Source organism: Enhygromyxa salina, assembly GCF_002994635.1.
GTDB lineage: Bacteria > Myxococcota_A > Polyangia > Nannocystales > Nannocystaceae > Plesiocystis > Plesiocystis salina_B.
Genome location: NZ_PVNL01000097.1, coordinates 56,555 through 114,225 on the forward strand (window position 1 = coordinate 56,555; position 57,671 = coordinate 114,225).

Sequence of the window (57,671 nt, forward strand, 5' to 3'; positions counted from 1 at the left end):
AACCGAACACTCATCATAGTACGCGAGGCCGTCGCCTAGGCACCCGACAAACTTGGCTTGTCCTGAGCACCCCAAGCAGTTGCCGAGTTCACACCCCAGCGGACAGTCGATGAATATTGGCGCCGCTTCGGAGACACACTCGGCCTCGACCATGATCATGTCCCCGATACAGGTCGTGCTCAAGCAGTCCGCGGGTCCTTCGAGGCACTTGCCATCGTCGAGCGAACACCCAAACACGCAGTGGACCTGATGTTCTTCCGAGTCCGGACCGCACTCGTTCGTCACCGTGACGAGTTTGAGGATGGGATCACAAACCACCGACTGACACTCGCCATCGAAGATCTCGCACTGCTTTGCTTGAGCATCACAGCCCAGCGGCCAACAGTCCTTCAGATCCACGGAGCAGTTCGTCGTGGTCATCAACACGTTTCCGATACATTCGGAGGTGGTGTCGTCTTCGAGAGGCACGCAATCGATACACTCGTCACTGTCGTCGTCGCACACACCTGACGCACACTGGATGGACGCGGACGGCGCGTCACTCGCGCCGAGTGCGACATCACAGCTCACGCTGATAACTCCACTTTCCGGGTCACACTCCTTCACGGGTGTGCATCCACAGAGACCACCACTGCATGAGGATGCGCACGGTGTCTCAACGGGATCGACACACCCTGCAGCGTCCAGCACCACGGATATCGCCCCCTCCACACAGACGGGCTCTTCGAACTGAGGCTCACAGTTCGTCTCGGATGCCTCGACTGCAGGCAGATCGGGCACATGACACGCCAAGAGACACAAATGGATACATGTAGGTAGCGAAAGCTGTCGAAGCAGCCCCGACCTTTGGAAAAGTTCCTTGGCTTTGTGCACGTAGCGACACTCCATGCCGTGCAGATGGTACCATGGAGAGCCTCACCCGCCTCATCCCATGGCCATCCAACTGAACATCGCGCTCACAAAGGCAGCGGCAGTTTTGTTGGGCCTCCTGGGGGCCTCTGTGGTGGTCAGGGGTCCCGAGCTAGCCGAGCTAGCGACGAGCCTCTGGGACCAAGACGAACCTCCGGCCACTCGTCGAACAGAGGAAGAGTTTACCTCCCAACCAGGCCAGACCAAACCCTCTGTGATGACCGACCAGCCGGATGACTTCGAACGACCTCCAGAGCTCGTCGACCCTTACTCCGACTTGAGCTCTCGCCTGATCGATACGCTCCTCGCGCTCGATGAGTCAAGGCTCCCTTCGCAACGATACGAGGCGAGCGAGGCAGTGAAGCACCTTTGTGTACTGAAAGAGGATGCCCGAACTCAAGAACAGTTCAGTCTCGAACGGGCAGTCGACACGGAGCTCATCGCCCGAGGCTTGCAATCGAGGTGCAAGTGATGGTCGGCGCGGGGATGTTTCTCGCTTTTTCCGTGTTGGCCTTCGCTGGACCCAAGATCTGCACCTACGAGATCGAGTTCGAGAACGTCGACCCTGACATTCGAGCCGCAGCCCGTATAGAGGTTGCGGCGGCACTTCACGGCCGGGGCGACAAGGAATTCCGCTATCAGCCCGGCCCGAACACGAGCGAGTATCATGCTGACATCAGGGTCACCCCCGACCGGGAGCACGCCCCCCGCAACTACCTCATCAATGGGCTTGCGGCTGCGCCAGGCCCGGTGCTGCATTCCCGCATTGCCTCGGCTATCATCAAGGACTGCCGAGGCGACCTGAAGGTCGTACGAACAGCCTATAGCAGGGCGGGAGGCGATTATAGGGCGCGCGAGCGGGCAGAAAAAGAGGTCGCCGTTCTGCGCGAGCAAATACAAACACTGAGTGCAGAACGTGATGAGGCGCGTGACCACGCTAAATCCCTCAGCGCGGAACTGGAAACCCTAAAGGACGAAAATGACGAGACGCGCAAACGGCTCGAAGCCGAGTTGGAGAAGGTCAAGGATCGTCTCACTATCGTGACCAAGCAACGGGGCGAAGCGCTGCTTGAACTAGAAGCCCTCTACAATGACTATCAATCTATCGTAGGAGAGCTTGAGCAACGCGACCAGAGGATTACTGCGCTCGAAGATGACCTGACCGGTGCCAGTGAGATCGGGGAGAGACTCGTTGCAGTCCACTCAGTCGCATTAGGTTTTGATGTGATCGGCACCGGGCTACTTGCAATAGGCGCCATTAACGGTGCATACTGTGGTCCCCGGTGGCTTGCTGGCGATGAGGATTGCCAACGCAAGAGCTGGCGAAGTGTTGAGGACTCGCTGCACATTGGCATCTCGGGTGGGGTGATTCTTGGTGTCGGCCTGACTTTACACATTGCTGCATTTTCGGCCTACGCACACGACCAGCGCAAACAAATTGCGGGCTCGACGGCGCACATCCGCTGGGAGGGCACACGAATACGATTTTGAGCACTCTAGAGGCTCCAAATAACAATGAGAAGTACAAGGCACCCCACGATGACGACAATGAGGGTGCTAGCGAGTAGCGTCTGACCCTGACTCTCGTTACGAGACGCCGACTCGAACTGAGAACCCTCGGCGTCGGGCGACGCGGGTCGTGACGGGCGGATGCGGACGCCGCCTAACTCGTCCTCTACGCGCGCGAGGTTGGGGTCGTCGACGAAGGCGGCGGCGGCGTCTCGATCCAATTGAGTACTGCCTGCAATGTGATTAGCCGAGTCCGGTTGGAACGCACCAGCGTTCGGCCTCTGCTCGCGCCGCGGGCTAGTCCGCGCTGCCGCGGCCCTCGCCGCCGCCACTCCGCCGGGCGTTCGCGGCTCGCCGAAGGCCCCCGCGACCCAAAAGCGGTCTCGCGTCTGATCGGTCAATGTCGGCCGAACTTGCCGATCTCGTCGATCTTTCTCAACCGCTTCTGCGATCGCCGGGAACCCCGAGGCGAGGGCTGACTCGGGGCCGTGCCGGCGCTGAATTCGATCAAAATGCTGGACTGCGGAGTTCTTAAATCGGACCACGACCTTGCCGTTAGCGCGGTCGACGCTCTTAAGTCGATCTTGCAAGAACCTAAACCGCCGTGCCCGAAAAAGCTGCCCCGCAAGGAAGCGGTTGAGTGGTGAAGCCTGAGCGTTGAGGAAGTCCGCGGTCGGAGCGACGAGCGTGACGTTGTGGCTCCGAGCACGCTGTTGCATCGCCTCGACTACCCAGGGGGCGTTGAGATGCTCGTATGCGTCGTGCAATTTTGCAGGATCGCGTTGAATTGATGCATTCGCCTCGATCTGCCGAATCTGTTCTCGCAGCTCCCCCATCCGTTGGTCTTCTGTGAAGTCGAGGAGCACGCGGTCATGCCGAAAGTCTTGGATACATAGCCGAAACAGATCGGTCAAGGCCCCGTCGCCGCAACCCGACACTAGCCATCGTTGAGGGCCATCCTTGCGATCGTAGTCGAAGCTGTCCGCCTCCCAGTAGCTGCGCTCGTCGGCCAAAGGAGTCGGCTCGAGCCCAAAGCCCACGGCGAGGATCACCGTGCGAGTCCTGGCAGTGCCGGTCTCCCAGGTGACCCTGCGCGGCTGCTCACCTGCATCACCGATGCCGATCAATCCAACATCGAAGCAGAGATTGGCCCCGTCGCCCTCCTGCTCCCAAGCATCCTCAAGTTGCCTCAGCACACTGTTGACCTGACCGTGCTCCCAATCGAGCACCGGCAGCCCCGCTCGATCGCGGTTCCATCCATCGAGCGGCCAGTCGTACACTCCAGGGTGTAGCCAGCGCTGCGAGCCGAGGCGAAACAGGCTCAGGATCGTAGAGTTCTTCTCAAGGACGGTTACCTTCGCACCCAGCCGCCGAAGGCCTGCAGCGCAAGTAAGACCGGCCGCGCCTGCACCCACGACCACCACATCGTCATCTACGCTCACTTGCTCGCCAGCGACCAAGGCTGCGGCCAAGTTCAGCCCTCGAACCTGCTGGCTGTAGATCGTCACTCGCCGATCGATGCAGCCCAAGACGTACACTCCGGGCCAGTTTGGGACCGCCATGCTCTCCAGGACGATCGCGGCTTGCGGGGCGTCCATTGGTGCACTCACGTTGCCGATTCTCCACCAATACCGAGGGTAGCGCCACCCGTCGCGGGCGAGCCGTGCAGATGTCGCCTGTGCTCGGGCCGAGCGGTGGGTTCAGTCCAAAGCTGTGAGCAAAAGCGGCCCATTCTGGGCCGGCCAACAGTCAAACCCGGGCCGGGCGTCGATCAACTTCGTAGCGGCCATCACGGCCCCGGGGCGGCACGTAGCCAGGCTTGCCCTCCCGGCAACCATTGGCGATCCTCCCGGCCCCGTCATGCTCCCCGAGACAGACCTCGACACCCTGCTGACGCTCCAGCTCGCCGTAGCCTACGCCGGGGAGCAATCCAGCGATCACCCCCGCCTAGCCTGGTGGTCCACGGACATGGTCAGCGAGTACGGCGGCCTCGACTACTTCGCCCGCCTCACCCCCCGCACCGCCCAGTGGTCCGCCCTCGAGGTCGCGCGCGAAGCCGCGCGCCGCACCGACGTCGCCGCCCGCAGCCGCGACGCCAACCCCGACCGTCTCCGCTCCCTGTTCAGCCTCGGCTTCGAGCTCGACGAGCAGCTCGCGGATCGTCTCGCCCACCACAAGCGCTCCGGCAGCACCCCCACCCAAGCGCTCCCCGAGCTCGCGGATCTCCTCCCCACGTGGAACCCCGACGCCTTCGCCGCGTGGGCGAAGCGCGGGACCGCGCCCCGGACGGCCAACGAGCCCACGGGCCGGCGATTGACCGCAGTCCCCGATGATCCCGTCGAGATCGCGCGGCGCCTGGTTCACGCGCTATTTCCTCTGACGGACAGTTACCCTTGCCCGCACTTCCGTCATGCCTGACCGCGTCCCCGAGGCCAAGGAGCCGCACACCCAGCTCCTACGCGTCACGCTCGAGGTCGAAAACTCGCGGGGCTACTGGCAGCGCGTGACGAGCCCAGACTCGATGACGATGGACGACGAAGCCGAGCGAGCGTTCGTCGAGTTTTGGTTCGGCACCAAGTCGATGCCCCGCGTGCGCGACCTGATCAACGCGTTCCGGGCTCGCTTCGCCGCGTTCCCAGGTGCTCTCGATGCCCTGCACGCGTGGGCGGACGTCGACCGCGTGACGCGGATCGCGATCTGCCACTGGCACCTGCAGCTTTGCGACCCGATCTACCGCCGCTTCACAGGCGAGTTCCTGCCCGAGCGCCGCGCGAGCGGCCGCGACACGATCACCCGCCCCCTCGTCCTCCGGTGGATGAACGATCTGGACGTCGACGCGCGCTGGAGCCCCGCGACGCGGGCCGGCTTCGCTAGCAAGCTGCTCTCGGCAGCGCACGCCGCCGGGCTCGTAGCGACGACCCGCGATCCGAGAGCGCTCATGCTCCCCCGAGTCCCCCCTGCGGCCCTCGGCTACCTCATGTACCTGCTGCGTGGCGTGGAGTTCGAGGGCAGTCTCCACCAAAATCCCTACCTGCGCTCGGTCGGGCTCGAGGGCAGCGTGGTCGACGACAAGCTCCGCGCCGTCGTCGGTGTATCCTGCCGGCGCGTCGGTGACATCACCGATTTTTCCTGGGACTACGAGTCCCTGACCGACTGGGTCCGCCACACACGAGCCGCCGCATGAGCCTGTCGACCACCTTCGCCGAACTCGAGAGCGACCTGATCCACGAGGACGGGCCGCGGATCAGCACGATGCGCAACTATCGGTTCTGCATCGTCGTGTATCCGCCCGAAAAAGAGTTCGCGCTCCGGGGCGAGGTCCAAAGACTCAACTTCAACCTCGAGCAGGCCGGCTGGGTCGTCAAGACGATCTCGCTGCAACAGCTGCTGCTCGACCGTCTACGTCGCATGGAGGGCGGGATCGAGTGGCTGATCGCGCACGAAAAGAAGACCGCGGCCCGCCACCCGCAGCGAGGGCTCAACGCGCTCGAGGGGAAGATCATCCACGAGGTCGAAGGGCCCGACGGGATAGCGAAGGACGTCATCCGCGAGATCCAACAGTTCGTGGCCCAAAATCCAGACAAGGCCGAGCGCACGCTCGTGCTGATCGGCCGCGCGGGCGCCCTGTATCCGTTCTTCCGCAACTCGGCGCTGCTCAAGCACATCGACGGTCACACCAAGCAGGTACCCGTGGTGCTCCTGTACCCGGGCGTGCGCGTGAGCGACACGGCGCTGAGCTTCATGGGCCAGTTCAAGCCCGACAAAGATTACCGGCCGCGCATCTACGGATAGAGCATTCATGAAGATCTACGAGCTGTTCAAATCCAGCGTCACGCGCGACATCCCGCCGGTCGTCTACTTTCATGAACAATCCCCGCAGAAGCTCGCCAGCGAAGTCCGCGAATACATCATCACCGGTGGCTGGCCCGAGGGTCATCCGCATTGGGGCAAGAAGGGCATCCACGAGCACTACGTCCGGCTGCTGACCAACATCCGCCGGGAGTTCGACAAGCCCGACGGCCCCGATCTGCCGGCTGCATGGATCTCTGGCTTCTACGGATCAGGTAAGTCGAGCTTCGCCAAGCTGCTCGGGCTGTCCCTCGACGACAAGCGCCTGCCCGACGGCAGCCCGCTCGTCGACGCTTGGCTGGCCCGCGACACCTCCGACGCAGCGGCCGATCTGCATGAGGCGTGGGGCGAGCTGCTCGGCAAGATCGGGGAACCGATCGCGGTCGTGTTCGACATCGGCGGGGTCTCGCGCGGCGACGAGCACATCCACTCGGCGGTGGTGCGCCAGGTCCAGGCCCGGCTGGGCTACTGCGAGAAGGAGCCCATGGTCGCCGACTACGAGCTCAAGCTCGAGCGCGAGGATCTGTTCACGCAGTTCGAGGCCAAGGTGCGCGAGGTGTTCGGCCAGCCGTGGTCCGAGATTCAGACCTCGCACCTGGTCGAGGACAAATTCTCGACGATCCTGCATCACCTGTTCCCGGAGACCTACATCGACCCGATGGACTGGGTCGGCGCGCGGGCGGGCCAGACGATCAATCCCTACTCGGCCGATCAGGCCGCGCGGGCGATCGCCGACATGCTCAACAATCGGGCAAAGCCGGGCACGACCCTGTTCATCGTCATCGACGAGGTCTCGCAGTACATCTTCCAGGACCACAACCGCATGCTGGCCTTGCAGTCGCTGGTCAGCGCGCTCGGCCAGCGCTTGCGCGGGCGCGCGTGGCTGCTGGCGACCGGCCAGCAGCAGCTCGACGATCAGAACGACGGCAACATCCTCGGCAAGATGAAGGACCGGTTCCCGCCGGCCCTGCGGGTGCACCTCGACACGGTCAATATCCGCGACGTCGTCCATAAGCGGCTCCTACAAAAGAAGCCCGCCCAGGAGTCCGTGCTGCGCGAGCTGTACGAGCGCTACAGCAGCAACCTCAAGCTCTACGCCTACGGCTGCTCGGACATCACGCAAGCGGAGTTCGTCGACATCTACCCGATGCTGCCCGAGCACATCGACCTGATCATGAAGATCACGTCGGCGCTGCGGACCCGCTCGCGTCGCTCGCAGGGCGACGACCATGCGATCCGCGGGCTGCTGCAGCTGCTCGGTGAGCTGTTTCGCTCACACGGGCTCGCCGACGCCGAGGTCGGCCAGCTCATCACGATCGACAAGATCTTCGACGTCCAGGGCACTGCCCTCGACGCCGACGTCCAGCAGACCCTCGCCCGGGTCTGGCGGTTTTGCGACAAGCCCAATCCCGAGGCCAACCTCGAACTCGTGGCCCGCTGCGCCAAGGCGGTCGCGCTGCTCGAGCTTCTGCAGGGCGACGAGGAGAACCGCGGGCTAGCGACCGACAGCAAGCTGGTCGCGTCGTGCCTCTACGCGGACATTAGCGACGGCGACAATGAGCCGGCGGTCCGCGAGGCGCTCGAGCTGCTGCGCCGGGAGAACCTGCTGGGCTACTCGGAGCGGCGTGGCTACAAGATCCAGTCCTCGGCCGGGCAAGACTGGGAGGCCGACCGCCGCAACATCAGGGTGCCACAAGAGGAACGGGCGGAGTTCGTCCGCGAAGCCCTGCAAAACCTCGTCGGCGACGCAGGCAGGCCGCATCTGCTCGGGCGCGGGTTTCCATGGCTGGGCTTGTTCAGCACCGAGCACACCCACGACCAGCAGCCGTTCCAGAGTTCCTCGCGGGAGGAGGCGCCGATCGTCATCGATTTTCGCTACGTGCCGACGGCTGCCCAGGACTCGGCCACGTGGATCAACCGCAGCGCCGAGTCCACGTTCAACCGTCGGCTGATCTGGGTGGTCGGCCCGGATCAGCGCGTCGACGCGCTGGCCGGGGAGCTCGGTCGCTCGCGACGGATGCGGCGGCTATTCAAGGGCAGCGATGACCTGAGCAAGCGAAATCTGTTGCGGGAGGAAGAGGACCGCGAAGAGGATTTGCACGCAAAACTCGGCGAGGCCGTGGCCGAGGCGTTCGTGGCCGGGCGCATCTACTTCGACGGCTCCGACAGCGATCCGGCCGAGTTGGCCTCATCGTTCAAGGGCGCGTTGGTGACGGCCGGCAACAAGCGCCTGCCCGAGATCTACCCGCACTTCTCACCGACGCAGGTGACGGCCGGCGAGCTCGCCCAGCTCACGGTCACGCCGCTGTCGGGTCCCAACCGCAAGTTCTTCGAGGGCGAGCTGGGGATCCTCAGCGAGGACGCCGGTCGGATCGTGGCGAGCTGTGACGGTCCGATCCCCAAGCGCGTACTCGAGGTCGTCGAGCGGCAGCAGGGCATCTCGGGCGCCAACCTGCTCAAGCAGTTCGCCGCGTCGCCCTACGGCTTCCCGGCGGGCGTGGTCAAGGCGTGCGTGGCGGGGCTGCTCCACGCGGGCAAGCTCCGGCTGGTCCCCAGCGGCGGTGATCAGCTCACATCGATCGGCGACCCCGGGGTGCAGGATCTGTTCAAGGGCGATCGCGCGTTCAAGACCACCGACCTGTTTCCGGCCGGCGAGCAGAAGATCAAGGTCCAGGACCGGGCCAAGATCCGCGCGCTGTTTCTCAAGCAGTTCCTCCGCGAGGTCGAGCCAGAGAACGAGCCGATCGCCGACGCGATCGGCCAGCTGCTGCCGCCGCTCAACAACGATCTCGCCGGGGTCGAGCGCCGCCTCAACCGGCTCCCCAATCGCCCCGAGGCCCCGGCCGCGCTCCAGAACCTGCGCAAGGTGTTCGAGGACTGCCTGCGCACGCGGCAGATCGAGCCCACGGTGCTGGCCTTAGTCCGGCACCTCGAGGCCCTGCGCGAGGGCGCGGCGATGCTTCGCGAGTTCGACACGGCGCTGAGCGAGGCGATGATCGCCGAGGTCAACCGGGCGGACGAGGTCATGAAGCACCACCACCAGCAGCTCGAGGCGGTCAAGGCGCTGACCGTCGAGCTCGGGCAGGCCGGCGAGCGCATCGCGGAGCAGCTGCGCAGCGACCGGCCGTGGAAGGACGTCGAGGGCGTCAGCGACGACGTCGACGCCCTGCGCGAAGCCTATCGGGCCGAGCGATCGCATCGGCTAGTGGAGGAGCAGCGGCTGCTCGACGAGGCCCGTCAGGAGCTCAAGGCCCGGCCCGACATGGCGACGCTCAGTGACGACGAGCGCCAAGCCGTGCTGCGTCCGCTCAACGCCGCCAAGACCGAGACCACCGAGGAGGCCGTGTATCCCTCGCTCGCCGGGCTGAGCGATAGCTTCGCGCGGCGCCTCGTGGACGCGAAGCGCGAGGCCGAGACCAAGCTCGACAGCTTCGTGAGCAAGTCCAGCGGCGAGCTCGTGATCCGTGTCAGCCTCGAGCTGCTCGACCGGGAGATCCGCAGCGCAGACGACATCGACGCGCTCCTCGACGAGATCCGCACGCGCCTGCTCGCGCAGCTCGACAAGGCCGACAAGGTCCGCTTGCGCCTGAGCTGAGAGCCGACGAACTTCCATGACCGTGATGACCCCCGAGGCCAAGGCCAAGCTCTCGAAAACGATCCGTGCGCTGCGCGAGCGGCTGCTGGCCGATCTCGGCGATGCGCTGCGCGGCGAGTACAACCTCGGGATCACCTCGGCCGAGCAGGCCAAGCTCTCGGAGGCCCGGGCGAAGCGACGCGCGCGGCTCGACGACTGGGCCCGCGAGCAGGCCCGGGCGGCGCTGAAGGACAAGAAGTTCAAGGGCGACAAGGATCGGAACAAGGCCGTGGAAGCCAAGGTGCCGCGCTTTCGCGCGGAGGTCGTCGAGGAGGCGGCCTACACCTGGCTCAACCGGCTGGTCTACCTGCGCTTGCTCGAGGGCATGAAGCTTCGCCCGACCAAGCTGCTCACGGGCGGGCTGGCGTCGAGCATGTACTCGGACTTTCGCGATCTGGCGCAGGCGCTGGTCGGGCATGAGGACGGCGACGACAGCGACGGGTACATGTTCGTGCTCGGGTTGGTGTTCGACGAGCTCGCGCTCGATCTGCCCGGGTTGTTTGGGCGCACTGGCCTGAGTGAGCTGGTGCCGATGCGCTGGTCGACGCTGCGGCACGTGATCGAGGCGCTCGACGAGCCGGAGCTCGAGAGCTGCTGGACCGACGACATGACGCTGGGGTGGGTCTACCAGTACTGGAATGACCCCAAGCGCGAAGAGATCGACGCGAAGCTGAACGCGGGCGGCAAGGTGGCGCCCGACGAGATCGCCAGCAAGACGCAGATGTTCACCGAGCGCTACATGGTGGACTGGCTGCTGCAGAACAGCATTGGGCCGCTGTGGCTGGCGATGTGTCAGAAGCACGAATGGACGCCGAAGGTCGTCGCCGACGGGACGCTGGCGCGGCTGGAAGCGCGGCGCGTGGACTGGCGGGCGAAGCGGGACGCGGGGGAGGTCGAGCTGACGGAGTTGATGCCGCTGCACTCGGATGAGGAGCGGCGGTGGGCGTACTACGTCGAGCAGCCGATCCCCGCGGACGCGCCTGGGTTGGCGCCGGAGTCGATTCGGGACGTGAAGCTGATCGATCCGGCGGTTGGGTCGGGGCACTTTTTGGTGGTGGCGTTTGAGCTGCTGGTGGCGCTGTACCGTGAGGAGGCCGAGCATCGGGGGGAGAGCTGGGCGGAGAAGGAGATCGTCGAGAGTGTGCTGGCGGACAACCTGCACGGGATTGATCTGGATCCGCGGGCGGTGCAGATCGCCGCAGCGGCGTTGATGTTGGCGGCGCAGCGGGTGTGTGCACAGGCGCGGCCGGGGCGGATGAACCTGGTGGCGTCGAAGCTGCGGCTTGGGAGCCTGGCGGCCGATGATCCGGCCCGGGTCGAGCTGCGCGAGCAGGTCCAGGCGGATACTGGTGTTCCGGGGCACGTGACGGACGCGCTGGTGGACAAGCTGGCGGGGGCTGACCACCTGGGGAGCTTGCTGAAGATCGGCGATGCGCTCGATGAGGTGTTGAAGGACGACAGTGAGGAGCTGACTCGAGCGAAGGCGGAGCAGGGGAGCTTGTTTGGGGGCGGGTACTCGCAGGTGTTGCTGCGGCGGGAGGTGGTATCGCTGGATGAGGCGAAGGGGAGCTTGCAGCGACGGTTGGAGGAGTTCTTGGGGAAGCACACGGGGAGCGCGGATCTCGGGCTGCGGTTGCGGGGGGAGCAGCTGGCGGCGGGGGTTCGGTTTGTGCGGATGCTCGAGGAGGGGACGTATCATTTGGTGGTCGGGAATCCACCGTATCAGGGAACCGGGAAAATTGCGGATTCAGACTATGTGAGGAGTCAATACGATGTGGCGAAGGCAGATTTGTATGCGGCGTTCTTGCAGCGAGGTTTGGGACTGGCGCGGGCGGGCGGAGGCTGCGCCATGATTACAATGCGAACATGGATGTTTATTAAACAATTCTCGAGTTTCCGTGTCTGGCTGCTGGAAACACATGGACTTGCCGTGTTGGGGGACCTCTCATGGGGGGCTTTTGAGGGAATGCGAGATAACCCCGTCGTCATGTCAGTCTTCAGGCGAGAGTCCGCGGGCCAACGCTCAATTGCTCTCGCGCCCGGAGATCCCCAAGTACGTGTTCGGACGAAGGAGGAGATTCACCGCAAGCGAGCGGCGATACAATGCCAGGAAGGGCTAACGCCATTTACCCCCGCAACACTGAAAATTATCCCCGAATGGCCACTCATATACTGGTGGACGGACAATACGCTGCGCATTTTTCGAGATACGGAGCTTCTTGGTAAACGTGCGAAGGTTAGGCAAGGACTCGCCACGTCAAGTGACGCGAGGTTCGTTCGACAACCAGTTGAGTGCAGGGGGCGCACGTTCTGCCTCGATGTTGGCTTGGGACTCAATGTGCATGAGTGGGTTCCGTTTGTGAACGGCGCCGCGGGAAAAAAGTGGATTGATCCAGTCAGCGCTCTACTGCGGTGGGGTCGCAATGGCATTGAAATGAAAGTGCTTCATGAGGAACGCTACGGCTCATACTCCAAGAGGATTCCGAGTGAGGCATTTTACCTCCGAGATGATGGCGTGGCATTTAGCTCCATCGGATCGAACTTTGCTGCTCGAGCATTTCGCTGCCGAAGCGTATTTGGCCATATGGGAGCATCTGTTTTTCCTAGCGACGTCGCGGCCGCAGTGTGCGCTATGAACTCGAGTCTAGCTCAGACTATTCTCGTCGCGTTGAATCCGGGCGTTCATTTTGAGGTAGGGGACGTCAATCGGCTACCCAATGTGAAAATTCCAGGGCACGAGAAAATTTTCGAAACGATTGAGCGTGGTTTCACCATCCACGAATCCCACCGCGAGCCCTCCGTCGAGTTCAAACAGCCAGGCCCAAGCCCGTGGCGTCACGCCCAAGAATGGGCCCAGCTCGCCGTAGACCGCCCCGAGAACACCGCCCTCCCCGCGTACGAAGAACAACTCGACCCCGAGCCCCCCACCGATCACATCAGCTACGCCCTCGGCATCGCCCTCGGCCGCTTCTCCCCCGACGGCGAAGGCATCCTCGATCCCGCATCCACCAACCTCACCCACGCCCTCCCGCACGGCCTCCTGTTCCTCGACGGCACCCAACCCGCCGACAGCACGACCGACGGCCTCGGCCACCCCGCCTGCGCGCAGCTCCACACCGCCTGGTCCAACCACGCCCCCGCGATCGACACCAAGCGCAAGCACCTGCGCGACTACCTGCGTCTCGACTTCTTCGCCGTCCACCGCTCGATGTACGAGAACCGCCCGATCCACTGGCCGCTCTCGTCCGCGAACAAGACCTTCGTCGCGTGGATCAACATCCACCGCTGGCACGCCGGCACCCTCCGCTATCTCCTGGCCGAGCACCTCAACCCGACCAAGCTGCGCCTCGACGGCGAGATCGCCGATCTCCGCAAGACCCGTGACGGCGCCGACAAGAAGGCCGCCCGCGCAGCCGAGAAGCGCCTCGAGCATCTCACCACCTGGCGCGACGAACTCGCCGAGTTCATCGCCAACGTCAGCGCCTGCGCCGAGCAAGGCCCGCCGCCGCCCGACGCCAAGACGCCCCCGCGCGACGACGATGCCGTCTACGATCCCGACCTGGACGACGGCGTGATGATCAACTCCGCCGCCTTGTGGCCGCTGCTGACCCCGCAGTGGAAGGACCCCAAGAAGTGGTGGAAGCAGCTCGCCACCGCCGAGGGTCGCAAGGACTACGACTGGTCCCACCTCGCAGGGCGCTACTTCAAGCAGCGCGTCGACGACAAGTGTAAGACCGACCCGTCGCTGGCCGTCGCCCACAAGTGCTTTTGGAAGTACCACCCGGAGCGCGCCTACGCCTGGGAGCTGCGCCTGCAAGACGAGATCGCCCCGGACTTCGCGATCGACGAGGCCGGGTCCGACGCCGCGCGAGCCGAGCTCCTCAAAGCGCACAGCCAGACGGCGGAGGCGATCCTCGCCAAAGAACGAGCCCGCCGCACTCGCAAGCTCGAGAAGGCCAGCGCCGAGGACCAACAGGACATTTCACCCAAGAAGGACAACCAATGACCCCCTCTAAAACTGCATCCCGCGCTACAAAATCCATCGCCGACACTTCGATCCGTCGACTGACAGTCTATCTGCTTCGCGCCGACTTTGGCGCCGATGATATAGTTAATGATCCTCGCTACAAGAGCGAAAAAGGCCACACACATTTCATGTGCAAAGTTGCTGATCTGGACGCTGTTGTTGTGTCGCGTCAAGCGAAGGCACACGACGTCTTGTGGTGGAAGGACATCAAGAAAATAACGCGAACGCGCAAGAAAGCGCTCAGCACTCAATCTGCGGGCGCGGTGCTGGTAGTTTCCGTCGCTTCGCGGACCTTTGCTGTCGTCTTCGGCGACGGTCGACACCTAATCCCTGTGCGTGCGATCGCGGACCGGTTTGGACTACGCGTTGCACTTAATGCAATCGATCCCGACAAGGTACGATCGCTCGATCACGCTCGTGTCGATGCTTTCGCTCGCAGCACTCGGGAGCAAATGACGATCCCCGGCCCGACACGAACCTTTGGGATTGACGTGGCGCAAGACTTGCTGTCCGCTGTCACAGGAAACCCGTCAGCCGAGAACTCAATTCTGGGTTCCTGGGTCGTGGGCAAAGACGCGATTACCTTGCCGTCCGTCAAAATTACTCCCACGATGTTGCCCAACCTCCTCGGGCAACTGGCAGGCCTTGCAGATTCGCTTACGTACAAGAGGCACTTTCCATGGGTCGACAATGTCAGAGCGATCGATGACCCAGAAACAATATCGAAAGTGAACGGCCTCCTGGTAGCGATGCTCTCAAGCGGAGAATATCAATCTGCCGAGGTCGCGCTTGGGCTCCCGGACATCCTGGACTGGGAGAGTGTCTCCGGCTTTCGGTACTCGTCGTCTGAATCTGCAACACTTCATGATCAGCTTGATCTGGCTACATTTTTGGGAGTACCCAAGGCGGGGGCAGAGTTGACCATTGAGAAGCTGCGCAACCGCCGAGTGTTCATGGTCAGGTCGGACGGCACAGCTCGTGGGGTTTCCGCGTGGAAGTGCCTGGTGGCGGAGTTGGAAGATGGCTCGGAACGCTATGCGCTCCACAACGGACACTGGTATCAAATTAGCGCAGACTTTGTGGCGGAGGTTCACAGCGACTACAAGCGGATTCCCCTCGCTACACACCTTGGCCTCCCGGATTTCGACGATGGAGAGGAGTCTGACTACATTCGACGGGTCGCCGCCCTGGCCGGAACACGGTTTACGGTGTTTGATGGTGCGGAGCACCTGATTTCCTACGGTGGCGGGAAAAGCAAAGTTGAGTTTTGCGACCTCCTCGAGCAACTACATGGCGGATACCGCATGATTCACCTGAAGCGGTATACGGGTTCAGCAACGCTGAGCCATCTATTCGCGCAGGGATTGGTGGGAGCCGAAGCATACCTGTTGGATCCCCAGTTCCGCGAAGCCGTGACGAAGAAGATGTCTGGCGACCCGGAGTTGACCGTAGCGGATATCGAGCCCCGTCATAGCGAGATCGTTTTCGGCGTCATTCAGCGCAAGGGCACAGAGGGGGGCCGGCCGCACATGCCGTTCTTCAGCCAATTGAACCTGCGCACGGCGGTTCGCAGGCTGGAAGCCTTCGGTTTCCGCGTTGTTCTTCACACCATCAATGATATCACACCCGTACCCGAGAAGAAGCCTCGGAAACGGCAAACCAAACCCCGCGACGGAGCCGCCGGACAAGATGATTGACCTGACCCACAAGCCCGTCTCGGCCAAGTTCTGCGAGGTCCTCGAGGCCGACATCGGGAGTCGTCAGCTCGTCGTGCTGCTCGACGTCCGGCGCCACTACACCGAGCTCGTCGACGCCCTGCGCGAGGCTGGTGGTTGGGTCGCTCCGGTGCTGGCCCATCGTGGCAGCTACCTCGAGCTGATGGTCGAGCTCGAGCACCACGCGGGCAGCATTGATCCGTCGCCCGTGCTGGTTCACCTCCCCGGGGACATCGAGGTCACCAAGACGCCGATGCTCGAGATCGCCAAGGCCGGCAAGATGTTGCGCAAGGCCCTCGACACGCTGGTGCGCGAGGCGGCAATCGGCAAGGTCACGCCAGACCAGGTCGAGGCGTTCCTCGCCGAGCAAGGCGATGACCTGAGCTTGGCCAATGCCGACGCCTGGATGGCGGCCAAGGTCTCGGCGGCGTCGGGCGAGCTCACGGGCACGCTGCAAGCGATGAGCCTCACCGGCTTGGCGACGGCGCTGCTCGACCCGAGTTCGCCGCTGGTCAAGTCGCTCGCAAGCCCGGCCGAGCTCGGGCCGATCTGGCATCACCTCGCCAGCCACCTCGGGCTGCCGGACGACTGGGCGTATCCGGTCCCGCGCGAGCGAGTGTCCACGGTCCAGGCCGGCGACGTGATGGCGAGCTGGGTGCTGTGCGTCGAGTACGTCCATGATCTGCGCCGCGAAGTCCGGGCGCCGGTCCTGCGCGGGATCAGGGGGAGCCTGCCCGCGCGGCTGCGTGATGCATGCTTTCCGGTCGCTCGCTGGCTACGCAAGACCGCGCCGAGCACCTACGACAGCCTCGCCCGCGATGTGGAGGCGTGGCTGCCCGAGGAACTCGCCGCGGGTAGGCCCGGCGAGCTCGGCCGGATCGACACCTTCCGGTTCGAGGAGCAGCAGCTGTGTCTCGGCGCCCTCGATGCCCTCGACAACAGCGACTGGGACAACGCGGCCGAGTGGGCGCGCGAGCGGCTCGAGGGTGAGAGCTTTTGGGTCCGCCGGGAGCTTGGTCGTGATAGCGCGTGGATCCTGATCGCCGCCGTCGCGGCGCTCGGTCAGGCGGTCGTGGGGAGCAAGCTCGAATTCCGAAGCGCGAACTCGCTCGAGGAGGCCACGCTCAGCTACGTGGAGCGCGGCGCTCAGGTCGACCGACGGCACCGCGAACTCGCCCAGCAAGCCACCGCGCTGTTGTTCAGCAAGCTCCCCTACGCCGATCGTCTGCGTCTTGCGATCGAGCACGTTCGCAAGATCTACGTGGCCTGGCAGGACGCGCGCGCGCGCGAGTGGTCGGCGCTGTGCGAGCGCGAGGGAGCGCTGCCGGGGCCAGCGCTGCAACAGCGGCAGCTGTTCGACGAGGTCGTGCGACCGTTGGTCGGGACCGGCAAGACGGCGCTGTTCTTGGTCGACGCGCTGCGCTTCGAGATGGCGACGGAGCTCGTCGAGCTGATCGACGCAGGCGCGCGGCTGCGACCGCGGCTGGCGGAGCTGCCCACGGTGACCGAGATCTGCATGAACGCCCTCGCCCCGATCGCGCAGGCCGGCAAGCTGCGTCCGCTGATGGCGAGCAACAAGGGCAAGCCCGCCCGGCGCTTCGCGGGGCTCTCCACGGCCACCTTTCAGTACAAGACGCCGGATGATCGCAAGAAGGCCATGGCCAGTGGGGCCGGAGGGACGACGTGTCCGAGCCACTCGATCGACGACTGGCTACGCAAGAGCGTCAGCGAGGTGCGTCAGAGCGTCGGACAGGCCAAGCTCGCGCTGGTCCTGAGCACGCGGATCGACGTCGCGGGCGGGAAGGGCGACGGGCCATCGGTGTTCGCAGGTGAGCTGCTGCGAATCCGGGCGGCCTGGCAGCTGCTGCGCGAGGCCGGGGTCACGAACTTCGTGATCACTGCGGACCACGGATTCTTGCTGCGCGAGAAGGGCGACGCCACGCTCGCGCACGGCCAGGGCCACGACGCGCTCGCCCGCTACGCGCTCTACGACGTGCCGATTTCGAACACCGAGCAGTACAGCGTCGCGCTGCGCTCGCTCGCCTACGAGAACGTCGAGGGCTACCTCCTGCTCCCACGCGGCTGTGCGGTGTACGAGATCGCTGGCGACAGCAGCTTCGTGCACGGTGGCAACAGCCCGCAGGAGCGCGTCATCCCGGTGCTCACGCTCGAGCACAAGCAGCCGGCCGGTGGCAGCGACCGTCGCTACCAACTCGAGCTGTGCGGCTCGGGCAGCATCGACGGGATGCACTTTGTCGACGCGCAGCTACTGCGGGTCGAGGGCAACATGGGCCTCGAGTTCGTCGAACCCCCTAGCGTCGACTTCGACGTGCGGGTGGTCGGGGACGAGCGCACGCGGGCGTTCACCAACCAGGCGGGCCTCGACGCCCAGATGCGCGGGGGCGTCGTGCATGCTCGTGTCGGTCGCCGTTTCCGGGTGCTGTTTCGGCTCACTGGACCTCGCGGCGCGCGAGTGGAGGTCGAACTGTTCCACCCCAGCGGCACCCAGGCGATCGTGCCCGCGCTCATCGATCGTCGCTTCGACGTGACCGAGGCCAAGCAAGCAGCCGAAGATGCGGCCGCACCCGCAGTTGCACCCGCAGCAGAACAGCCGAGCGCCGCGCCGGTCGAGCGTGAGTGGCTCGACAGCATCGGAGAACTCAAAGTCCGCCGGGTGTTCGCCCACATCGAGCAGTTCGGTGCGATCAACGAGCAAGAAGCGACGACCATGCTCGGCTCGCCGCGCGCGTTCCGACGCTTCGCCGCCAACTTCGAGGAACTCGCCAAGATCGCGCCCTTCACCATGACGATCGAGATCGTCGGCGCAACCAAGCGATACGTGAAACGGAGCCAGAAATGACCAGCCTGACCCTGCAAGACATCGAGGACATCTTCGAGAAGCTGCGCGGTGGCGCGGTGCCCGAGCGCGGGCTCGACAGCTACGCCGTCGGCATCGACCGCGAACTTGCCGAGATCCGCCGCCAACTCGAACTCGTCGGCCGAGGCGGTGGCTACGTCAAGTTCCTGCGCGGCGACTACGGCTGCGGCAAGACCTTCATGGCCCGGCTCGCCGTGCTCGAGGCGCAGAACCAGGGATTTGCGACCAGCTTCGTGGTCGTCTCGGACAACGATCTCAAGTTCCACCGCTTCGACGACGTCTACCGCAAGGTCGTCAGCGCGCTCGGAACCGCCGCGTGCCCACGCGGGGCGCTGAGCGACATTCTCGACCGGTGGATCGGCAAGGTCGAGGAGGGTCTGATCGCCACCGACTGCGACCCCGACGCCGCCGACTTCGACGCGAAGGTCGCGGCCAAGCTCGCCGAGGAGCTGACCTCGATGATCGGCAACCAGGCGCCCGCCGAGTTCGTGCGGGTGATCCAGAAGGTATTCGAGCTCAAGCAGGCCGGCGAGCTGACCGAGGCCGCGGCGCTGCTGTCGTGGCTGTCGGGCAGCACCAACGTGGCCGCCAGCGCCAAGAAGATCGCCGACATTCGCGGGGAGATCAGCAGCCGCGACGCGATGGCCTACCTGCGGGGGATCGTCGGCATGGTCCACGCTGCCGACTACAAGGGCTTGGTGATCGTGATCGACGAAGCCGAGACGATCCTGCGCATGCGTCGGGACTCGCGAGGCAAGTCGCTCAACGGCATTCGGCAGATCTATGACGACGCTGGCAGCTACGAGCGGCTGCTGTGGATCTTCACCGGCACGCCGGACTTCTTCGACTCGCGCCACGGCGTCGCCGGGCTGACGCCGCTGTACGATCGGATCGGGTTCTCCCAGGAGGAGGGTGGGTTCGCCAACGTCCGCCAGCCGCAGCTCGCGTTGCGGCCCTTCGGCAAGGAGCGGCTGCGGGCCGTCGCACGGGCGCTGCGCGACCTCTATCAGCCCGAGAATCCGCAGCGGCACAAGGACGAAATCACGGACGACTTCATCGATCTGCTCGTCGACAAGGTGACCGAGGGCTTTCGCGGGCACGTCGGCTTGGTGCCGCGGCACTTCATCCGGGAGTTCATCAACAAGATGGACCTCGTGCAGCAGGAGCCCAAGTACAAGCCGATGGCGATGAAAGACCGGGACTATGTGCCGCGGGAGCTGACGCCCGAAGAGGAGAACGCGCTCGCGCACGGCGGCACGGTGGTGACCGAGTTTGGGGATGACGACGCCACGCCGATGCCGGCCGAGGAGGTCTGGTGAGCACGACGACGGGTCACGCAGTCGACGACGGGCTTGTGAGGTCGAGCCCTTGAGCGTGTTCGGTCGCTTCGCTCCGCGCTTGCAGCAGGCGATCGTCGCTCGGCTCGGCTGGACGTCGCTGCGACCCGTGCAAGAGCTCGCTGGCGAGGTGCTGCTCGACGGCCACAACGCGGTGATCCTCGCCCCGACCGCGGGGGGCAAGACCGAGGCCAGCATGTTTCCGGTCCTGTCGATGCTGGTCAGCGATCAACCGGAAGGGATCGGGGCGCTGTACATCGCACCGATCAAGGCGCTGCTCAACAACCAGTCCGAGCGGCTGGATCGCTACACGCAGATGGTCGGTCTCGGTCGCTTCGTCTGGCACGGGGATACGGCGAGCCACGATCGACGCCGGTTTCTGCGCGAGCCGAGCGAGCTGCTCATGACCACGCCTGAGTCGCTCGAGGTCATGCTGATCTCGCAGAAGATCGACAAGGCCAAGCTGTTCGCGGATCTGCGCGTGGTCGTGATCGATGAGGTTCATGCGATGGCCGGGTCCGACCGCGGCGCGCACTTGCTCAGCGTGATCGAGCGGCTCGCTGCGCTCTCACGCCACGACATCCAGCGCGTGGGCCTCAGCGCGACCGTGGGCAACCCGAGCGAGATCGTTGGGTGGTTGCAGGGCAGCTCGAAGCGTCCGGGGACGATCGTCGATCCACCGCATGCGCCCGCGCGGCGTGAGCTGCTGGTCTTGCGTGACGACTCGCTGCCGGCCTTGGCCGACTCGGCTGCGGGCTTGGCCAAGATCGGCAAGAGCCTGTTCTTTTGCCAGTCGCGGGCGATCGCCGAGGCCGTCGCCGAGCACATGCGGCGCGCCGGAACCGAGGTGTTCGTGCATCACAGCTCGGTCTCGGCCGAAGAGCGCCAGCTCGCCGAGGAGCGGTTTCATCGAGGGAGCTCGGCGTGCATCGTGTGCACGTCCACGCTCGAGCTCGGCATCGACGTGGGTGACCTCGACCGCGTGTTCCAAGCCGAGGCACCGACGACGGTCAGCTCGTTTTTGCAGCGGATGGGCCGGACTGGGCGCCGCGACGGAACGGTCGCTAACACGACCTTCTTTTGCGAGACCGACGACGGGATGTTGCAGGCGCTCGCCATGGTCGAGCTCGCCAAGACGCGCTGGGTCGAGGCCGTCGAACTCAGTGATCGGGCTTGGCCAGTACTCGTCCATCAGCTGCTCGCGCTCTCGTTGGCGACCGATGGCGTCGCGCCCGAGGCTGCGTGGGCGCACCTACAGCGGGTGCCTGACTTCGCGGGTATCCGACGGCCCGAGTTCGATCGGCTAATCCAGTGGATGCTCCGCGACGGCGGGCTGCGCATGGCCAGCGGGCTGCTCGTCATCGGGCCCAAGGCGGAACGACGGTTTGGTCGGCGCAACTTCATGGAGCTCTACGCGGTGTTCTCGAGCCCCAAGAGCTACTCGGTCCAGACTTCGCACGGACAGCTGCTTGGATCGCTCAACCAGCAGTTCGTCGATCGGCTGGTCGACGGCGTGAGCTGCTTCTTGCTCGCGGGACGACCGTGGGCGGTGATCTCCGTGCAGCACGACGATCGTCGCGTGGTCGTGCAGGCGGCCCCGCGCGGTCGCAAGCCAACCTGGGGCGGGTTCTTGCCGCAATTCTTGGGCTTTGAGGTCTGCCAGCAGATCGCCCGGACGCTGTGCTCGGACGACGACTACGTGTATCTGCACTCGCACGCCCGCGATGCGCTGCAGACGATCCGCGAGCAGTACCAAAGTGTCCGCGCCAACGACGGGCTGCTGCAGCCGGGAGGGATCGTGGAGTTCGCCGAGGACGAGCTGCGCTGGTGGACCTTCGCGGGCGGGCGCATCAACGCGACCCTTCGCTACGCGCTCGAGGCGATCAGTCCGGGCTGGAAGGTCGTGCCCGACAACTTCGTGCTGCGGATCCGCGGCGAGGTCGAGGTCGACTCGTTCCGCGCGGCCAAGGAGCAGCTCGAGGATCCCGAGTTTTGGGGTGACGACGCGATCTGGCGCAGCATCGCCGCGTCCTTGCCGAACTATCGCTTGAGCAAGTTCCAGCCGTTGATGCCGCCGTGGATCGAACGGGAGATGGTCGCGGACTACCTGCTCGACGTCGGCGGGACCTGGCGGTGGCTGACCGGCGAGGCTGGGGTGGGGCTGTCTCGCGTGCCCGCGGCGGTCCGGCGCGCACCGGCCCACGATGTCGCGCCGCCAGTTGCCGTCGAGCGCGACGACACGCCGCCACGGCTGCCTACGCTGCCGGTTCGGTGGATCGATGGGGATCAGCAGCTGCGCGATGTGTGCGAGCGGCTGCGGCACGAGGACGCGATCGCGCTGGATGTCGAGACCACGCTGTACTCGCGGCGCCTGTGCTTGGTGCAGCTGGGGACGCGCGAGGAGATCTTCATCATCGACCCTTTCGAGATCGTGGAGTTCGAGCCGCTTGTCGAGCTGCTCGGGGACGAGGGGGTCGTGAAGGTGATCCACAACGCGAGCTTCGAGAAGAGCGTGCTCGCGGTGCATGGGGTCGAGATCCGAAACATCGCCGACACGCTCGCGCTGTCACGGGCCAGGCGAGGGCGGGAGATCGAGGGTGGGCACAAGCTCGGGGTGGTGTGCGAGCGGGAGCTCGGGATCGAGCTCGACAAGAGCGAGCAGCAGAGCGACTGGGCACGGCGACCGCTGAGCAAGCGGCAGATGGCCTATGCGGCGTTGGATGTGGAGGTGTTGCTGGGGCTGTGGGATCGGTTGCAGGTGCAGGGGCGGTTGTTTTGAGGATGAGAAGAGCGACGCAGGCTCGCCGACTGGGAAATGTTCGGATCATGGGACGCTCAGAACGTGAGATGATCTCTGGTCTGTGCGGTTGCCTACCGATCAACGCGAGAGAGTCGAGAACGCAGAAACACAAGCGCGAAGCGTTTGGTCGGTCGGCGACCAACGCTTGCGGTTCGCTCGGTGTCCCGGATGTGGAGGAGCCGTTCACGATGCATGACAGCCTCGCTACCTACCTCCCGCGCTGGACCAAGCGCGTCGTGCTCGGCACAGGCGGGCGGGACCCTCTTGGCCTGTCTCGCATCACCCACGCCCTCACCGGGGAATTGCTGCGCGGGATCATCACCACGACCAGGAACGCCCGCTACTATTCGATCTACTGCTGGATCCTCCGAAACATCGCCGAGACCGAGAACCTGCAGGATGATGACGCCTTCGCCCGCGCGTTTCGTCGGCGCGAGGCCGCGTTTGCCCTGGCGACCATGCTCGACCCCGAGCGGCGCCCGAACGTCGTCCCGGTCGGCGTGACCAAGGTCCGAGCCGCGCTCGAGGGAGCAGACGATGAGCTGAGCCTCGACCTTCGTCTGCTCAGCAACCCCTACGGGGGCTATGGGCAAAACTACAACGGGTCCATGTTCGCGCTCGGTCTGTGGGAGCGCGAAGCTGACGGCTTTGACGAGATCGCCGGAGACGATGCCGAGCTCTTGGCCCTGGCCGTCGAGGAGTCCGTCGCCAAGACACCCTTCGGCCGCAAGCGCGCGTGGACGCACGAACGGGTCTCTCTCAAGGACCTGCGCCGCTCCGCGGCGGCCATGAGCCTCGATGCCCTGCGCAGTCCCGCCCACGAGGTCGAGCGCGACACGCTCATCAAGCTCTTGTTTGGTCGCAGCGACAGGCTCCCGGGAGAAGCGGACATTCGTCGTCGGCTGACCCTCACCTGGATCCTCTGGGTGATCCGGCGCTACGAGGCGGCGCAGCTTCGCTGCCGCTCGGGCAAGAAGCTGGAGTGGACCCTCCTCTACGGACCGCTCTACTTTGGCGTCATCAACGACGGCGAGGACGCGGTCGTGAGCGTCGAACTCCCGCCCGCCCTCATCGACAACTGTGACCACTGGCGTCTGTTCTGCGCCCAGCAACACCTCACCGTCGCCCACGAGGGGGCGCTTCGTGCGTTGCTCGAGGTCGCTTCGCTCTCGGACAGCGGCCTCGAGATCAGCGACGCCATCGAGCTGCTGGTCAATGACGACTTTCGAGCCTTCGTCGACGCGCGCACCGGTACGCCGGGTACGACGCCGGCCAAGTTGCTCGATGCCCTGGGTCTGCGCGAGCCCCCAACGGTCCACGGCCCCGATGAGATCAACGCGAGCCGCTCGATCCTCCACCCCCTGAGCGAGAATAGGCTGTGCTGGCAAGCCAAGGGACCCGAGCAACACCTGGCGCAATCGTTGATGCAGCTCGCCAGCCTTTACGCGCGCTGGCGGGCCTTGCCGGACAACGCCGCGGTCAACTGGCTCCGCCGCGACGCTGGCGACGAGCCCTGGGTCGGCAACCGTCTCAGGTTTATCGACGCCTGGTTCGACGAGCGTTGCACCTGGGAGCAGGCCGCAACCGTCCTACTCAATCACCTCGTCGATCGTCACCAGACCGTGTTGTGGGACAAGGGGGATCTGCGCAAGTGCTGGCTCACCTACGAGGACGGTCGCGTCCATCACGTCCGCGATCTTCAGCCTGGCTTTCGTAGCTCGCGGTTCCCCAACGCGGTGTGGATGCTCCGTGATCTCGGCCTGGTCGAAGATGGTGACGAGCACAGCAACGAGGAGCCCGACGAGGAGCCGGATGACGAGGATGAGTACGCCTACGAGGACGAGGGCGCCGACGAGGACGAGCAGGATGCGGGGCTACGCTTAACCCCCCTTGGTGAGGCGCTGCTCAGCGAACTCGAGGAGCAGTAGTGATGGCGACGCTCGATCTCATCAACGAGCTCCGCCGGGGTCGCTTCGACCACGTTCTGCTCGCTACCTACAACTTCAGTGCCGACTTCTTCGAGGGCTACTGTCTGCGTAGCCTCGACGCCTTCAGGTACGCCGACAACGTGGTCGCGTTCGTCGATCACGGCATATACGCGAAGCTGATCGCTGCCGAAGGCCGCGACCGGCCCAAGCTCGCCGGTCGCGGCTACTACCTCAACCCCGTCAGCTGCCACGGCGTCTTTCATCCCAAGGTCTACCTCTTTACCAACAAGCGCCAGGGCCTGCTCGTGATCGGGAGCTGCAACCTGTCGAAGACGGGCTTCACCAACAACGCGGAGTTTGCCGGGAGTTTCCGCTTCGATCTCGGCAAGGACCAGACCCACGGTCGCCTGTTCGCCGACGTCTACCGATGGTTCACGCGCCTCGACGCGTCCGAGTCCGTGTCGCAGGCGATCGAAGCCGCAGGTCAGGACTGCGGCTGGTTGCGCACGACCCATGACGCGCCGACCGCTTCCGAGCCGCGCTTCCTGTCCAACCTCGACGAGCCTCTGTGGCCGCAACTGCGGGTGCTCGCGGGTGATGGGATTTCCAAGTGCACGGCGCTGTCGCCCTACTTCGATCGCCAGCCCAAGCTGATCGATGAGCTCGACGATCTGGGCCTCCACATCTACTCGGAGCGGAAGGCGACCACCATGACCGCGGCCTGGCTCGAGCATCCGAGCGTCGTTGACGGTCGCGTTCAGATCACCCTGACCCGCTACGACGAGGACGGCCACGAGCGCGGCCTTCATGCCAAGGCCGTCGTGCTCCACGGCGCCGACGCTTGCCTGCTGGCCTACGGAAGCGCCAACTTCACCACACCTGCGCTATTCGCCACTCCGAACACGGGCAACTGCGAGTGTGTGTTGGCGATCCCTGGCCTTCCGGTCGAGTTCGACGCCCGCGCCTCGTTCGATCCAACCGAGCAGGGGGTGCCCGCCGTCGTCGACGACCTCGGAGACGGTGATGATGGGTTCGAGCACGTTGGGGCTTCCGCACTGCGGCTCGTCGAGCTCTGTCTTGGCAAGGCCGGCGAGTTCGTAGCCGACATTCGTGGAGCGTTGGAGGCCAAGAGCCGAGTGATGCTCGTCATCGAGGTCGCCGACCACGAGCCAGCTCGCCTCGAGCTTCGTACCGCGGGCGAGAAGTGGAGTGCGCGAGCACCCGAGGCGCTCGTCCAGCGGTGTGCGCGGCTTTCGGCCGTTGGCCACGTCGAGCTTGGGTCGCCGAGCGGTGACACGCTCGTGAGCAACTCGGTCTTCGTGCACGTCATCGCGCAGCTCGACGCTGGCGCCGAGCGTCGGCTGGTGCGTCGTGTCCAGGTCGCGCTCGAGAGCGCGGAGCAGTTTCACGCCGAGCTCGTACGCCTGCTCGAGGACGGCGAGGATGAGCAGCTCGTTCGCTTCTTCCAGCTGTGCAACATCACGATCAGCGGTCGGCCTCGCCTTCGACGAGGGCGCCTCGCACGTCCGAGTCTTGCGGCTGAGGGAAAGGGCCGCGTGATGGGCCGACGCGCCCGCGCCCTCGCGCTCTCGCTGCATGCGGCTGCGCTCGACTTCATCGACCGCCACCGGACTCGCCTCGCTCGCCACGCTCGTGAGCCCACAGTCGAGGGTGTCCCGACCTTCATGCACGTCGTTCGGGCGATATTCGATGTCTGCGACGCGCAGCTGCAACGAATGGTCGCTGGCCTCGACCAACAGACCCTCCGACCCGAGCGGTGGAAACAATGCCGCGACTTCGTCGCCGCCTACCTCATGCGCCTCGAGCAGGTCATGGAGATCCTCGTCGAGGTCTACCTCCCGAGCCTCGCGGAGCGCGACGATCTGGAGCGAGCTGCGCCGGAGCTTCGCATCGACGTCTCCGCCCTGCGAGAGCGTAGCCAAGTCATGCTTCGACTGCGTGACGACATCGAGGAGGCCAAACCGATGGTTAGCAACGAACTTGGCCAACGCCTACGGGCACCCTACTTTCGAAATGATCTGCTCAACGAGGCGCGCTGGGAAATCTGGCGGTCTGGCATGATCCGCTCCCTGCAGCGGCTCGAGGCGAGCTGCCGTTAATCGGAAGAGCGCATTCTGGCCGAGGAGCCCCAATGGTGATCTTGGCGGCCACGATAGAAGGCGAACCGGGCAGCCAGCATGTCGTCTTCGCCGTCTACCGCAACGAGTCGAAGATCGAGTTGCGTGAGCGCAGCCACCACGGCGGCATGCGCTTGTAGCCTGGGGGCAACGCATGGGCATGACGAGCGACCCCCTCGGTCATCGCCGCGGCGACGACTTGCGGCCGGGCTGAGTACCTACATTTTGGACGACCGCGCCTTTTCCAGCGCATTGAACACGTGCGTGGCTGTCCGAGAACGGGCCATCGCATATTGGTTAGCGAACTCCTCGCACTGCTCGGCGTTGGCCGCACTCCAGTGCCGGCGGTACCAATCCACGTGATGGCCGACCTCGTGGTAAAGCAGGTGTTCGATGAAGAAGCGTCGCAAGCCAAGCTCCGAGAATCGTATGCACCAGCGCTCATCCTCCTGGAACAGCTCGGTCCCCCACTTCGAGTACTCGCGGATGACTCGCTGAGTCGGTCGCTTGGTGCCGAAACGAATTACACGGTCCGTGGGCCAGGGGTAGAGCGTGATCACACGGACGCCGCTGCCACAGATGAACGTCGCCAACGGAAGCTCGCCCGCCAAGTAGTCGGACTTCCGCGCCCGGCGCAGCCACACGTGCGTGATCGCTTCGACGTCCTTTCGGGGGAGGGCGTGAAGAGCTTGCAGTGTTTCTGCGCCGTTCAGCGGAAAGAAGAAGTCACGCGACGACTTCTCTTCGATGAGGATGGGTAGTTCGTCGTTCGCTGACGGCCGCTCGATATCGTGGAGTCGTCGGAAGATGCCATCGGTGAGCTTCCGATGAGTCCGGCCGCCGTGAATCTCGCCGAACCGACGATTCTTCCGCCAAGCGGTTTCTTTCCGATTCCGCACCCGCCGAAGCCTAGCACCTGTCGCGCGTGTTGCTCAGCAGCGCACCGGATCTGATTCGCTCGCGCTGGGACGAGGCGTTCTGGCCCCCACGAGCTCACTCACTCAGCTCGTCCATCACCGCCGCGAGTGCAACCAGCTCGGTCAACCCCCGTGCGACGCCCATCCAGAACCGCTCGGTTTCTTCGCTCTCAGCCCCACTCTCGAGCATCGCTGCCTGGAACGCCCGAGCCGCCGCATCACCGCCTGCGATCACGTAGAGCCTGGCGAGTTCGTGCACGCCGTCGAGCCTCAGCCTCGCCCCGAGCCTACTCAAGTTGGCGGCCGCGATCTCGATATTCAACGACGGCCGCCGCGCCGCAAAGCGCTGGGCGATCGAGCTACCAAGCTCCCCATCCTCGACCGCGGCCCAAGCCATCGCCTCCGAGATCTCGATTGCACCGAGCCGAGCCTGCGTCGCATTCGGACTGTCGACATCGCCGGCTCGCAGCCACGCCAACGTCCGCTCCTCGCCATGGAGCTCCAGCGCCAAGCCCCACCAGGGAGCATGAACTCCGCCCAGGATCTTCTTGCGCAGACTCGGCGTGGCAAACACATGCTCGACCACAGGACCGCGCTCGTCGAGGCCCGATGTCGTCCGTGCGAGCAGAACTCCGATACCCGTTAGGAGATTCGAGCACAAACCGTCGACCACGGCCGCCAACTGCTGCGCGTCGAGCCCTTCGCTCACGACCTGCTGCATGAGCTCGAGGTGTCGCCTTGGATCGTCAATGAGCGACTCGAGTAGCTCGAGCGTCTCGCTAACCGCTCGCCATCGGCCGTGGTCCTCCGCGCGAGCACAGTCCACCTGACATTTGTGTGCGAGTCGATCGAAGGGGTTGGGCGACATTTCTGCGAAGTGAGACCAGCGCTCGGCTTCACCCGGGCGCGGGTGAAGCCGAGCCAAAATCCGCGAGCGGATCTCGTGTGGTGTGCTCAAGTCATCACACATCTCGAGCAGCGCCTCGCGGACCTCGTGTTGTGGACACGCCGCAAGTCGCCTGCGGGCGTGATCAGCGATGTCAGAGGGCGCGAAGACGTGCAGTCGCGCCAGTAGACGAATGTCGCCCACATCCACCAGATGGGCTAACGCAGCCGCCTGCGGAGTCTCGGGCGACTGATGGAGCTGTGCGACGGTCCATCCTTGTGCCATTTCGTGCGTCGGCTCGATGGCGTAGGTCTGCTGATCGCTGATCGTCGCCAGCGCCCAACCCAGGATCCGATCGGCGTCGACACCCGCCGCAAGGAAGCTTCGCCATGGAAAGTACAGCGCAACCATCTCCCCCCGAGTGCTCCAGTCCTCCCACAGGCGCACGAGGTCCGGCCCGTTCAAGAACGTCGTCATGAGCCAGGTTGTGCCATCTTCGTCGTGCAACCACGGCTCGGCTTCGCACAGTCGAGCAGCGACCCGGAGTCGAAGCTCCGCTCGCATTGACTCGGACAGGCGCTGCCAAATGCTGTCGAGCCCATCCTGGTTCCAGCGACCGCCTACGCTCGTATAGCATTGCACGGCATCGATGAAGACATCGGCGGCGCCGTCCATGCCGTGCAGCATGCCGTCGCACAGCGCTGCCACCCAAATCTTGGTGCCGCGAAGATTCTGTTGCATCGCGCACCTGATCGAGTGACTGGAGTGGACACCCGCAATACGAGCTTTCCCGTCAGCCTCGAGCAGCAACCTCGGCGCGGCGACGGTTCGCCACCAGAGCGTGTAGTCCTCTCGACACAGTCGAGCGTCCATCTCGGTCTGGGCATCGCCAACCTGTGGCATGCAGGCCCAGAGGTCTGCCGCCAAGATCTCCAGTGATTGAAACGGAGCACCAATCATCAAAGCGAGACGGGCCGTCTGCTCATCGAGGCGCGCGTCGAACTCGAGGCTCTCCAACCGGACCATGGCATCGTCAAGCTCGAGTTCACGTAGATCCGCGGACGTCCATCCACGGGGCAGGTCAGTATGGTGGAGCAGTGAGATCTGGGCCAGTGCCACGAGCGGCTCTCGACCACCAATGCGAACGGGGTTCGGCGACGCAGGCACCGGCGCGCGCGCGCTGCCCAGCGTCAAGGTCCGCGGCAATGGCTTTTGCGGACGCATCGCCCACCAGCGCAGCGCTAGCAGGAAGGCGCGCGCAAACACGGGCCGATCGGATGGCCGCGCCCCGCTCCCGAGCACCCACGCCATCGCTGGTGCGCTCGCACAACGGACCCCCGCAGACTGGCGATTTATCGCAGCGATGATCGGGCTCGGGTCACCGCAGACCTCGGCCGCCGCGAGCAGCGAAGGGTGCCACTGCTCGTGCAGTACCGCTACGCGGATGATTTCATGGTCCTCGAGGTTTTCCGCGATGTAGAATCCGAGGGCTGAGACGAGCAGGTGCATCCTCGGAAACGTGACCCGCGAGCCCCGCCGACGGAGCAGTCCCATCTCGATGAGGCCGTCGACTAGGCTCAACATGCCAGCAGCACCAAGCTCGCGCCAGATGGACTCGCCAGCGATGCCGTCGGCCGCTTCGACGAATGTTCGGGCGACGGTCTCGATGGCGATCCAGGTCTCGTGACTACGACATGCACTGGCGGCGATCCCCGCGAGCGCTCGCTGTCCGCACACCTCCAACATCGCGGCCTCCCCCGCTCGCCCACGGATGCGAAGCCGTTGCGCGGCGTGGTGCAACCACCGCTCGAGCAGCAGCTTGTTCGAGAACGGCAATGCGCGACTATCGAATGTATCCCGTGCGACCAGCCCGAGCGCGTCGGCGTCGTCGATGGCCCAGCCCGAACGAGGGTCGTCCTCCAGCCAGCGCCTGACGGGTTCGAGGTCGGCGGCGTGACCGTGACGATTGAGCAATTGTTCGAGGTGATTCAGATACCGCAAGGCCCAGTCCACCGAGCCCGACCCGAGCAGCAGCACGACCCGGTCCGTGCACTGATCCTCCGCGGGGACGCGAGTAGAAGCCGTCGCAAACAGCACCGCTTGCGTGTTCGCAGCCACCTTCAATAACCGTAGCTGATCTCGTGGCGTCAGCCGATCGAACTCCGACTGAACGAGAACCCCGCCGTCTTCAAGGTCGGTGCGACGCCAGTCCGATATCCGCAAGCCGACTTCTCGCAGTTTAGCCTGTAGCCAGCGCAGGCAGGTGATTCGGGCCGCATCATTAGATCCCACGATGAAGATCGTCGTCGGCAGACTCTGGTCATCCGATGTCGCTAGCTCGAACAGGTCGTCAAACGACCATGACGACAAACCATCCGAGACCGCAGTGACCTGGCAATTTGTGATAATGATCTTCTGACCGGCGGGAGGCGAGAAGGCAGCGTCGACGATGTCGAATGGGCCCAAGTCTTCGAACCCGGGGATCCGCTGGCTAAACGGCAGGTCCTTCCCCTTGGTCCTGGCGGCGGCAAGGTACTCACCCAGTGTGTCCGGGGTCATGGACAGACCCTCGGCGATGATCTGCAGTCGCTTCGGATCGTCAAAGATCGTGCGTAGTGTGTCGGGTTTGCCGTGGAAGAACTCCGAGACCATGTTCTTGCAGGAGCTGAGTTCGGCAACTTTCGCGTGGTACAGCGCCTTGGCGAGGCGAGTCTTGGTCCCCCGCGTCTTGGCCAACGGCTCGAGGCTGCTCTTCCACCGCTGGAGTTCCTCTGCCGACAAGTTGTAGGCGCGGGCAGTCGTGTCGCTGTTCGTCACACCAGGAGCGTATCCCGGTCCGAGTCATGGGATTATCAGATGACTCGACGGAGGCGACCCTGCGCATCGATGTGTGACACGCGCAATCATGATCTCGGGTCGAAACGTAGGAAACGAAGGGGTGTCGCGGTGCTTGGCGGCCCGCGACCACCGCAACATTGCACATCGCGTGGCTGGCGCCATTTCCCATGTCGCCGCGATGGCGGGACCGGTTCGGTTCGACGACTGGTCGCGGCGATCAAGTCGGGCGGCGTCAGCCGGGTCATCATTCTCGCCCGGTCCAACTCGCACTCGGATACCCACAAGGTTCGGCGGACGTGCAGGAAGGTCGGAATTCGCTGCGAGATTTCGCTTCAATCTCCCTGGTGAAGTACGCACGCGCTCGGAGTCATCACAGTGAAACGCAACGATGCCCAGGTTGCGGTGCGCGGTTGCCTGGCCCGGCCACGGTGGTCCAGCCATCGTGGTCGTCGTGGTCTTCGTCGTCGGGATCGTCGGTCACCCGCGTTGTGATAGCGCGCGCCTCGGGCAACTCGAGCCCGACAACGTCGTACGGGTCCATGCACCAACGCAAGTCAACGCTCCGCTCGAAAGGTCCGCCAGGCATCGAACATCTGCTCGACGGCGTCGAAGGGATCCATGCAGCCGACTCCGGTGCCCATGGCCGGACACCCGAGTCGCTCGGCGGGCAGGTTGTCGACCGCGGCTGCAGCCCCTAGAGCGACGACCAGTTTGAATTCACGACGCCAGGCACATCTGGGGCCGCTCCTGCCGTTGTCGACTCGGCCTCGCAGTATGCCGGATACAGCTTCGGCCTCGCTCCTAGTCAGGAACGGCCCCAGACGCACCTGACGACGCGACTCCAAACTGATCGCCGCTCTAGCTGCCGCCAGCATCGTCCGGCGAACGTCAACTTTGAATTCCATTGCGCGAATCGACACTGCCGCCGAGACGCGCGCGTGGGTTTCGGCGGTGTGGCAGGCCGGCTCGATGGTGTGGACATGGTGTTCACGACCGGGGAGGCGGGTCGGGGAGGTCCGGGAGCTCGATGGGGGGCCCGCTGAAGTGGGCCAGGAACTCGGGGTCGGGCGGGCCGAGTTCGAACTGGCGGAGGAGGTCCACAAACTCGGGGAAGTCACCACGAGCAAGGCAGGCGGCGGCGTGGGATTGGTGGTCGGGGTTGTCGGGTTCCTGCACCGCGCGGCACAGATGCCAGACGTGGGCGGGGAGCCAGTGCTCGGGCGGAGCGCCAGCGAACCACGTAGGCCAGTAGTTGCTGGTTGGCCATGACCAGGATGTTTGGTACTGCGCAAGGCCGAGGGCAAGCTGGAGGGCATGCTTTTCGGGGGTGGGGGTGTCCCAGTTGTGGGTGTCGACGAAGAGGTCGAAGCCAGTGTTGAGAGCCCGGTTAGCTGCGCGGATGCGGGCCATGCGACTCGCTTCGTCGGCGGTCGCATAGTTGCCGACGAGTCCAGCGAGGGCCTCGAGCACAGCCTTCCATGCAGGTGAGGCCGGCGGCAAACATGCGCGGACGAGTGTATTGGCAATTTCGGTTCGGGCTTCGATGTAGGACATCGAAGCCGAACGGAGCTCGATCGTCAGATTTGCCAGATCGCGGCCAATTTGTGTGGAGAACGCCACTCCAAAGTGTGCATGATAGCCGGCGCCCACGGGATCGCCCTGCCATGAGTCTCCCGCAGCAGGGCCTCGCTCGCTGAGTTCAGCCCCGCAGGTTATGCGGATGGACGGAGCGAGATGCACCATGTCTGTGCCGGTAACCAGCGTACGTGGGAGCGCGTCTGAGTCGGCAACGACGCGTTGGACTCGATCCCAAACCCAGGTCATCTGGTGAAGGAGCCATGCAACCCAGAGGCAAGAATCGAGTTGCGTGGGATTGCCGAATAGCCGGCGCTGCGCCCGTGCGAAGGGCATCCCCATCACCCAGGTCAGCAACGTGGAGCGTTTTGCCTTGCCCCGAGCCCATGTGCTCCATTCGCCCCTGTCGAGATCCAAGAATGCGACCAGCCCGAGGTCCTGTTCCTCGCGGCAGTCTAGTGCGTGCACGACTGGGAGGCCCGTCGGCACCAAGCTCAACAGACCAACCAGCGCGCGATCGCTGCGTTCGGCCAGCCCTGCCTCGATCCAGCGCCGGACCGTATCTGAATGTCGATGAGTAAAACGAAGGATGTTGGCGATGTGGGCGCGGACTTCGCTTCCGGTGTAGGGACCGTATTCTGACAGCAGCGCGGCGACCACATCCAACGCTCGCCCGCACAGCCTTTCGCCAACGTCGATCTCTTCGCGCAGCACGCCTAGCAGGAACAACGCGGAGGGGAACTGAAACGGATTGATTTCGGTTACGGCCTCCATGATAGCGCTCCCAAGTTCCCGATCCTCGGCCCGGCTCCCGAGCGCCAATAGCAGGGTCTCACGCCATGCCGCCCACTTGTGATGCTCGACGACGAAGCGAGTGATCGCGTCGTTGCCTTTTCGTCCCTGTTGGCGAAGCATCGCTTGTCCGGCGAGGTGTTCCATCAGCGACAGATGCACGAAGGAATATCGGTCCCTCTGGCTCTCCTGCAGCAGCCCCGAGTCTGCGACCAGCCATCGACGCCACTTGTGGGCGAGATCGCGACGCCAGCCCTCATTTGACTCGGGAGCGTGGTCCGCCAGCTGTGCCTCTAGTTGGTCGTCGAGCTGCCTGCGCGTGACGACAACTCCAAGCTGTTGTTCTCGCGTGTCGAAGTTGCTCGGGCGCTGCGACTGCATCCAAAACGCCAGTTTCTCGAGCATCGGCAGCTGCCGGTGTCCCGCGAGTTCCGGAAGGCTCCGCTTCCGGGCCGCCGGCCAGGTCACGACCAGCGTGTCGATGCACACTGCATACAGCTGCGCTCGCTCTCCGGGTAGCTGTGCTCGGTGAAAGTGCACCAACGCCAACAAAGTAGCGAGTAGAGGCGTGCGCGCCATCTGTTTGGCCCGCGGCTCGGCCTCGAGCGCGGACCACAGCTGCGCCTGCTTGCGCTGTCGCTCGACGGGGTTCTTCGACTCCGCGACTACGTACCAGCGTTCGATGAATTGCCGTAGCTGCTCATCGTCGAATGGCTCGAGCACGAAATGCTGGAATGGCGTCGCGTTGAGAGGCGCCTCGTCGTAGCCGAGGATCCGGCTCGTGACGAGCACCGGCATCAGTGGATAGCGCGAAGCGACGCCATGCAGACGATCGCGCAAGCCTACGCGCAGCGTCTCGCTGCACTCATCGACCCCGTCAACGATCAGCACGGCTTGCCCGCGCTCACACAACTGTTCGAGCGTCTCTACGCTTGTGCGAATCTCCAGCACGCTCGCGGCGTAGCGACGCGCCTGATCGAGCATCCCCTCCTCGCCACCCCCCATCACCCAGTCGCGCACCGTGAGCAGCAGCGGAACGACGGGCGCCTCAGACTCGGCCACACGCATAGCCAGGTAGCGCGCCAGCGTCGACTTGCCGCTACCGGGGTCACCGAGGATCACCGCCCGAGCGGCGCGCTTGCCCTCAGCGGCGGGACGCAGCCACCCCGGCACCAGCACTTCGAGTGATAGGCGCTCGTTGGCCTCGGCCGCGTCGCGTCGACGAAGCTCCAACGGCACGAATATGTCGTGAATGCTGGCGACCGGCTTGGGTGCGCCGTCGGCCAACCCGACGAAGGTTTGCTCCCCGTGAACATCAATGACCGCCCGCCGCAGCCGAGCGACGAGGGGGTCCGGCGAACCCGCTGGCTTCTCTGTGGCGACCTTCCCGAGCCGTGGGAACGCGAGCTCGAGAGTCATGCGCCCGTCGGGTGCGTCGCGGTGAAAACCAGCGTCGCGGTGCCAGAACCCGCTGCGGGTCGTCCACGTGAACGCATCCACATGGAGCCGACCTGCGTCCGCGTCGACCTGCACGATCGTGAAGCCATGAAAGCGATCCTCTCCGAGCCCGGCGTAGAGCGCCCCGCCGCCGATCTCCAGCGTCCCTTGGCGACCCTGTACGAAAGCTCCGGCCTCCGGGTGATGGACATGGCCGTGGAGCATGACGTCGAACTCGTTGCGCAGCAGCGCGCGCAGGTACTTGGCCTCGACCTCATGCAGCCAGTCGAGGGGATGATGAAGCAGCGCCACGCGGAGCTGGGCACCGCCGGCCGCAAGCTCATCGACCAGTAGTTGGATCTGGCGCTGACCGACGACGAGCCGCCCGCGGGCGTCGTCGGGGCCAGACAACCACGCCGAGCACAGCGACGCGACGCCGACGGTGACGCCGCCAACCTCGACGATGTCGCTACGAAACGGTCGATCGATGGAGACCCGCCGGGCTGGCCCCTGCAGCTTGGCCGTGAACTCGCACCAATTGCCGAGGCGGCGCCCGTGCAACGCAAGATCATCGGCGTCGTCAATCAGCACCCCGATCGCGGTGCGAAACTCGTCCTCGTCGAGTTCGTCGAATGCGCGATCGTAGCGGGCCACCGTCTTGCTGATAGCCTTGCGGTCGACGTCGTGGTTGCCGGGGACAACGAACAGCCGCTGACGCCAGTCGAGCCCCAGCTGCTCGCACAGCGCGGCGAGGAATGCGTGCGCGCCGTCGTAGTCGGTCCGGGCCCCGTGCCGAGCGACGTCACCAGTCACGAACACCAACTGTGGCGCGGGACCAGCCTGCTCGAGCAGGCGCGGGAGGTCGCGCAAGAATGCGCGAAGGACGTGGTCTTGCTGCCAGTCGTTGCCGACAACATGTAGATCCGAGATGTGCAGCCAGCAAAGTGGTTCGTCGGGAATCACGGTGGTAGCGAGTGTATCGTCGAACACCCCTACAACCCCCGCACGATCTCGAAGCGCGTCCATCTTCTTGTCACTGTCGATCGAGGTAGGTCTTCGCGTGCCGGAGGTTCTCGGTCATGAAGTTGCGCGCGCCGTGAGCATGGCCTCGGCGGCCCGCTCGACGGCCGTGCTCGGTCGGGCCGTGTCGACGTCCCAGAACCCGGCGAGCCAACCTCAGCGAGCGGTCGAGCATGCCTCGGCCTCGTCGCTACGCAGCGGGAGTGGCCGACCCACCACGGGCTCGCGCAGCTGTCCAGGTGCGTTCTACCGAATGCTCACTTTTTTGGGTCCGGACCTGGCCATGACTTGCTCCGACGACCTCACGGCGACCGCTGACTGCGCGAACGCTCGATAGGAGCCCTGCTACGGCATACCCGTCGACGATCACCGGCTCCTGGATCTTGGTCGTCGTTGACATCACGTTGGGATAGGCTCCGCCGATGGTGCTTCTCCGCACAGATACTTTTCAGAAGTCCTTCGAGAAACTCAATCGCGAGAAGGCGCTTCGAGTGGAACACGTTCTCGAGAAGCTCAGAGCTGACCCGCAGAATGTCTCCTTTTCGACTCTCCGAGCATCGGGCGCAACCCTCCGTGTGGTCCGTGTGGGACGCGCGACCCGGCTCGTCCTCGGCAAGGTGGAAGAGGATCTACTCCTCCTGTACGTCGGCGCGCACGATGATGCCTTCAGGTGGGTGGACAGAGCCTCTCTTTCCCCAGAAGCACTGTCGTCCAAGGCTGCGTCCAGCAAGCCCGTTGAGTCGCCCACCGACACGATCGAAGTTCCCGACGAACCTTCGGAGAATCCGGTCGTGATAAGGCTCGAGGCGCTCTCCGACGACGAGGTCGGGCTTCTGGAGCTGGGCCCTGCCATGATCGGGCGCCTCCGAGCGACCCGAAGCGAAGAGGACATCATGGAACTCGTGGAAGAAGTGGAGGCCGTCTCGCCAACTCTCGCAGAGGCTCTCCTGCGCGTACTACTTGGCGAATCACCAGCAGAGATTCGGAGGGAGATCTTCTCGGTGACGCCGCGACCGAAGGGGAGCGAACGACTCGGAGCAGCCGAACATCGATTTCGACGCTACTCGGCCGATGCGTCTGCGTCATGGGCCTTCTCCTCTCATCTCGTGGTCGCTCGATATCCCGCTCCCATCGCACTCGCATGGAGCCGGTTCTGCGCATGTTCGGAACCGCGCACGCGCCTAGAGGCGCTCTTCTTCGCCCTCGAGTCGACGGTGAAATTTCTTTGCTGCGTCGCCTTGGCCGAGTTGGTTGCGCTTTGCGCACAGCGGGGCGACGAGGTGCTACTACACCACGGCAAGCTCAAGAACTTCGAGAAACAGCAGCGAACGATGCTTGGGGGGTGGACGAGCCTCCTCCGCCATCTTGCCGAGACTCTTGCCGACGAAGAACCAGGATTCGTCGACAAGCTACCGGAGGTCTGTGGAAGCGGGACGCTGTTCGACAGGCATGTCGACACGATCAAGGAGACGCGAAACGACGTGGCGCACGCCGAGGGCTCTATCGCCATTTCTTCCGATGAATGCCTCATTTTACTCGAAGAACTACGACCCAGGATGGAGGTAGTGCTCAGTCAGAGCCGGTTTCTTTGCGAGACACCGCTGGCGTTTGCGCAACGCCATCAATTTGGGGCCCGATCCTACCTCCAAGTATTTGGGTGCATGGGAGCAGCCGCCCCCTCGAGCCAGCACTTCTCGGAGATCGACGCTGAGTCTCTTCTGGGCGTTCGGTCTTCGTGCCCATTTCTTGTCTCCTCGGATGCGACGAAGATCAGATACCTATGGCCCTTCGTGCATGCACGGCGGTCGGCTGTCGACGGGGAGCCAGGTCTCTACCTGTTCAAAGAGCTACAGTCCGGAGCCGCGGCTAAGTTTCTCGCGCGGGTCCACTGCTCAGGCATCCGCTCGCGTGACCCGTGGCAGTTGACTCTGGCTCCAGAGCCGAAATGCGACTTCACCTGGCTGCTCAAGGAACTGGACGGCTTCCCACATACGCAGACCGTCGCACCAGATCCGAGTCTCGCTACACTTGCTGATCGGCCCAGCATCGGGCGTCTAATCGACAAGACAGTGGGCGACTGTCTGCTGCATGATGTAATTGCAGCTGGTGGTTTTGGGGTCGTCTATCTCGCACATTCGAATGTCCACGGCCAGGTCGCCGTAAAGGTCCTTGAAAACGTAAGCGATACGTCCACCCGAAACCGCTTCCTCGCTGAGATCGAGAAGATGCAGGAGTTGAGTCACCCGAATCTCATCGATGTCCTTGATCACGGTACCGAGAACATCAATGGTCGAATGTACCCGTGGTACGCGATGCCCTTCGCAGACGGAGGGGATCTACGGCGGCTCATCCAGCAGCGCGTCCGACGTGCCGACGGCGAGGCGGTCTTGGAAACCGAAGCCGAACGCGTGCAACTTCGCCACCAGTTTTCTGCGGTGTGTCAGGGGCTGGGGCACTTGCACTCGCGGGGGCATGTCCATCGAGATGTGAAGCCCGCGAATGTCCTGCTGATGAATGACGGCAGCATCAGGCTCGCGGATTTTGGCCTGGTCAAGAGCCTGAACCCCACAGCGAAGACTCTCGGACAGCGACGAATGACCTCGATCGGGGCCGTTCTAGGAACCGACGACTACATGGCGCCGGAACAGAGGCTAGGTAGGGACGTCGAGACTTCCGCGGACATTTTCTCGTTGGGCATCCTCCTTGGAGAGCTCCTCTTCGGCAGGTGTCCCCAGCAGGAACCAGTAGATACCGGGTCTCCCCTCTCATCGTCTAGTGAAATAGCCCAACTTCCTGTTGGTCTCCGTGACCTGTTGATCGACAGTACAAACGTTGACCCAGAAGAGCGCCCAGACATCGAGCAGGTCCACAGGCGGTTTCTCGAAGGGATGCGGTAGCGCGGCGTCGGCAACTCCTAGACCATATGGAGTGACCGGCCCACAGTGTTGACGCCGAGCTCGGAGGCCCAGGCGATCACTCGCTGAGGTGGCCACGCGCCGTACTCCCGATGCGACTTGGGACGATGGGAGTACACGCAAAATAGGCTCGAAAGCCTCTCGCTCCCGGTTCGAAAGCTTGTCAAAGATCGACAGCATGGCCAGGTGGCGGTCGGCGAGTTCGTACGCCACGAACAGCCCCAGGCCGAGCAGGCTGACCTTGGTCAGCGTGTCCAGCGAGCGCGAGAAGCCCGAGCGCTCCAGTCGCCGGATCGTGTCGTCGGCCACGTCGGCCCGCTCGGCCAGCGCCTGGACTAGCGGCGGCGCCGTCGAGAGGTAGACTCCTCGCGCGGCCCCCGAGCAGCGACGCGTTATGTGCAAAGATCACGCCCTCGCCTGTCCGCACCCCGCCACCGCCCAGCCGACAAGAACCGGTGCTGCCCTTGTGCTGTGACTCTGCTGCAGCAGTCTCTCCGCCCCGGAACCCAACGGGACCACACGGCACGAAGAAGCCCAACGATAACAGCGGGATGCGGGCCAAGGCCGCGCCATCATTGCGAAACTTCCGCACCCCGCCGAAGGGCTAGCAGCCCCTCGGGTTCTGAGGATAAGTGATTGAAATTATGGGGTGTGCGGGGGACGGTGAGAAGCCGTCCCCAACGCTGGAGATCCTAGCGTGCGGAGTAGTGTTCGCCCGTCGCGGTGGCGGGGCTTGGAGCAAGGCGATCGCCGCCTCGTTCGCGCCAAGCTCGAGACCAAGATGCTGCTGCAGATCCACGACGAGCTGGTGTTCGAGGCGCCGGAGGCCGAGGTCGGGCGTGTGGTTGCGATCGCGCGCACGCAGATGGAGCAGGTGTATCCGCTGAAGGTGCCGCTGGTCGCGGATGTCGGCGTCGGCGCGAGCTGGGGCGAGGCGCACTGAGCTGGCAATGACCCCCACAGCCACCTTGGATTTCGCCGAATGCAGCCGCTTCGCTGCCTTATGCCCATTGCTCAGCGAATGCGCGCGCGCAGCAATTCGACCGGAATGGGCAGCGACGATTCTATGTAGAAGAAAGCGTGGCCGACGGCGTAGAAGTCATCCTCCGCCCCGGCGACGACGTCGGTGAAGCGCATGAAATTGAGCCACTCCTGCCCCTCGAAGTCGCCGTAGCGCTTGCTGCAAACCACGTTGCCGTCGAAGTCGAGGCCGAGCAGCCGTGCGTAGGTCAGCCACTCCCCGTCGACTTGGAGTGCCTGGGTGCCGACGACGAGGATACGATCGCTGGAGGTGGCCAGGTCGTAGGTCACGAGGCCGAGCTCGCTCGGGCCGAGCTCGATGTCGGACAAGAGCCACACGACCTCGCCGGTGTCAGCGTCGAGAGACGCGAACCAGCTGCGGGACGAGGGGAAGTCGACGATCGCGGCGATGACCTGGCCGTGGCGGTCGACGGCCACGGCCTCGACAAGCACGTACTCGCCGGTGATCGAGTCGAAGCTGGTGGTCCAGAGCGGGGGGCCCTGCGTGGGCGGCAGCGCGGAGATGCTCGGGTACGAGACCTCGGGCTGCAGCTCCTGCGTCCAGCCGACGAACACGCGGCCCTGGTCATCGATGGCCATGGCCTCGCCCCTGTCAAAAGATGCGCCTGGCGTGCCGAGCTCGCGGACGCCGAGCTCACTGCCGTCAGCGGGGTCGAGCGCGACGATCCGCACCTGACTCTCGACCGCCGAGGTTTGGTAGGTATCGACGAGCAGCAGCTCGTTGTTGGAGGAGAAGGCGAGATCGAACATGCCATACTCATCGGGGCGAACCCGGTTCCAGAGCACTTGATTGTCGGCGTCGAGGCGGCGCAGCGAGACCGAGCGCTCGAGGCCGTAGGTTGTGTCGCCGAGGTAGAGGTCGCCCTCGGGTCCGCGCACGAGCGCCTGGGGGAAGTCGTCTTCGGCTCGCAGGTTGATCTCGGCGGACAACATGATCGAGCCGTCGGCGGCGCTCAGGCGGACCAGGCGGCTATTGAGGTAGTTCTCGGGGAAGGTCTGGTGGATGAGGGTCAGCTCGTCGCCGTCTAGCACCACCGGGACCCAGGGCGAAAAATATTCGGTGACGAAGGCGGGGTCGCGCACGACCCATTCGAAGCCGCAAGCGATCGGCTCGCAGCTCGAGCTGCATCCGTCGTCCTCGATGGCGTTGCCATCGTCACACAGCTCACCGGGATCGATGACGCCATCGCCACATTCGCCGATGGGTTCCGTGCCGGTGCCTGGGGCGGTCTCGGACCCGCTCGGATCGGTGGTCGAGCCCCCACTCTCGTCCACGCTGATCTCGTCTACCGTGCAGCCGACGGGCCCGTAGAGCGAAAAGAGGCAGATCAGCATGCGTCCGGTCACTGTGCGTCGATGCATGACGCCAGCGTATGCCTGGCAGTTGGCCGGGACTACGCAAACACCGCGGGCGAGTGGACAAACATCGAGGGCGAGTCGCCAAACTTCGGGTCGTTGTCCCAAACTCGCCGAGAGCCGACATGCACAGGGGCGGCGCCGGCGATGGCGACGGAGAGGGCGACGGCGACGGCGACGACAACAGCGAGTGCGACGCGCCCAATGACGAGAGCAAGGCGGGCGCCATCTCTCGGCCGGTGCAGTTCGTGGATATCGGCGACACACCCGTGTTCCTGGTCGCTTGAGCATCGTCATCGGTCGGTACAGCGCCCCGCTCGATGCACCAAGCTTGGCTGCTAACGTGACCATTGATTCGCCGGGTTGCTCGTGGATCAGGACGCACAACGCCTCGCTGAGCGTCTCGAGCTCGGCGAGCGAGCGGCGCCCATTGAACGTCCGTTTGCGCTTCACGTTCGGCTTGCTCGGCTTGCTCGGCTTGCTCGTCGTACCAGACGCAGGCGAGAGCCCCCGCTCGACGGCCTGCCGTGCACAACGCCGAACCTCGTCGACGTATCCGGCGACGAGCGCTTCGATGTCGCGGTGTTACGGTGTGTGGTCGCACGGGCTAGCGCTAGCTAGCAAGCTTTCGCAGCGGGGCAGGTGAGCGAAGCTGGCCTCCCCCGGCCCGCATGGAGCGGGCCCCTCTCCGCACGACATGTGCGAGACTCTCACCATGCGAGAGAGCGCAACGGGACCTGTATTCGCGCAGCGCGCCCACTCCTTGCTCTTCGCCCCGCTGTTGTTGAGTGCCTGCCCGCGCGCGAGCGACGAGCGGGTCGAGCCACCTGGCGAGGCGATCGCGGACGCCACGCCAGAGCCGGCCTCTCCCCCCTCCGACCCGGCCATCGTCGAGGCGCCTCCGCTCCCCTATCCGCACCTCGGGATCTGGCAGTCGCAGACGCACTCGCTCTCGATCGCGCGCTTTCCCGCGTTCAGCCGCCTGATCGTGCACGCGGGGCCAGCCGAGAGTTTTGACCCCCCCCACACCCGCCCCGTCTGTATCGTCGAGGCTCGGATCGCAGCAGGAGCTGCGACTGCGTGCGAAGTCCCCCTGCGCGACTGCACGCTCCCCCTCGTGTTCGAAGTCCGCGAGGGCGCCGTGGAGCTCAGTCTGGACGGCGCGCCTCGAGGTTCGGAGTGTCCAGAGAACCCCGAGGAGTGGAGCGGGAGCTACACGCATCAGGACTTTGGAACGGTGGTCGCTCGCGCCTTCCTCGCCACACGCAGCCAAGACGAGGAGGATGAGCTCGCGCCGAGGGCCTTCGACGAGCAGCTCATCGAGCGCGCTCAGCTGCTGCTGGCCACATCCGAGGAGCGAGGCTCCTTCGGGGAAGTTTACAGCGCCCATCTGAGCCTGGAGATCGCCCGCAGGCAGCTCTTTCGAGCCTGCGGTGGGCCATCCGAGCTCGAGGCGTGCGGCGTTGCCACGATTGACTACACCCTCGCCGAGGAGCTCGTCCTCTACGCGCCCACGTTCTTCGATCGCACACCCCAGGACTACATTCCCCAAGCTCCGGACCTCGAGCACCCCGCGGGGCTGTGGATGGGTAGTGGCGCTCCGGAGGGCGAAGCGAGCGGCGTGCTGCGTCTGACCCCGCTCGACACCGAGCGCTCTGCGGCTGACGAGACGCGCTGGAAGGTCGAGTTTCAGACCGACCACGAGCTCGTCGTCGACTGGCCCACTGTCGCCTGTGAGGCCAGGGGAGCCCTCGGCGAGGTGCTCGATTGCGGGGCCTGCGGGCGTCGAATTCGGGTGTGGGTCGAGGGAGAGTTCCTGCGCGTCAAGGCCATCGGCGAGGGCTGGCTCGAGCCCCGCTGTGACGGCAAGCAGCTCCACTCGTACCCCAGCGAAGCTTGGGAGCTCTACTTTCTCGCGGCCGGAGACCCTCTCGCCCTCGTCGCACACCCATACTACCACCTGCGCGGCGACGAAGCCGACGCCAGCAAGAAGATCGACGCCGGCTACGAGTTGCTCGGGACCCGCAAAAAGGACGCTCTACTCGTCATCGCAGCCGGCACCCTCGCGGCCTTTCGCCGCGCCGGCCACGATCCCAACTCGCTCACCCCCAAGCTGGCCATTCAGCTGCTTCGCTTCGCCCATGAGGCGCTCGTCGAGAGCTGCTCGAGCGGCCTCCCAGGTGCCAGCTACCACTCCCAGCTCAGCGCCTGCTCGGCTCTAGAAGCTCAGCCTGGCTATGAAGCTGCGGTGCGCCGCTTCGCGCACAAACACCGCAGGTTGTTCCCGGGGAGCGAGTGACGAGCGAACCCCGCCCCTCCCGGGAGCATCTTCCAAGAGCCGACCATCTCGGCCTGGTCAGGGGCGGGTCGGTCACGCCGCGAGGTCGAGTTCGAGCGGGCCAGTTGAGGCTGGTCTCGGCCGCGGGGGCGGACGAGTTCGCATTCGCAAGGCTGAGGATCTCCGAGATTGCCGCAGGACTCTGTAGCTCCTGGTAGATTTGATATTTCGATCTGTTCGTCAAACTAGAGGCGCAACACCCTCATTCCAGAGAGGGCCGGGGTCAGGTTGTCCTCGAGCCGTCCGATGATCCAGGTCGCCCACGCGAACAATCGCTCGGTTCCCGTATCCATGCCGCGCGCGAGACCCCCACGCGCTTGCTGAAGCTCCCCATTCGTCACTCGCAGGACACCCCGCACGCGCGGCTTGTGAGCGCTCCTCGATACTTCTACACTGGCAGGCGTGGGAGCGGACAGGGTCATCTTCGACCTCAGCCCGTGGCTGCCGCGCCCGGAATGGGATCCGGTCGCCCGCGAGATCGATCGAGTCGCGCCCAGCCTGATTCGTGACAGGCCCGAGCGCGATCGCTCGTACTTCTCGGCTTCTGATCAGACCAGCAGCCACCAGACGATCTACCTGCGCCAGCGGCACTGCAAGGCCGGCCTGTTGCGTCGCCGCAAGCACCTCGAGCAGATTCACGCGGACACCGAGGCGCTCGATCACTTTCCGCTCGTGGAAGCGTACATTCAACAGCAGCTCCGGGGTCGGATCTTCGCTGAAATTGGTCGAGCGTTCTTGATCGTCGATCAGCCAGGTCAAGACGGGATCCTCCATCGCGATCACGACTTCGACGATCTCGCCGGCAACTTCGTGTGGTTGCGTACGTCGAGCGCCAAGCAGCTGATCGTGCATGCTCCGGCCGCTGAAGCGGCGCGCGTCGCTACTCACGCGTGTTGGTTCGACGAGCGACGTCACCACCAGGCGCTCGACTCGACGGCTGCGCACCAGCGCGTGTCCCTTCGTGTCGACGGGGTCTTTGTGGCGCCGCTGCTCGAGGCGACGCGCCCCTATCTGCTGCGTCCGCTGCGTCCGCACACGCCGAAGCGTCCCGCAGGTCACGGCGCTCGATGAGGCGTCATGAAGGCGACGCTCCCCAGACGAAGCGCACCAGCTCGTCAGGATCGTGGCCGGCGAGCGCGTGGGCAAACTCCGCCGCGATCGCATGCCCACCCGTGACGACGATCCGCAGCCCGAGCGAGCGGGCGCGCTCGAGCGCGTAGCGCAGCGCCGCGCTCACATTCTCCTCACAATGGACGGGAACTCGCTTGGTGATCTGCTCGGCGATGGCGGCGAGCTGCAGGGGCTCATGCGCGCGGGGACCCGTCGACGGCCTCGTGACGACCAGCTCATCGACGACGTCGAGCAGTGGGGTGAGCATCGCGTGGGGGTAGCGGTCCGCGGTCAGTCCAAACACCAACATCGTGGGGCTCGCGTCCCTGGACGCGGCGATCGTCGTGGCCAGGGCTCGCGCGCCCTCGCTCGTGTGCGCGACGTCGATGTAGATCTCGGGCTCGGCGTGGACCAGGCTAAAGCGCCCCGCGAAGCGGAGCTCGGCGAAGGCATCTCGCGCCGCTGCGATGAAGGTCTCGGCCCCGATCTCGGGGCGATGGCGTCCCACCCATAGCCACGCGAGGGCGAGCGCGAGGGCGGCGTTGTTGGCTTGGTGCTCGCCGACGAGGCCGAGGCGCAGCTCGGGGATCGCGTGGCCTGCGAGCTCGACGTCGAGCGTCATCGAGGTCGTGGACCAGCTCTCGACACGCCAGCGCACGAGCTCGCGCACGTCGACGAGCTCCACGCCGCGCATCCTCGTGTAGGCGCCCAGCGCCCGCAGCAGCGACGGGTCGAGAGGGGCGACCACCAACGTGCCGCCCGGGCTGCAGATGTCGGCCTTGTGATAGGCGATGTGGTAGACGGACGGCCCGAGCTGCGCGTGCTCGAACTCGACCGAGGTGATGGCGGCGAGCGTGCTCGGGAACACCCAGCCAGGATCGAAGCGGCCGCCCTTACCGGCCTCGGAGATCACCAGCTCGGGTCGCCGGTTGGCGAAGTGACGCAGCGCGCTGGCGAGGAGCACGTCGTAAGTGCAAAAGCGCAAGCCCGACGTCGAGGGGCTGCCGTCGGGATCGAACTGCGCGACATAGTCGTTCGAGCGCTGCAGCGCCCACGTGATCGCGCGGGCGAACTCCGTGTTGCTGATGTCGTGACCCTCGACGCTGATGCGCTCGTTGACCTGCAGGAGGTGCGGTGAGCTGGTTCGGCCCGTCGAGATCCCCAGCGCCGAGCCCAGGGCATCGAGCATCCTGCACGTCGAGCCCTTGCCCTTCGAGCCGGTCACACGGATCGCGTCGAGCTGTTCGAGCCAGGGGTCGGCGCGCAGACCCTCGCGCAGCCAGCCCCAGACGTGCATGTCTGGGTGGTGGCGCCTGATCGGCTGCGCGAGCAAGAGCGCCTCGATCTCGGCGCCTGTGGCCTCATCGTCCAGCATGCTCGCCACTCTACTCTGGAGCCGGAGCTTCGGGGCTGGAGAAGCGCACCTGGCCCAGACGATAGTAGCCGCCGCGGACCTTGTACTCGAACACGATGCGACCACGCGTGCCGGCCGGGGCACGGGCACGCACCTCGGGCACGAGCGTGCGCAGAAACTCCTCGACGGGACCGCCGGGCGCCTGCGCGTCCACGCCAGCGTTCGCCGACGCGCTCAGCTGCCGCATGGCGACGCCGCTGACCAGGTACTTCCACTGCGACGACGGGACGTCTGCGCCGAGCTCCTCGGAGCTGCCGTAGGTCAAGACCCGCACGCGTATGTGTCGCGCGACGCGGATCGGGAGCGCCCAGGCACACGGTCGCGACGCGAGGCAGTCGCGGGCGATCACTGCGGCCTTGTCGATGTCGAACAAGTCGGCTTTGCGGATCTCGCCCACGCGCTGCTTGCTCAGATAGGTCGAGTACATCGGCACGTGCGTCACGGGCCACCACTCGATCCTGAGCAGGGTGACCAACGCGAGCGAGGCCACGAGCAACATGCCGCCCGCTGTCGACACGCGCGCGACGGGGCTGCTCGGCGTCATCGCCACGGGCCGCGTCGGGGCGCGGGGCCGGCCCAGCCGCGCCGATGCCCACGCCGCGATCGCCCCCCAGTCGATCAACAGCGCGTAGCAAACCAGGTACTGCGCGTACGCGGGGACCATCACCAGCTGCACACCGACGTGAAAGCAGGCCGCCGCCGCGACGATGACATGCCGCGCCCCGCGAGACAGCAGCGCGAGCAAAGCCCCGAGCTCGAGCGAGAGCGTGGCCCATGACAGCGCGGCGCATGCCCAAAGGTGCTGCTTCAAGAACGTGCTGAGCGGAGGGGTCTGCTCGGCTTCGATGTAGACGCGGAGGGTGTGTCCGTCGAGCCACTCCAGACCGGAGCCCCAGAGCTTGGCGACGCCGCCCATGAACAGGAGACCCATCGCGACGACGAGCACCAGCACCCGAGCGAAGCCCGTGCGCCCGAGCTCGAAGGTGTCCTTGTCATGGTCCTTGGCATGGGCGGGGCGCTCGGGGAGTCCGCGCCAGCGTCGGATGTGAAAGTCCACGCTGAAGCGATCGTCCGTGCGCGCGCAGGTCAGCGCGATCAGAGTGAAGGTGGGCAGGTACCAGCCGTGGTTTTGGCCGACCACACCGGCGGTCACCCCGTGCAGCGTGAACGCCCCGATCGCCGTGATCACGGCCGCGGGGCGCGAGAACAGCCCGATCGCGGCGGCGACCCACGCGATCGCCGTGACCGCGCGCAACGGCAGGACCCAGTCGGCGGAGGGTTGACCGGTCAGGACGAGACCCGCGAGGCCGCGGGGGGTGTAGGCGAACGCTGGGGTGCGGAACACGAGGTCGGGGCCAGCGAGGAGCCCGGCCTCATGGGTCCAGCTCAGCACGAAGAGCAGGGCGTACACGACGAAGCGCAGGCGCCCGTCGACCGGCGGCAGCGTGTACATCCACCAGCGCACGAGCGCGTCCATGCGGCGAAGACCCGCGGTGCTCGTTGAACGCGTCGGCTCCAACGCCCGCACACTATCAAACCTGCGAGTGCGTCGGTGGGCGGATCAAGGGGCGACCCAGGCGATGTACCACCGCGCTGCTCGGTCTTCCCCTCTCGCTGCTCGCACCGGGCCCGGAGTGCGACTCGAAACAGGAAGCGGGCCAAGAGGGCGATGAGCCTGCCGCGAAACCCAAGGGCGCCGAGGCCAAGCCGAGACCTGTAGCGTGCCCGCGAGCGCCCAGTGCCCGGGGACCACCGCGGCACAGTTCGAGGACGTCAGCGCGCGCCAGCCCGGGCGTGCTCAATCAAGAAGTCCCACACCGCCTTCACGCGCGGGACCTCGCGCAGCGCCCGGTGGCCGACGAGCCACCAGGGGGAGCTGCGCGCGATGCTGGCCGAGGAGTTGTTCGAGGCCCACCGCCGCGGCGAGGTCGAGGTCAGCTGCGGCCGCGCGGCGGACTTCTTCGGGCCCGGCACGCCGTCGTCGGTCGCGCTCAACCCCCGGGCGATCGAGCGGCTGCGCGCGGGCAAGGCCGTCGAGGTGTTTGGTGACCCCGATCAGCCGCACGGCTACAGCTACACACCCGACGTCGCGCGCGCGCTGGCCGAGCTCGGGACCCGGCTCGAGGCCCTCGGCAAGGTGTTCCATCTCCCGCTCGCGTGGGCCGGGTCCACCCGGGGGTTGATCGAGCGCGCCGCCGCGCCGCTCGGCTTGCCCGGCGCGGTCCGGGCGATCCCCGGGCGCTGACCACCGCGGGGCTGGTCTCGCCAATGCTCCGAGCGCTGCGGGAGATGGTTTATCAGTGGGAGCAGCCCTATGTGATCGACGACCGCCGGTTTCGTGCGACCTTTGGCGGCGCGGCCACGCCGATCGACGAGGTCCTCGGGTCACACTCGGAGGCCCGCTCGCGGCCACGGGTTGGAGCCTCGCTGGAGCAGGAAAGGCGCGATTGCGCGGGAGTGTGTCGCGGTGTCTCGGCTTCGCGGACGGGCGGTTCAGGGCGCCGCTCCACCGCTACCCCTTTTGAGCTCGACGAGACGGTCACCGTCGCGGCTTTTCGCAAGGCAGCAAGGACCCCCGGGAGTCTCCGCAGTGAAGTCCGTGCCTTGGCCTCGGCGCAGCTGCGACCTGCCGGAGCCCAATGTGGTCCATCAATCACCACAACGCAGCGCCCGAGTTCGCGCACCAAATAATCACGCGACCTTGCGGCCCCCGTGCGACGCGAACACCTCGTCCGCCGCTTCCTCGAGTTGCTCATCGTCGGTCTCGACGGCGATGAGGATCCTGCCTGCGTTGACCTCCGCCTCGATCTTGCGCAGGACCTGCTCGGGGTCGCTCGCGCCGGAGATTGAGCCGAGCAGCGCACCGAAGGTCGCGCCCCAGGCGGCGCCGAAGATCACAGCCACCAACGGCCCAAAGCCGATCAGGCCGCCGGGCAGCGCGACCAACCCCGCGACCACGGCGCCAGCCACTCCAGCCGCGAGCGCGCCTTTCTTGGTCCCCTCCCTGGCGGCCGTCTCGCTCATCGTCAGCTCCTCCTCATCGAGCAGATATCGCTGCATCAAGACGCTGCACTGCTCGCCTCGGCACCCGCGCCGCTGGATCTCGTCGAGGGCGGCGTCCGCCGCCTCGCGGTCCTCGAACAGGGCATAGACGTGTCGTTTCTTGCCGGCCATGTCGGCGGGCAGCATGCGTCCAAGCTCGAGACGGTTCCCCGGAAAAAGCTGCGCGCCGTCGGGGGTCGTCCGATCAGGACGTTCAGCGGCGACCGACAGCTGCGGCCGCTCGCGCGCGGGGCGAAGTGAAGAAGTGGGCCATAATGACTTGGAGGTGAATCATGAACGACCAAGGCAGGAAATCCACCCTCGCGTGCGCCAGCGTCATCGCGATCCTACTGGGGGGCGCGCTCGCGTGTGGCTTCGAGGACCGGGAGGCGACCGACGGCCAAGATATGTCCGCGCACTTGGCAGACCAGCCTCTGGATAAACTCGGTGTCGTCTCGGCGACAGAGGAGGACGCGGGGACCCAGGGCTTGCTGACGCAATGCACGCCCGCGTTCAATTGCACAACGCCCGACAAACCTTGCTACACGACCATTGGAGAGGGCGTAACCAAGAACTTGGTTACAAACAATCAGCTTGGCGCCTCGGTGTTCCGGGTGAGGATGTGCACATCCCTGAGTTCGGTGTGTAAGAGCGCCTCGTATCCGCAGACCATGTCCGTGTTTGGGTACTCGGGGGTGAATAGCGTGTACGAAAAGCATCTCCACGGCGGTGTCTCAGACACGGGCCCCTACACCGAGATCCCGAGCCTCACGAACCTACGTGTTCGCTGCAACACTGCCTACCCGGGGAGCGCCTGCAAGCTCGCGTGGCAACATTGCAAGAAAACCGGCAGCCTCGGGGATTGAGGGACAATAGCCCGGCAGCCCTCAGCCAACGCGAGCGCTCAACCCCGCTCTCGCGGGCCCGCAATCACACGCCGTCGGCAACCCAGCACCAGCAACCCCACCAGCGTCCACACCACCGGCACCCCATCACGCCCCGGCTCGACCGTGCACCCACAGCCATCCCCGCCACCATCCCCGCCACCATCCCCGCCACCATCGTCATCCAAACCAGGCCCACCGTCAGTCTCGCCAGCGTCGGTCCCGGTCTCGTCATCCCCGCCTTCATCCCCGGTCCCCCCACTCCCGCTGCCAATCACCCCGATCCGCGAGAACCCATGCGCCGTCCACTCCCGCCCGAGCGGATCCACCACGTCCACCTTGATGAGCATCGACCGCGACGCCGCGGCCTCCGGCGCTTCCCACGTCAGCTCAAAGCTCCCGTTGCGCACGGGCAGATCCCCCGCGAACACCTCCCACTGCGGGTCGCCCGTGCTGGCCTCGACCCACGACAGGCTCATCGTCGAGCCTGGCATCGCGTCGACGCAGCCGTTGATCTCGACCGCCGCCCCCACAAACACCGTCTGCTCCTCGAATAACAGCGCGGCCGCCGGAGGGCTCGCGGCCGGGTCGGGATCATCGACGATCTTGAACACCCCCGGGTGCGGCGACCACAGGTTGAACCAGGGCTCGTAGGTGTAGCCCTCGACTACCCAAGTCCCGGCCGCGAGCGCGCTGGTGTCCCACAGCACCGGCTCGGCGGCGGCCTCGAAGCTGATCGGACGGCGTTGATCATCGGGGGTGATCCGCGTGAAGCAGCCGGCCCACTGCGCGGCGGATTGCAGAATGTCCCGGGCTGGATCAACGCCCTCCAGCGTGCCCAAGCCGAACAGCGCGGAATTGTCCAGATCGGCTTGGTTGATCCAATTCGGCAGTCGCTCGTCGAGATCGTGGTCACGGCAAAACCCAAAAAATTGATGGGTGTGGCTGTCGAGCGGTTCGTTGACCAGGTCGACGTCGTCCTCCTGCGGAATGTCGTACTCGAGCGCCGCGACGGGATCTTGGCTACGATCGACGATCGTCACGCACGGCGCCTCGCTCCAGTCTACGGGGGTCCGCACGCTCGCGGGCGGGTGCGCGTAAACGAGACCGGGCGCGAGCGCGAGCCCGATCGCTAGCCCCAGACACACAGACCGACGTCGGCGCATCACTCGGGGACCGAGAACCTGCGGACTTGATTCGCGGCCGCGTCGGCGATCCACATGTCACCTTGCGAGTCGAAGGCCATGCCCATCAAGCTACCCGGGGGGTACCCGGTGTCCAGCCAGTCGAGCAGCTCGCCGTCGAGGTCGAAGCCAAACACGCGGCCCTGGATCGGGTCGCTCACGAACAACACACCGTCGACCAGCTCGAGCCCCGATGGGCTGGTCATCTCGACCTCGAGCTCGGCGCCGTCGACGAGCGTGATTAGCTCGCCGTCGTCCATCCGGTTCATGACGCAGCCGTCGTAGTTGGGGTTGATCTGATTGCCCATGCTGGCGGTCGTGGGATCCAGGCGAACGATGCGGCCGTTCTCGGTGTCGGCGGCGTAGACGTAGGCGGTGCTGCGATCAAACACCACGTGCGAGGGGATCGAGTGCTCGTAGCCGAGCTCGCCGTTGGCGTAGCGGTAGATCTCGCCGTCGGTGTGGTCGGTGCCGCCAAGCCCGTGATCGTCGTTGAACTTGTAGCGGGTCAGCGAGCCGTGGGTGCCGTCGTAGACCCAGTAGGTGTTGTCGTCCTCCCAGTCGATGCCCGAGGCCAGGGGACTGTTGTGCAGCATGTCGAGGTGACTCTGGTGCCCGCCCGTGAAGATGTTGAGATCGGAGGTCCACATGGTCGGGCCCATGAAGCTGCCATCGAGTGGATCGCCCGGCTGGGTCACGCCGTTCTCTTGCTGGGCCGTGGCGAACGTGCCGGGGGCCCCAAACGCGAGCGCGGCCGGCTTGGCCAGGAAGTGGGCGCCGTTGTCGAACTCGTTTTGGAGCTTGAGCGCCAGCTGGCTGGAGAGCCCGGCGTCTTGGTAGACGACGATCGAGAAGTCTTCGCGGTTGGTGACCCACAGCTCGCCCGCGACGCCCGGCTTGAACTCGAGGTCGGTCGGGAACGCGAGGCCGTCGGCTGCAGATGAGATCACCGTGACGTCGAGGTTGGCGATGTCGTGGGTGGTGTCGCCCAGGATCGGGATCCCGGCGAGCTGGGGCTCGCCGCCGGTCTCGGTCCCAGCCTCGCTCGAGGTCTCGCCGGTCTGGCTCTCCCCAGTGTCACCGACGTCGTCGCCGGCACCTGTGCAGGCTGTCAGCGCGAGCGCGGGGAAGACCAAGAACGGGAGGATGCGGCGGGTCATTTGCATGCGTTTCGGTCGAGTTGGGCGAGTTGGGAACCACTCGAGTCGCTGCGTATGTGTACCACCGGGCACGGCAGCGGGCAGCGCGCCGGTCAAATGTGGGCAAATTTGGCAATCATTGCGTCACGGCGGCTCGAGGCCGCTGGGGACCGCATCGGGACGGAGCTCGGGCAGCCCCGCGACGTCTGGATCGGTGAGCGCCTTTAGAAATTCGCGCAGGTTCGACAACCCGACGAAGTTGGGCTCGAGCTCGAGCAGCTCCGACAGCGAGGCGAGGATCTGCGCGATGTGATCGGCGCCCTGTTGCACCGTGCCGATCAACTCTGGATGCAGGCCGGTGGGATCGAAGTCGGCGATGCTGGTGGTTGGGGATCCATAGTGCACCAGCACCTGCTGCAGCTCGAGCAGCGCGCCGTCGTGCATGTAGGGCGGCGAGATCGCGACGTTGCGCAGCGACGGCGTACGAAACGCGAAGCGGTCGGTGGGATCGTTGCTGACCAGCTCGCGGCCGTGATCGAACGGGGCCGTGGTCGGCGTGCCGGGACCGAGCTGAGGCACGCCCGTGCTGTGAACCATGTGATCGGTGAGCAGCGGACCCGAGTGGCAGTCGCCGCAGCCAGCGGCGCCGTAGAACAAGATCGCACCGAGCTTGGCCGCGTCCGAGATCGCGCCTGGGTCACCGCCGAGGTAGGCGTCCCACGGCGAGCTCGGGAACGAGAAGGCTTGCCGCTCGTAGGCCGCGATCGCGTTGGCGGCGTCGACGAAGCTGAGCTCGGCGAAGCTCTGGCCCGGGTAGGCGGCGGCGAACAAGTCCAGGTAGCCATCGATCGCGCCGAGACGCTGCATCAGCGCGGCCCAGATCGTCTGGGGATCATCGTTGGCGAGGGCCCCCAGCTCGTTGGGTTCGCCGAGCAGCGTGAGCTCGTCGGCCTCGCCCCGCATCTCCTGGCGATCGAGCACGGGAAACATGGCCTGGGCGGCGAGCGGGCTGTCGAGGCCCGGCAGCAAGTCGGCCCCGGCTGGCGTGCGCAGCTGGCCGCGGGCGTCGAGCTGCACGCGGCCGTCCCAGAATATGTGCGTGAATCCAGGCTGGCCCAGGTTGAACAGCGCCTGCGAGTGGCGCGGGCCGAACGGTGGGTGGGGGCCCTCTGCGCGCGCTGGCCCGAGCCCGACCGCGCCGGTTCCGAGCGTGAGCGACAGGCCGTCGCTGGTCCCGAACGCGGGGTGGTGACAGGTCGCGCAGGCCGTGTCTTTGCGGCCGGACAAGATCGGATCGAAGAACAGCGCGCCGCCAAGCTCGACCAGCGCGGGGTCGTCGGGCGGGGGTGGCTCGAGCGGCTCGACGGGGATCCGCTGGGCGTCGAGCAGCGCGCCGAGCTGCTCGTCGAGGTCGGGTGGTTCGTCGGTGGTGCCAGTGTCCTCGTCGGCGGTCCAGGCCGAGCCGGACTCGCTCTCGGTGGTGGTGGCGGTGCTGTCGGCGGTGGTGCTGGAGTCAGCGGTGTCGGGCGGCGTCGCGGACACGCAGCCGCCGAGCAAGATCGGCAGCGCGAGCACACGGGTGAGCTGGGGCGACATCGACCCGGGTAGTCTATGCGATCCCACCGTCGTCCTGGTCGAGCGCTTCGAGGGTGCCGGCGTCAGCGTTTAGCCGGACGCGCTGACCGGTCGTGAAGATCCGCGTGGCGTCCGGCAGATCGACGACCGCGGGCAGCCCGAGCTCACGCGCGACCACGGCCCCGTGCGACAAGGTCCCGCCGATCTCGGTCGCGAGCCCGGCCGCGATCGTGAACAGCGGCGTCCACCCGGCGTCGGTGAACGGCACGATCAGGATCTCTCCCGGGACCAGGCCGGCGGCGTCTTGGATCGATCGGATCACCCGCGCCCGACCCTCGACCAGACCGGGGCTGACGGGCGTGCCCTGCAGGCGCTGGGTGGCGTCCGGGAGCGGGGCGGGGGGCAGCGGCTGCGGCTTCTCGCGTGAGACCATGGCGAACCGCAGCGCGGCCTGGCGGGCATGCAAGCGCCGCCGACCCGTGGCGGTGAGCACCAGCGCGCGGCGCTGATCATCGGGCGCGTGGGCCAGGCGCGGCAGCTCGTCGCGGGTCACGAAGTAGATCAGGTCGAGCTCGGGCAGTCGCTGGGCGGCGACCAGCCGGTTCCCGAGCTCGACGCAGGTGCTGGCCAGCAGCCGCGTGAGCCGGACCAATCGCGACTTGCCCTGCTCGCGCAGGCGGATGCTGGCGTGCATCTTGGGCACCAGCCAGCGCAGCGCTCGCTTCGACCCGCGTGACAGCGGCAGCGTGTCGGGGTCGCGCGGCTGCACGCGCGCGCGCGGTGGCGGGGCCGAGACCGCGGCGCGCAAGGTCACCAGCAGCGCGGTTGGATCGTCGGCCCAGTCGGGTTCGCGCAGCTCGAGCTCGCGGATACAGCGGTGCCCGTGACGCGCGATGAAGTCGGCGTAGAGCTGGCCAGCCTGGCCAGCCTCGTCGCTGCGCAGCCACGCGTGCAGCTGCGCGCTGTCGAGCTCGAGCACCCGCGCGCGCGTGGCCGGGTCAGCCCGCAGCAAGGTCGCGAGCGCCTGCACGGCGACGCCGATCTCGGCGCTCTCGACCTCGCCGACCCCCTGCAGCAGGCCGATGATCGCCGTGCGTTGCTCGGGATCGAGGGGGCGGCCGCCGCCGACGATCCCGTCGACGACCCCAGCCAACATTCCCGATCGCGTGGAGGCCAGCATGTGGGCCTCGTTGAGGCGGACCCCGCAGGCGATCAGCGCCTCGACGCGGGTGAGCAGCTCGTCGACGCCGAGCTCGGCCAAGCCCGCGTGCGAGTCGTGCAGCGCGGCCAGCTGCGGCTCGAGCTCGGCGAGCAGCTCGGGCGCGCGGGCCAGGGCCGGGAACACGCACGCGGCCGTCCGCGCGCGACGCAGCGGCCCGCGCCTGGGCAGGCCCTCGAGCTCGTCGAACACCCGCCCGGCGAGGCTGCGATCGGCCTCGTCCTTGCTGGCGCCCGCGACCTTGGCCGCGAACAGATAGGGGCCGCGCATGTTGAAGAACAGGTGGCCGCTGAACACGACGATCGACGCGTCATCGGTGTCGGGCGGCGCGTACACGCCGATCCGCGCGTAGGCCTGGCGAAAGCCCTGATCGATGAACGCGACCACGGTCGAGGCGGTCAGCGGCGTGATCGCGCCGGGCAGGATCTCGCCGACGTTGTAGCGAGTGAAGCCCGGCGAGGGCAGGAGGATCGGCGTGTCGAGCTCGTTGACGGCCGGCGCCGCGGCGCTGGTGATCGGGCGTGCCTGCAGCCAGTGAAGCGCGCCGTAGCGATCGATCGCCCACTCGAGATCCAGATCGTGACCAAAGCGTGCCCGCGCGCGGCGAGCCCCGGCCAGCAACTGCGTGAGCGCGTCGGCGTCGAGCAGCGCGGTTGGCCCGCTCAGCTCGGACTCGACGCGCGCGCTGTCGGGGTCGATCAGGTAGCGATCAGGCCGGGCGTGGCCCGAGACCAGCGCCTCGCCGAGCCCGGCGACGGCCTCGATCACGTAGCGCGACCTGTCGCCGCTCACGGGGTCGCGGGTGAACAGGACCCCAGCACAGCGAGCGTCGACCATTTGCTGCACGATCACCGTCATGCCGGGGTCGACGTCGCTGGCGGTCGCGGCCGCGTAGGCCTGCACGCGCGCCGCCTTGGCCGAGGCCAGGCACCGCTCGATCGCGGCGACCAGCGCGGAGTGGCCCTCGACCTCGAGCACGCTCTCGTACTGGCCCGCGTAGGAGGTTGCCTGCGAGTCCTCGCCCGCGGCCGACGAGCGCACGGCGAGCTTGCCGGGTCCGAGCGTGGCGTGGAGGGCCTCGATCGCGGCGGGATCCGGGGCGGTGTGGCTCCCGACGATCACAAACCCCCACGGCACCCGCAGGCCGTGCTCGATCAGGCTGGCCAGGCCGTTGGCCTTGCCGCCGCAGTCTGGGCGGTGGGCGGCGGCGAGCGGGATGATGCCGGCGAAGCTGACGAGCCTGTCGGTCATGGCGGCGCCTCGCGACCCTCGTCGAAGCTACGTCGCAGCTCCCGATCAGCCAGCCGCGCGCTCCACAGCGCGACGATAGCGAGGCAGCCCGCGACCGCCCACAACAGATCCGCGGTCGAGCGCGCCAGCGAGTCGCGGACCAGCGCCAGCACGCTCGCGATCGCCTCGGGATCGGTCGCGAGCTGGGGCTGGGCGGCGTGCAGCGCCTGGCTGGGATCCCCCTGCAGCAGCGCGCCCGGATCACTGGCGAGGATCTCGGCGAGCTGCGCGGAGCCGCCTGCGTCAGCGAGCTCGGGGAGCCGCTCGGGCAGTCGCCGCGCCAGCGCTGCCGCCAGCCGCAGGTGCAGCAGCGCTCCGAGCACGGCGAGCCCAACGATACCGCCGAAGGTCCGGCCGAACTTTGCCAGCGCCGTCACGACCCCCAGCTCGGCGTGGGCGACCGCGTTTTGGGCCCCCGACAACAGCGAGGGGATCGCCATGCCAACGCCGAAGCCCATGACCCCCAGCCACCCCGCGGTCCCGAGCACGGTCGGCGAGCTGGCGTGGTGGGCGAGCAGGGCCGCGCCGAGCGAGGCCGCGCTCATGCCGACGACGATCACGTGTTTGTAGCGACCCCGCCGGCTGATCGAGACGCCGCCCACGACACCGCCAGCGACCAGCGCGAACACCATCGGGGTCATCGCCAGGCCCGCGGCGGTCGGTGACAGCTCCAGCGCCCCTTGCAGCATCAAGGGCGTGAAGATCGCGGCGGAGTAGATCGCCACGCCGGTGCCAGCGGTGACGATCAGGATCACCCGCAGCTGTCGGTGCCCGAGGATCCAAAGCGGCAAGATCGGCGCGGCGGCGCGTCGCTCGACCCGAACGAACAGCGCCCCCAACAGCAGCGCCGCCACGCCAGCGGCGATCGTCGCTGGTAGCTGGTCGAGGCCCTGCTCGAGCTGGCTCATGCTCGTCAGCGCCGCGACCACGGCGAGGACCAAGATCAGCGCGCCGCCGAGATCGAGCGGGTCTCGG

At 65.8% G+C, this 57,671-nt stretch carries 35 protein-coding genes (2 of these 35 running past the window's edge); 21 read left to right on the forward strand and 14 right to left on the reverse strand.

From position 1 onward, the window contains the following. Positions 1-780, reverse strand: the 5' portion of a protein-coding gene (locus ENSA7_RS24025; protein WP_146158067.1) for a hypothetical protein. Its footprint begins 69 nt before the window's first position; only the first 780 of its 849 coding nucleotides appear in the window; the start codon lies at positions 778-780; its stop codon lies beyond the left edge, outside the window. 151 nt (positions 781-931) lie between these two features. Here ENSA7_RS24025 and ENSA7_RS24030 point away from each other — a divergent pair, with 151 nt between their 5' ends. Together ENSA7_RS24030 and ENSA7_RS24035 are read left to right on the forward strand one after the other, a co-directional pair. After that, a complete protein-coding gene (locus ENSA7_RS24030; RefSeq protein ID WP_106091675.1) occupies positions 932-1,381 on the forward strand; it encodes a hypothetical protein in 450 nt (149 codons plus the stop codon). Next, positions 1,372-2,400 (forward strand): coiled-coil domain-containing protein, encoded by a 1,029-nt coding sequence (locus tag ENSA7_RS24035; protein WP_146158068.1) that lies wholly within the window; start codon positions 1,372-1,374, stop codon positions 2,398-2,400. The genes ENSA7_RS24030 and ENSA7_RS24035 overlap by 10 nt, the downstream gene beginning before the upstream one ends. A gap of 5 nt (positions 2,401-2,405) precedes the next feature. On the opposite strand, the gene ENSA7_RS24040 is transcribed toward ENSA7_RS24035, so the two are convergent. Beyond that, entirely contained in the window at positions 2,406-3,956 is a 1,551-nt protein-coding gene (locus tag ENSA7_RS24040) for an NAD(P)-binding protein (RefSeq protein WP_219908046.1), read from the reverse strand. Between the two features lie 322 nt (positions 3,957-4,278). On the opposite strand from ENSA7_RS24040, the gene brxE reads away from it, so the two are divergent. The 12 genes from brxE (at position 4,279) to ENSA7_RS45855 (ending at position 26,864) form a co-directional block, all read left to right on the forward strand. Then, positions 4,279-4,836 (forward strand): BREX-6 system BrxE protein, encoded by a 558-nt coding sequence (brxE, locus tag ENSA7_RS24045; protein WP_106091678.1) that lies wholly within the window; start codon positions 4,279-4,281, stop codon positions 4,834-4,836. After that, positions 4,829-5,602, forward strand: coding sequence for a DUF1819 domain-containing protein (locus ENSA7_RS24050; RefSeq protein ID WP_106091679.1), 774 nt, complete (start codon positions 4,829-4,831; stop codon positions 5,600-5,602). Before brxE ends, ENSA7_RS24050 begins: the two co-directional genes overlap by 8 nt. Further along, positions 5,599-6,210, forward strand: coding sequence for a BREX protein BrxB domain-containing protein (locus ENSA7_RS24055; RefSeq protein WP_106091680.1), 612 nt, complete (start codon positions 5,599-5,601; stop codon positions 6,208-6,210). The genes ENSA7_RS24050 and ENSA7_RS24055 overlap by 4 nt, the downstream gene beginning before the upstream one ends. 7 nt (positions 6,211-6,217) lie before the next feature. Beyond that, on the forward strand, positions 6,218-9,862 hold the full coding sequence (gene brxC, locus ENSA7_RS24060; protein ID WP_106091681.1) for a BREX system P-loop protein BrxC: 3,645 nt from the start codon (positions 6,218-6,220) through the stop codon (positions 9,860-9,862). Between the two features lie 16 nt (positions 9,863-9,878). Then, the gene (gene pglX, locus ENSA7_RS24065; RefSeq protein WP_106091682.1) at positions 9,879-13,907 is read left to right on the forward strand and encodes a BREX-6 system adenine-specific DNA-methyltransferase PglX; all 4,029 of its coding nucleotides are present in this window, start codon (positions 9,879-9,881) and stop codon (positions 13,905-13,907) included. Beyond that, complete coding sequence (locus ENSA7_RS24070) at positions 13,904-15,625, forward strand: DUF6119 family protein (protein WP_106091683.1); 1,722 nt, start codon at positions 13,904-13,906, stop codon at positions 15,623-15,625. The genes pglX and ENSA7_RS24070 overlap by 4 nt, the downstream gene beginning before the upstream one ends. Beyond that, positions 15,618-18,503, forward strand: coding sequence for a BREX-6 system phosphatase PglZ (gene pglZ / locus ENSA7_RS24075; protein WP_181234048.1), 2,886 nt, complete (start codon positions 15,618-15,620; stop codon positions 18,501-18,503). The genes ENSA7_RS24070 and pglZ overlap by 8 nt, the downstream gene beginning before the upstream one ends. Next, the gene (gene brxD / locus ENSA7_RS24080) at positions 18,500-19,840 is read left to right on the forward strand and encodes a BREX system ATP-binding protein BrxD (RefSeq protein ID WP_106091685.1); all 1,341 of its coding nucleotides are present in this window, start codon (positions 18,500-18,502) and stop codon (positions 19,838-19,840) included. The genes pglZ and brxD overlap by 4 nt, the downstream gene beginning before the upstream one ends. Positions 19,841-19,895: 55 nt before the next feature. Next, on the forward strand, positions 19,896-22,637 hold the full coding sequence (locus ENSA7_RS24085; protein ID WP_244923894.1) for a DEAD/DEAH box helicase: 2,742 nt from the start codon (positions 19,896-19,898) through the stop codon (positions 22,635-22,637). A gap of 209 nt (positions 22,638-22,846) precedes the next feature. Continuing rightward, positions 22,847-24,586 (forward strand): hypothetical protein, encoded by a 1,740-nt coding sequence (locus ENSA7_RS24090; RefSeq protein WP_146158069.1) that lies wholly within the window; start codon positions 22,847-22,849, stop codon positions 24,584-24,586. A gap of 2 nt (positions 24,587-24,588) precedes the next feature. Further along, positions 24,589-26,706: a phospholipase D-like domain-containing protein gene (locus ENSA7_RS24095; protein WP_106091688.1), complete on the forward strand. Its 2,118-nt coding sequence runs from the start codon at positions 24,589-24,591 to the stop codon at positions 26,704-26,706. A 32-nt stretch (positions 26,707-26,738) separates the two neighbouring features. Beyond that, positions 26,739-26,864, forward strand: a complete 126-nt coding sequence (locus ENSA7_RS45855; RefSeq protein ID WP_280524032.1) for a hypothetical protein — start codon at positions 26,739-26,741, stop codon at positions 26,862-26,864. A 78-nt stretch (positions 26,865-26,942) separates the two neighbouring features. Here the strand turns inward: ENSA7_RS45855 and ENSA7_RS24100 are convergent, their stop codons facing one another. The 3 genes from ENSA7_RS24100 to ENSA7_RS24110 form a co-directional block, all read right to left on the reverse strand. Beyond that, on the reverse strand, positions 26,943-27,623 hold the full coding sequence (locus ENSA7_RS24100) for a hypothetical protein (RefSeq protein ID WP_106091689.1): 681 nt from the start codon (positions 27,621-27,623) through the stop codon (positions 26,943-26,945). Between the two features lie 94 nt (positions 27,624-27,717). Next, positions 27,718-31,344: a hypothetical protein gene (locus tag ENSA7_RS24105; protein WP_106091690.1), complete on the reverse strand. Its 3,627-nt coding sequence runs from the start codon at positions 31,342-31,344 to the stop codon at positions 27,718-27,720. A 1,008-nt stretch (positions 31,345-32,352) separates the two neighbouring features. After that, positions 32,353-36,195: a metallophosphoesterase gene (locus ENSA7_RS24110; RefSeq protein WP_106091691.1), complete on the reverse strand. Its 3,843-nt coding sequence runs from the start codon at positions 36,193-36,195 to the stop codon at positions 32,353-32,355. Between the two features lie 416 nt (positions 36,196-36,611). On the opposite strand from ENSA7_RS24110, the gene ENSA7_RS24115 reads away from it, so the two are divergent. Both ENSA7_RS24115 and ENSA7_RS24120 read left to right on the forward strand, forming a co-directional pair. Next, positions 36,612-39,086, forward strand: coding sequence for a serine/threonine-protein kinase (locus tag ENSA7_RS24115; RefSeq protein WP_106091692.1), 2,475 nt, complete (start codon positions 36,612-36,614; stop codon positions 39,084-39,086). Between the two features lie 751 nt (positions 39,087-39,837). Further along, positions 39,838-40,047, forward strand: coding sequence for a DNA polymerase (locus ENSA7_RS24120; RefSeq protein ID WP_244923890.1), 210 nt, complete (start codon positions 39,838-39,840; stop codon positions 40,045-40,047). 71 nt (positions 40,048-40,118) lie between these two features. On the opposite strand, the gene ENSA7_RS24125 is transcribed toward ENSA7_RS24120, so the two are convergent. After that, the gene (locus tag ENSA7_RS24125; protein WP_106091693.1) at positions 40,119-41,507 is read right to left on the reverse strand and encodes an outer membrane protein assembly factor BamB family protein; all 1,389 of its coding nucleotides are present in this window, start codon (positions 41,505-41,507) and stop codon (positions 40,119-40,121) included. 119 nt (positions 41,508-41,626) lie between these two features. Between ENSA7_RS24125 and ENSA7_RS45440 the strand changes: the two genes are divergently transcribed. The 3 genes from ENSA7_RS45440 (at position 41,627) to ENSA7_RS24135 (ending at position 44,910) form a co-directional block, all read left to right on the forward strand. Further along, positions 41,627-41,788, forward strand: a complete 162-nt coding sequence (locus tag ENSA7_RS45440) for a hypothetical protein (RefSeq protein ID WP_244923891.1) — start codon at positions 41,627-41,629, stop codon at positions 41,786-41,788. 428 nt (positions 41,789-42,216) lie between these two features. Next, a complete protein-coding gene (locus ENSA7_RS24130) occupies positions 42,217-43,800 on the forward strand; it encodes a hypothetical protein (protein WP_146158070.1) in 1,584 nt (527 codons plus the stop codon). Between the two features lie 441 nt (positions 43,801-44,241). Then, the gene (locus ENSA7_RS24135) at positions 44,242-44,910 is read left to right on the forward strand and encodes a hypothetical protein (protein WP_106091695.1); all 669 of its coding nucleotides are present in this window, start codon (positions 44,242-44,244) and stop codon (positions 44,908-44,910) included. 4 nt (positions 44,911-44,914) lie between these two features. Here the strand turns inward: ENSA7_RS24135 and ENSA7_RS24140 are convergent, their stop codons facing one another. Both ENSA7_RS24140 and ENSA7_RS24145 read right to left on the reverse strand, forming a co-directional pair. Next, positions 44,915-46,324 carry a bifunctional folylpolyglutamate synthase/dihydrofolate synthase gene (locus ENSA7_RS24140; protein ID WP_146158071.1) on the reverse strand — a complete coding sequence of 470 codons (1,410 nt, stop codon included), beginning with the start codon at positions 46,322-46,324 and terminating at the stop codon, positions 44,915-44,917. A 10-nt stretch (positions 46,325-46,334) separates the two neighbouring features. After that, positions 46,335-47,840, reverse strand: a complete 1,506-nt coding sequence (locus ENSA7_RS24145; RefSeq protein ID WP_106091697.1) for an HTTM domain-containing protein — start codon at positions 47,838-47,840, stop codon at positions 46,335-46,337. 408 nt (positions 47,841-48,248) lie between these two features. Between ENSA7_RS24145 and ENSA7_RS44075 the strand changes: the two genes are divergently transcribed. Continuing rightward, positions 48,249-48,608, forward strand: a complete 360-nt coding sequence (locus ENSA7_RS44075) for an NAD-dependent epimerase/dehydratase family protein (protein ID WP_181234051.1) — start codon at positions 48,249-48,251, stop codon at positions 48,606-48,608. 446 nt (positions 48,609-49,054) lie between these two features. On the opposite strand, the gene ENSA7_RS24160 is transcribed toward ENSA7_RS44075, so the two are convergent. Next, entirely contained in the window at positions 49,055-49,552 is a 498-nt protein-coding gene (locus tag ENSA7_RS24160; protein WP_106091700.1) for a hypothetical protein, read from the reverse strand. Between the two features lie 146 nt (positions 49,553-49,698). On the opposite strand from ENSA7_RS24160, the gene ENSA7_RS24165 reads away from it, so the two are divergent. Then, complete coding sequence (locus ENSA7_RS24165; RefSeq protein WP_106091701.1) at positions 49,699-50,271, forward strand: hypothetical protein; 573 nt, start codon at positions 49,699-49,701, stop codon at positions 50,269-50,271. A gap of 38 nt (positions 50,272-50,309) precedes the next feature. Here ENSA7_RS24165 and ENSA7_RS24170 read toward each other — a convergent pair whose 3' ends face one another. The 5 genes from ENSA7_RS24170 to ENSA7_RS24190 form a co-directional block, all read right to left on the reverse strand. After that, complete coding sequence (locus ENSA7_RS24170) at positions 50,310-51,455, reverse strand: hypothetical protein (protein WP_146158072.1); 1,146 nt, start codon at positions 51,453-51,455, stop codon at positions 50,310-50,312. After that, a complete protein-coding gene (locus ENSA7_RS24175; protein WP_106091703.1) occupies positions 51,455-52,633 on the reverse strand; it encodes an NHL repeat-containing protein in 1,179 nt (392 codons plus the stop codon). The genes ENSA7_RS24170 and ENSA7_RS24175 overlap by 1 nt, the downstream gene beginning before the upstream one ends. 123 nt (positions 52,634-52,756) lie before the next feature. Then, positions 52,757-54,208: a cytochrome-c peroxidase gene (locus ENSA7_RS24180; RefSeq protein WP_106091704.1), complete on the reverse strand. Its 1,452-nt coding sequence runs from the start codon at positions 54,206-54,208 to the stop codon at positions 52,757-52,759. Positions 54,209-54,221: 13 nt separating this feature from the next. Continuing rightward, the gene (locus ENSA7_RS24185; protein ID WP_106091705.1) at positions 54,222-56,657 is read right to left on the reverse strand and encodes a PEP/pyruvate-binding domain-containing protein; all 2,436 of its coding nucleotides are present in this window, start codon (positions 56,655-56,657) and stop codon (positions 54,222-54,224) included. After that, a protein-coding gene (locus ENSA7_RS24190; protein ID WP_106091706.1) for an MFS transporter crosses the window boundary here: on the reverse strand, positions 56,654-57,671 show its 3' portion. Its footprint extends 623 nt past the window's final position; the window shows 1,018 of its 1,641 coding nt (coding positions 624-1,641); the start codon falls outside the window, past its right edge; the stop codon is at positions 56,654-56,656. Before ENSA7_RS24190 ends, ENSA7_RS24185 begins: the two co-directional genes overlap by 4 nt.

Coding starts and splice junctions, on each gene's coding strand:
- ENSA7_RS24030 (WP_106091675.1), top strand. CDS start 932: ATGGCCATCCAACTGAACATCGCGCTCACAAAGGCAGCGGCAGTTTTG.
- brxE (WP_106091678.1), top strand. CDS start 4,279: ATGCTCCCCGAGACAGACCTCGACACCCTGCTGACGCTCCAGCTCGCC.
- ENSA7_RS24050 (WP_106091679.1), top strand. CDS start 4,829: ATGCCTGACCGCGTCCCCGAGGCCAAGGAGCCGCACACCCAGCTCCTA.
- ENSA7_RS24055 (WP_106091680.1), top strand. CDS start 5,599: ATGAGCCTGTCGACCACCTTCGCCGAACTCGAGAGCGACCTGATCCAC.
- brxC (WP_106091681.1), top strand. CDS start 6,218: ATGAAGATCTACGAGCTGTTCAAATCCAGCGTCACGCGCGACATCCCG.
- pglX (WP_106091682.1), top strand. CDS start 9,879: ATGACCGTGATGACCCCCGAGGCCAAGGCCAAGCTCTCGAAAACGATC.
- ENSA7_RS24070 (WP_106091683.1), top strand. CDS start 13,904: ATGACCCCCTCTAAAACTGCATCCCGCGCTACAAAATCCATCGCCGAC.
- pglZ (WP_181234048.1), top strand. CDS start 15,618: ATGATTGACCTGACCCACAAGCCCGTCTCGGCCAAGTTCTGCGAGGTC.
- brxD (WP_106091685.1), top strand. CDS start 18,500: ATGACCAGCCTGACCCTGCAAGACATCGAGGACATCTTCGAGAAGCTG.
- ENSA7_RS24090 (WP_146158069.1), top strand. CDS start 22,847: ATGCATGACAGCCTCGCTACCTACCTCCCGCGCTGGACCAAGCGCGTC.
- ENSA7_RS24095 (WP_106091688.1), top strand. CDS start 24,589: ATGGCGACGCTCGATCTCATCAACGAGCTCCGCCGGGGTCGCTTCGAC.
- ENSA7_RS45855 (WP_280524032.1), top strand. CDS start 26,739: ATGGTGATCTTGGCGGCCACGATAGAAGGCGAACCGGGCAGCCAGCAT.
- ENSA7_RS24110 (WP_106091691.1), bottom strand. CDS start 36,195: ATGGACGCGCTTCGAGATCGTGCGGGGGTTGTAGGGGTGTTCGACGAT.
- ENSA7_RS24115 (WP_106091692.1), top strand. CDS start 36,612: ATGGTGCTTCTCCGCACAGATACTTTTCAGAAGTCCTTCGAGAAACTC.
- ENSA7_RS24125 (WP_106091693.1), bottom strand. CDS start 41,507: ATGCATCGACGCACAGTGACCGGACGCATGCTGATCTGCCTCTTTTCG.
- ENSA7_RS45440 (WP_244923891.1), top strand. CDS start 41,627: ATGCACAGGGGCGGCGCCGGCGATGGCGACGGAGAGGGCGACGGCGAC.
- ENSA7_RS24130 (WP_146158070.1), top strand. CDS start 42,217: ATGCGAGAGAGCGCAACGGGACCTGTATTCGCGCAGCGCGCCCACTCC.
- ENSA7_RS24140 (WP_146158071.1), bottom strand. CDS start 46,324: ATGCTGGACGATGAGGCCACAGGCGCCGAGATCGAGGCGCTCTTGCTC.
- ENSA7_RS24145 (WP_106091697.1), bottom strand. CDS start 47,840: ATGGACGCGCTCGTGCGCTGGTGGATGTACACGCTGCCGCCGGTCGAC.
- ENSA7_RS44075 (WP_181234051.1), top strand. CDS start 48,249: ATGCTGGCCGAGGAGTTGTTCGAGGCCCACCGCCGCGGCGAGGTCGAG.
- ENSA7_RS24160 (WP_106091700.1), bottom strand. CDS start 49,552: ATGCTGCCCGCCGACATGGCCGGCAAGAAACGACACGTCTATGCCCTG.
- ENSA7_RS24165 (WP_106091701.1), top strand. CDS start 49,699: ATGAACGACCAAGGCAGGAAATCCACCCTCGCGTGCGCCAGCGTCATC.
- ENSA7_RS24170 (WP_146158072.1), bottom strand. CDS start 51,455: ATGCGCCGACGTCGGTCTGTGTGTCTGGGGCTAGCGATCGGGCTCGCG.
- ENSA7_RS24175 (WP_106091703.1), bottom strand. CDS start 52,633: ATGACCCGCCGCATCCTCCCGTTCTTGGTCTTCCCCGCGCTCGCGCTG.
- ENSA7_RS24180 (WP_106091704.1), bottom strand. CDS start 54,208: ATGTCGCCCCAGCTCACCCGTGTGCTCGCGCTGCCGATCTTGCTCGGC.
- ENSA7_RS24185 (WP_106091705.1), bottom strand. CDS start 56,657: ATGACCGACAGGCTCGTCAGCTTCGCCGGCATCATCCCGCTCGCCGCC.